The organism is Bradyrhizobium sp. AUGA SZCCT0283 (assembly GCF_018130385.1).
GTDB lineage: Bacteria > Pseudomonadota > Alphaproteobacteria > Rhizobiales > Xanthobacteraceae > Bradyrhizobium.
The window spans coordinates 1-41,914 of sequence record NZ_JAFCLU010000045.1; the positions used below are offsets into that span (position 1 = coordinate 1).

Consider the following 41,914-nt stretch of genomic DNA (forward strand, 5'->3'; position numbering starts at 1 on the left):
CCTCCCTTCGTCACCCCAGCAGCGGCGCATTCTCATCCTGATTGTCGCGGGATTCCCATCCAGATTGTCGCGCTGCACTCGTCGTTATAGCGCCCATCCAGAGTGACCCCGGCACGTTCGGCATAGCTCTCAATCGCTTGAAGCTGCCTGCGAGCGCTGTCCTTATCCTCCCCGATGTTGGCGGCTGAAGAGGTCCTCAAGTAAGCGAATGCCCTAACAGATTGTACTGATTTTACCATAAGTTGCCCCATGCGTGTGTATCGTATTCTTGAGAATTAGATACGGAGCATCGACAAAATTCAATGCACAACTTTGAATCCCTGTGATTCCGATTTGCATGCCTCGATTGGTCATGCCCAAATTACCCGAAAGATTTCGCTGAGGCCGTTTGGAGAGATGCATGAGCTACTGGGATGGTCGTCCGGCGTCAGCAAGTAACATTCGTCACTACACGCGCGAAGCTGGCTGGAGTGGGTATGACGATGCCAAAAATGACAAAGGCGAAGTGGTTGAACGCGGAAGTTCGCATATAGTCGAACAATCTTTGACTGCTGTTCTAAACGCTTCGAACCTCCTCCTCCTGACTGGGGCCGGTTCTTCCTTTTGTGCAAAGAACACCGAGCCAGAGGGGCTTAGGGCGCCCGGCATGAAGGACCTTTGGGATGCTGTCGCGTCAGCGACCACGCAGCGCGCGATTGATCAAATCGCTGGCTATATGCCTCTCTCAAAGCCAATAGTTGCCGAAAAGAACATCGAGAAATTTCTAACTCACTGCAAAATCTACCTTGAGCTATTTGGACCTGAAAAGGCGCAAGACGTTCTTGAGTTCATAGCATTGGCCGAAAGGTCCATCGCCTCTCGTGTTGATTTCGTGAGTGACGACACGGACCTATCTGCGCATCAGGCGATTTTGCGAAAAATTGCGCGGCGCGGGGCGAGGAAGCCGCGGGCGCGAGTATTCACCACAAATTACGACTTGGGCTTTGAGTACGCCGCCAGAGCACTCCGCTTCACCGTGATCGACGGATTTTCTCATTCCATGCCACAAGTCTACGACCGGGGGCATTTCTCATACGACATCGTTCGTCGAGAGGCTGGCAGCGAGGGAGCCGACTACATCGAGAGTGTTTTCCTTCTGTACAAGCTCCATGGCTCGATAGACTGGCGGCGCAAAGGTGCGGAATTGATACGGTCCCGCAGTGAAGCGGACGGTGCCGCAGCCCTCATATATCCACGTGACAGCAAATATCAGGAGGCGTTCGAGACGCCTTACTTGGACATGATGTCTGCGCTGCAGACGGCTCTGCGCGAGCCCGACACTGCTTTGATCGTTTCTGGATTTGGCTTCAATGATGATCATATCAGTAAGCCGATAATGGCTGCGCTCGAGGCCAACATGAGGCTACGCATTGTGGCGTGCGACATTGCGTTCCTGGCTGACGAGGAGTTGGAACGAGATCAATTTGCGCTGGCGACGACTGCCCAAGCACGGCCGAATGTCAGCGCGTGCTTCTCTAAGCTAAAACGTCTTGCGGATATTGGCGATCAACGAATAACGCTATTGAACGCCCGCTTCGATGATCTAGCGCAGGCCATCCCCGACCTTGTCGCTCAAACGGAGCGTGAGCGTCACGCGGAACGGATCAAGGTTTTGAACGAGCCAGCACCGGGCGACGCGGTATGACCTTGCACAGCCTTGTCGATCCAAGTTGTTACGTCGGGACGATTACGCTTGTTGGTGCGGCCATCGCGCAAGCGAATCTACCTCAGGCCGCTGCCCATCCAGAACGCCGAGCCCTTGCACGCGGTGTCGTCGGCGATTTCGTGTTTGTAGACTGTGAAAGTGCAAAGCTTTTGGGGAGAATTGTCGAGGTTAAGCTTCCCGACAATGAGCGCTTGAGTGTGGAACCAAGGATGGGGGCCGCGCCTGTGCCGCATCCTATCGGTCGCATTCAACTCCTTGCCTCCGTTGATCAAAAGCAAAGTAAGCTCGTCCGTGGCCTGAGGACACATCCTCGCGTGGGTGACGCCGTCTATTTGGCTCCGCCTGAATTGTTCGGGGAGCTGGCGGCAAATGCGCTGTCGAGTGAGGGGCAGCTCTCGATTGATCTCGGCCTCTTGAGCGCCGGCAGTGGAATGCATTTGCGACTGCCTCCCGAGAAACTGTTTGGCCGTCACTGCGGTGTGTTTGGTGCGACGGGCGGTGGTAAGAGTTGGACTATTGCTACTCTTCTGGACCAGATCAAAGCCAGTGGCGGAAAGTGTGTACTATTTGACCCCACAGGAGAGTTCGCCGGCCTGCCGTCGATTTCAAAACACTATGCCTTCAACGAAGGAGAAGATGGAACGCAGAGAGTACATTTCCCTTACACCCAAACAACAGAGGAGGATCTCTTCGCCCTATTTCGTCCGTCAGGCCAGTCACAAGGTCCGAAACTCAGAGAAGCGATTCGGAGCCTCAAGTTAGTTCGTGCATGTCGGGGACAAGCGCCCGAGGGTGTCGTGTTCAAGCGAGGCACCATTGAAAAAGCCTTCCAACCAAGGGATCCCTTTCTTGATGCGATTGATCTGCACAGAGATGCGATCAACTCTCCTCTATGCAACTTCAGAATCGAAGGTCTGGCAGAACAGCTAACCGCGGAATGCGTGTGGTCCAGCGGTCAAGGCGCTAATGCGAATAACTGGGGCGGACCAGATAATTCGGTGGCGCACTGCGAAACCCTTGTTGCTCGTATCCGAACGTTAATTGGCACTCATCAACTATCGTGCATTTTTGAAACCGCCGGCACCTCATTGGTTGAGGTGCTAACAAAGTTTTTTGAAGAAGACGAAGACGACATCATTCGTATCTCGTTTCAATCTGTGCACTTCGAGCACAATACTCGTGAAATCCTTCTCAACGTAATTGGTCGCTATCTTCTAAGTGAGGCGAGGAGGGGCTTGTTTCGAAAGCGTCCCGTTATCGCTATTCTCGACGAGGCGCATCAGTTTCTCGGAAGGACCGTTGGAGACGAATACGCCAGTGTGAAGCTGGAATCCTTCGGCATCGTTGCAAAAGAAGGGCGAAAGTACGGACTGACGGCCGTAATGGCGACGCAGCGCCCCAGAGATATCCCTCACGACGTTCTAAGCCAGTTGGGTACGCTGATCGTGCATCGTCTGACTAACGATGAGGATCGCCACGCGGTCGAGCGCGCGTGCGGGGATTTGGATAAGAACGCCGCTATGTTCATTCCCACGCTTGCACCTGGTGAGGCGATAATTGTGGGTCCGGACCTTCCAGCTCCTATGCCGGTTCAAATCCACGAGCCCAGAGTTCCTCCTGATTCCAAAGGGCCTGACTACAACAAATTCTGGCGAGGACGAAAGGCGAACTAATCGCCCGTTATTGTTGGTTGCAGCATCGAACGGAAGATTCACCCAGTAGGCTCGGTGCTCAGAAGCTGGGTCGAGTTTATGGCGCGACGGAAGGCGTCGAGGGAGGCTCAGTCAGGTACAGCGAAATTTGCCGGCAACGCAACGAACTTACTTTGGTCATGCTCTGCTAGTCCATGGCCACGCACGATGACGTTGGCGTGGATAGCCGAGTGGTTGCACCTATGGCGTCAGACGGCTAAAGCGGCGACTTCCCTTGCAGCTTCGACGGGCAAGCGCAAAGCCGATGCGGCCTCGGAGCTTGAGAATGTATCACGCAGCACGGCTTGAAGGAGGTCGGCAGCGTCTGTACGCGAATGGTTTATCTCGACTACCAACGCGCGGCACGTCTCAGAGAGAGCTTCAATTCGTTCCACTATAGCGGCTTGTTCGGCGACAGGCGGCAATGGGATCGGGATGGCTTTGAGTTTCGAGCCGTTAAAATTTGCCTGCCCATTCTGTTGGACGATGTTTGGTTCGATAAACATGGTGCGGCAAATTGGACTATTTATAAGGTAAGCAACATACTCGGGGATGAGCTCTTCATGAAGACGGATTCGAATAAGGTAGGACGCGAGCGTAAACTGTTGGTTTCGACGAAACACGGCAGACTTGCCGACCAACTCGTAGGAGTTTGTTCGGTTAAACACGATATCCCCTGAATTAAGGAACAGGCGAGGCAGGTCCTTGATCCGCGGAGAGACGTATTTCAGGTTGGCGAAGTTTATCCTGCCATCAATCGTTATATTGCCCATACGCAGAACAGGGATGCCCTCGGCTTCAATGTGCGCTTTCTGCGAAGTGCCGTAGGTGACATCCATCGCGATTTCACCCAAACTGCACCACTCCCAAGTCTTCGGGATTTTGAATGGGGTATTGGCATTCGTTATTTTCGGTAGACCATCCTTCGGACGGAGCACCTTGAGGGCGATAAGTCGTGCTTTTTCAGAACAGATGCGAGCGAGCGCCACGCGCGCAGGTTCAGCGTCTGGATGCGCTGCGCGCCAGTCAGCCGTCAGCTCTCCCTGGATCGCTGCCTGAAGAAGCGCGCGTTCAAGCTTGGGTAACTCGTGGCGGTCACTGTTCTGCTTCGATATAAAGCTGATGGAGTCGACAATCTCGTGAATCCGCTTAACCAACGCACGCTGTTCATCGATGTTTGGAATCGGAAGCTCAATCTCTGCAAGGCCGTTAAAATACAGCCGCTTGCGGACGGCTCCAGAGCAGTTGCGTGCGATTGCTTCGAGCCCATATTCGCTCTTTAGGAAGTGCAGTAGGTAGTGAGGATCTAATCCATCTTTACAGGAAAAGACTGTGTAATCTGGGCTTGTAAACCCAATCTTGGACTCATCGTCAGCGAGACCAATCGAGCCGACGTTAACCCTCATAGGGTTGTAGGCAAACCAGTTCTTCTCGATTCTCTGGTAGTTCGATATGTCGTCAGACAAGTCGCGCCCGCTGACGTGCAAACCGTGCTCGTTGCTCACGCCGATAAGGCGGAGATGCTGCGCTCCCAAAGATCCAAGGGGGCGGCACTCTTCTTGTATGTAATCTCCGAGGCGCGCCATCATCAACTCACTCTAAGAGCGGCTTTTAGCTGAGTAACAAGCAGTTCAATTTTTTGCTGCCGCTCTGCCAACTGGTTCAGCAGTCCACCTACCGTATGATCACGTTCTTCCACCGACGAGTTTGGGTTTTTGACATCTAGATCAAAGCCTCTCTTTAGATCGTCAACCCTCACCCGCCAAGCGACTTGGGTTTCCTTGCGCTTGTGCCACCAAGCAATCATCGGTTCGAACTCGTCGAACTGAATTGGTTTTGTCTTCGAATAGCTTTTTTGCCCCTCAGGAAGCTGGTGCTCATAAAACCAAATGTCCTTGGTGGGTGTTCCTTTCTCAAAGAAAAGCAGGTTCGTCGAGACTGTAGCCGGGTGAAATGTCGATTGCGGCAGGCGAATGACGGTGTGAAGATTGCAGTCGGTAAGCAACTTTTCGCGGATACGTTCCTTGTAGCCGTCTCCCGTGATGCATCCGTCCGGCAGTACGATAGCGCAACGGCCGCCGGGCTTCAGAAGCTGAATCATGAGAATGACGAAGAGGTCCGCTGACTCTCGGCACCGAAATGATTGTGGGAAATTGGTTTCCACTCCGTCGGCAATGCTTGCACCAAATGGCGGATTGGCAAGGATGACGTCCACTTGTTGCTTTGGGCCAATGGAGTTGTATTCGGTCTTAAGACTATCGACGTAATGCCAGTCTGGCACATCGAGCCCGTGGAGAATTAGATTAGTGAGGCCGAGGACGTAGGATACTGGCTTTAACTCCCAACCAACGATGGATTTTTGCAGAATTGCCTCATCGTCGAGAGTGCGGACTTGCGTATCGCGAACCAAATCAATGGCAGCAGAGAGAAACCCGCCAGTTCCGGCCGCTGGATCGAGAATTCTTTCGCCAAGCCGTGGAGCGATCATGCGCGTCATAAATCGCGTGATAGCCCGGGGCGTGTAGTATTCTCCCTTATTGCCGGCATCACGCAACTCGACGAGGATGCTCTCATAAACCGTGCCAAAGACATGCCGGTCTTCGCTACTGTTAAAATCGAAACCGTTGAGTTGATTTATGACTTTTCGAAGTTCGTAGCCCGATTTCATGTAGTTGTTCGAGCCATCAAAAACCTCGCGAACAAGAGCGGCGCGCTGCGGAGCTTGCGGGGCGCGCAGCTTCTTGAGCGTTGCGAACAACCCATCAGTTGGATGGTCAATAAAGAGGATTAGCTCTTCACCGGTCATACCCTCGGGATCGGACGCCCAATTGCGCCACTGGAATTTGTCAGGGATGACAGAGCGATAGCGATCCCGAAGGAGTTCAAGCTCCTTGTCCTTATCATTTAGAATCTTCAGGAAAAGCAGCCAACCAAGCTGCTCAAGCCGTTGGGCATCGCCGGAGACCCCCCGGTCTTGGCGCATGATATTGCGTACGTTCTTTATTATCGCGGAGATGTTGTTCATTTTGTTCAGACAACTCTATAGAGTTCACCGGTCAACCTATGAATCGCTGCCTCATACGAGGGCTTGCCTCCAAAGGCGCCGATAATTTCGGGAGCGGTACCCAACCGGTTGATTGGATCCAGCGTGATGATGGCCGGATTTTCAAGGTCAAGCAGTCCGTCATCGGCATACTTGTCTAGGAGCGCGTCGATCACTTTGCGAGCAAGTTCTCCGTATTTCGTAAAATAGTTGCGCTTCTTCACGCGGTCCGCACGCTCTTTCCGAGTAAGAGGCTTCTGTTCATACGCAACATGACAGATCAAATCGAAGGGATCGAACGCAGAACCGATCTCCTCGTTCAGAGCAGCAAACATTACCCCGTGCTGCTCGAGTTCTTGCACAATCGCGCGCTTCTTGTCAGCCTGTTTCCAGGACCTGAGGAAAGAGTCGAGCGAAGCATACGTTCGTCGAACACTCTTGCGAGTATAATCGCGAAGACTCTCCGTGATAATCTTGCCATCGGCACCCATGTATTGAACGTGTTCTTTTATGATGCTTACTTCCACGCCATTCACAGTCACCTTTCGGCCCTGAACTTGGTCGGGAATTCCTTCAATCGAGATATTTGGCTTTTCTGGCTGAGGAAAAAGGACTTCCTCGCCCGTATTTGCGTCGACTTCCGTTACATCATCTGCCTCATTCTCTGCTCCGGAGATATCGTCGTGCTCGCCGGCTTCTTTGATGCGAACGGGATCACCATCAAACGCTTTGTCCGCGAATAGCGCGGTCACGTTGCGGAAGTCCATGATGGTGAAGTAGAACTTGCCGAAATCTTCATTGATACGAGTGCCGCGCCCAATAATCTGTTTGAATTCTGTCATTGAACCAATATTTGAATCGAGAACGATGAGACGACACGTCTGCGCATCGACCCCCGTTGTCATAAGTTTCGAGGTGGTCGCGATGACGGGGTAGCGTTCGGATGGACTGATGAACGCGTCTAATTCGCGTTTGCCCTCCTCGTTGTCTCCGGTGATTTGCATCACGTATTTACTGTTAACGGCAACGAGGTCGGTATTGGCGTTCGCCAGCTCCTTCCGCATCCCTTCGGCATGCTCAATGTCGACACAGAAAACAATGGTCTTCGAGAAGCGGTCGCTTCCTTTGAGGAATTCGGTGATCTTTCGCGCTACCAGTGCACGGCGCTCGTCTACAACAAGGTGCTTATCGAAGTCGACGCGATTGTAGATGCGGTCGTCCACCACATTTCCATTTTTATCCTTGAACCCTTTTGGCGGTCTCCAGCCTTCTGCGTCAATGTCCAGCGTGACCTTGACGACCTTGTACGGAGCGAGAAATCCGTCGTCGATTCCTTGCTTAAGCGAATAAGTGTACAATGGGTCGCCGAAGTACTCAGTACTCGAAACCTCCTTGGTCTCTGTCGGCGTAGCGGTCAGCCCGATGTGCGTCGCGCCTTTGAAGTATTCCAAGATTGCGCGCCATTTGCTGTCCTCGCGGGCGCTTCCGCGATGGCACTCATCTACAATAATAAGGTCGAAAAACTCAGGGCTGAACTGTTTGTAAGCGTCGTCGTTATTGTTATCAGACAGTCCTTGATAGAGCGCGAGGTAGATATTGTAAGCCGTGTCGATCTGCTTGTGCTTGATTATCGTCATTGCATCCTTGAAGTGACGAAAATCGCCGCGAATAGTTTGGTCAATAAGCGCGGTACGGTCAGCTAAAAACAGGATGCGCTTCTTTAGACCGCTCTTCCAAAGACGGTAAATTATCTGAAATGCCGTGTACGTCTTGCCTGTCCCGGTTGCCATTACGAGCAGATGTCGGCTATCGCCGTCTTTTCGGGCGACAGCTTCGACGGTCCTGTTAATGGCGATCTGTTGATAGTAGCGCGGCGAGCGTGCCAGACCGTCTGAGAAATAATCTTGAGATACAATCGGCGCTATGTCGTCACCGATTCCTTTAAAAAGTTTGTATCTGTTCCAGAGCTGATTAGGAGAAGGAAAGGCGTTTAACGGAATCTGCGTTTCGATCGGGCCGGATGTTATTGTCTTGTCATGAAAGAGAAAAGCATCACCATTGGTGCTAAAGACGAACGGGATCTCGAGCGTTTCAGCGTAGGCAAGGCCCTGTTGAATGCCGGCGTTAACAGAGTGGTTGTTATCCTTTACTTCGATGAGCGCGATCGGGATGTTTGGCTTAAAGTAAAGAATGTAGTCGGCCCGCTTTTGTGCACCACGCGCGTGGAGTTTCCCTCGGACATAAATCCGTCCGTCGGTAAACCCTACCTCTTCCCGAAATTGCGTGTGTAAATCCCAGCCGGCCGCAATGAGGTGAGGGGTAATGAATTTTGTGCAGATGTCGCGTTCGCTGAGGGCGCTCATCTTGATATTCGACTGCTCGGCCATCCCGACTACCCTTCAACATCTTGCCCCGGCAGCAAGATGCCCTCGGCTATCAATCGCTTGATTCCATTGCCCTTACAACCACGAATTGGCGAAAGGCCGATGTTCAGCCTAATATGGTGCAAAGGCGATGTGCTGAGTATCGGGAGGTAGCGACGTCGCGCGAAAGCCTCTTTCCTGCACGCGACGGGGTCTACTAGTGCGTGGTACTTCGGAAGCTGGGTTAGGGCGCAACAGGCTGGCTCGCGCTACAAACCTATGCTGCAAAAGCAAGTCAATCGCGAGCAAAAAAGCCAATCATTTCAGCATCTGCGGGCGAGCGCGTAGTTTCCCTTCATCCGCTCCATCTTAGGAGTGCCCGAGGGTATTCCGAATCGAGCAAACTCAGTTGGCGCTGGGATACTCAGGTGGTATCAATCTGAGCGGCGGACGATCAAGTTATGCAGCAAATACAAGGGTTTCGGTTAGCGGGCAGGTCCTCTCTTCGGGCGCGCCAATCGTTGTGGGCGGCGCAGCTTTCGAGCCTTGCCGGTGGTAGCTTCTGGTGGTAGCAATCGGGAAGCAGACAAGCTGAGATGTGCTTGGTTTATATGGGTTTCTGAGAGTGGTCGCCGTCTCCCCTAGGGAGCGCCAGCAAACTCAGGCACTTAGGTAGCCATCAGCCTCGATCGTTGAATAATGGTTGAATAAGACGCTGGTGAACACCGGCGAACGCTTGGGGAATTTGCCGCCGACCTTAGCAGACTAGCCTCGGCGCGATGCCTCACTGTGGCTGGCGCATTCGCGAAAAATTTCCTCGTCGCCCTTGATGTCCGGAAATATTCAAACCACCGCTAACGTGCACTGTCGTACGCGAGCGCCCTCGGATGTTCGCATTGACGATGCTCGTCGCTCAATCAACTCTTGTTCCTGTCGAGCTTTGTACGAAGGGCCACGTGAGATACAATCGACGAGAGAAAACTGGCGGCCAACTGTCACAAGTCAGTCTATCCACTCCGAATGCCGCAGAACCGAGCACGATGCCATTCGCGCAGCGGCTCACCTGCACGATTGACGATGCATGCGAAGTGACCGGCTTGGGACGCACGAAGCTGTACGAGTTGATGGGAGCTGGGCATATCGTCACGACAACGATCGGACGTCGGCGATTAGTAGTGGTGCAATCACTTCTGGCGCTCCTTGACACCAACATGTCGAACCAATCCACGTGCGACTTAAGGGAGCAACCCCCAGCAGCACGGTGCGGGGGCGCGCTCAGGGGGAAAGGATCATGCGGGCTTGGGAGCGGATAGGCTCGGCGGCGACCGGCAGAGTTCATCGCCTCGGAGAGAAGTATACTGTAACCATCCGGTATCGAGGATGAGAATCCCTCCCTCTCCGCCACGGGCACAAGAAACCCAATAAAATCAACAGGTCATTGATTGCCATAGGCTTTTCGCCTCCCGATTGGTACACACGGGCGGTACACATGGCACTTTCGATGACTCGTCCCCAGAAACACCCCGACAGCGGTTATTATTGGTTCCGGAAACGTGTTCCGGACGATCTTCGCAGCCTGATCGGGAGGCGTGAAGAGAAAGTCAGTTTAGGCACGCGCGACCCGATTGAAGCCAAGCGACTTCATGCGCTGAAGCTGGCGGAAGTCGAGGAGCGCTGGGCCAACTTGCGGGCCGGCCAGCGCCCGTTGTCGCCGGACGATATCGCGCGACTCGCTTCGGAAATTGGTGAGCAACTTCGACGCCAGCTTGAGGCGGATCCTTACCAGCCGTTGCGATGGGATGTCGAAATCGGGGCTAGGCTCTGGACCGCGTCTGACACGCAGGACGTCTACACGGACATCACACAACCGCTGAGCCCAGCCGACCGGAAGCGGCTCGACCAACAAAACATGCCTTCGACCTTGCTCGCACCCACGTCGTCCTTTCCGAGCTCGGGAACTCGTCGACAAACCGGAGCGGCCGCGCGCGGTCAATGCGGCCGCGCAGTCCGAGTACGCACGGCTGGCCGGCACGTCGCCCGCGGCGCTGACTGCGGCGCTGGAGCTCTACCTGCCGATCGCTTATTGATGACGATTGGAGCCGTCTTTCAGAGCATAAGCAGTGACACGGCCTCGAGCGGGAAACGCACAGGCTCGACGACCGGCTCAAAGTCGTAGCGGTAGCCCAGGGCGTGATGATCAAGCACATCTGCCGGTGTGCGATCAGGCCACTCCATCAGAGGCTCGTTGAGACCGTTAGGAGTGCCGCCAAACGGCACAAACGGCGCGTTGGGATGGGCGAGCTGCCATCGCGCCCACAACAGGTCGATCTGGCCGTGATGCAGATAGAAGACTGGATCGCCGGGCGCGCGGACGCTGGCCATGACGCCACCGACCCAAATGTGTGGCGAACCGTGAATGGGCGATTCCAGCCCTTGGGAAAAGGCGTCGTAAGTGCCTTGCCCTTGATTCGTCTCCACCTGCTGCGACGTTGGCAATGTGGCCCCCCCGAACGCCCGACCAAGACCCCAGGCCGAATTGAACTGGCCCAGGAAGCTGTTGGCCCACAAGGGATCAGACGGGCTACGGTCGACCGTCCAGTCCCAATAGGGGATCGTGACGCTGGGGTCAAACTCTTGCAGCGCGTGCTCGAAGCGGAGGAGGAGTTCCCGGTGCCACGGCAGGAAGTGTGAATTCCGATGTATGCCGTGGGTAAAGTGCGTCGAGTGTACTTGAGCAAAATGGTCGACGAGGCCGGTTGATTTCACATGGAAGAGCGCTTGAACGAAAGTGCCGCGTTCGAGATCCGTGAGTTTGCGGTAGTTTTTACGAGTGTACATGTCAATAATCACGTTCGCGCCGAATTCTGTCGGTCCTACTCCGATAGTCGATGAACCTTCGCGCAAGGTCCATCAGGTTGTCAGTCCAGTCGAAGGCGTACGCGTGCAGAAAGTACAGCCCGTCTGGGAATTGGCCGTAGCGAACCGGTTGGCCATCAATTAGTAGTTCGAGCTCGGCTGCGCGTTCGTCTTCGCGCGCACGCAGTTCGATGCGATGCCCCTTGTACTCTTGGTGTTGAGGTTCAATTTGGAAGCTCCTGGCCGGGCGCCGCCGACCGCCGACACCAGGTCCGAGGGGTGGGTTCTGGAGTCTCGTACCGCCGACACTAGGCCCGAGGGGTGGGTTCTGGAGTCTCGTACCGCCGACGCCCGGCCCGAGGGGTGGGTTCTGGAGTCCTGTACCGCCGCCGACACCAGGTCCGAGGGGTGGGTTCTGGAGTCTCGTACCGCCGACACCAGGCCCGAGGGGTGGGTTCTGGAGTCCTGTACCGCCGCCGACACCAGGTCCGAGGGGTGGGTTTTCTACGTTGGACACTGTTTCCGTCCTTTCCGGCGCGGTCTCACTGACCTGCGCCCGAACGATCCGTCGCGACGCGCGAGATTTTGGCGTTTTTTTTTTGAGAGTTTCCTCATCTCAAGGTTCCGCGCCAGCCCCGTAGATTTGGGGTAAAACGCCCACTCCCCGGCCCTGGGTGCCGGAGCGGGATAGCGAAAGGTAAACGTTCAACGATGGGCGTACAGACGTTCACATACGCTATATTCTTGTAAATTGTCCTGCAGAGCAGCATCAACAAGCAGATTACAGCTCAGCGCACAGAGCGCCGTCGCTAGCATCTCTTTCTGCATGCCGGGAAAGGCTTGAAACCAACGGCCCCAGCCCAACGAGCCATCGGTAGCCTTCAAAGCGATGAAGATCGTACCCTGCTCTATTGGACCAGCCCACGTGACCTCGCATGTCTTCCAGGCCATTGCCGGTACCTCCTCACGACGAGACTTTGTTTGTATAATCAGAGTGCCGATGTGGATTTCTATCGCACCCCGACGATAAGCATACCATCCCGGCTGAATCCCTGTCTTGGACTAGAAGGAAGAGGGGTTGCACGGAGGGGAATCAGCTTGGCGACCCCTTTCAGGAGATGGTCTCGCACGTTGCGGGGACACGCTGTGGGGCGGCGAGGATTGCTCGTACCTCGATTGCCTTACCTCTGAAGGGGTCGCGTGAAATTGTCGGCGGAAGGTGCGATCAAAATAGGACAGATCGCTGAACCCGACCTCTAAGGCGATGGCACTGATATTCATGGCGGTTAAAAGAGAGTCGGAAAGCATGCGATGCGCGTGCATCAGGCGATGGCTGAGCACGAACTTTGAGAAGGTAGTATTTTCCAGCTCGAACAGCTTACGAATGTATCGTGACGTCACGCCCTGCCTAAGTGCCACTGCGGTCTCTGAGAGTTCTGGGTTCCTAAGATTTTCGAGGATATAGGCCTTGATCGCCCTTAGTCGCGCCTCAGGCACGCGATACATGTTTGCCTTTGTGCTCGCGTCACTAAGCACCACCGCGATCAGCTCATGGATGTGGGTCACGACCACATAACGCAACTCGGGCGTTGTCAAAGGCTGACTTAGGATCCCAAGATATTTTACGAGAAACCGCTGAGCTTCGCTGTCCCGTGACAACGTGCGTGCTGTCCGCTCAACGTTCCCCAACAACGGGATCAACCAGGAGGGAAGGGCCCCTCCCTCAGGGGTGATCCTCGGAGACCCAGACAGAGGGAGATTGCTACGGAAAGAATTTTGCATGTATTTGCCTTCCCGTTTTTGTGCGTCGAGGGACCTTCCTCATTTTTGAAAATCTAGCCGGTGGTATCGAGTTGGCCCGAAGTCCAATGTCCGCTTTGGGGTCGTGCCTGTGCGAATGCCGGTTCGATAGCGTCAGTATTGGAATCGCGACCGAACGAAACGAAAGTCCGAGCGTCTTGGTCGCCGCTGTGTAGGCCGGAATCATGCGCGGCTGCATGATTGAATATTGGGGGTCAACGAACAGCGCCACGCTAGATAGGTTCGGAACGGTCCTCCTTGAGCAACGCCAGGAATTGCTGGAGAGATCAATCGTCAACAGCGAAAGCAGACGATCCAAGAGCGTGCCGGTATGCCCATCGTCGATGTATTCCTTGACGAGCTCATGGCCGGCTGCGGCGATCTGTTTCTTGAGCTAGAAAAGCTGGCTCTCGATGGTCGCCTCTTTCTGCTGTGCGTCGCTGCTCACGCGCGCATACAAGACAGCCCTTTGCATATATCTAGAATCGATTCCATGAACTTCGACCGTTGTCGAATGGCAGCTGGGGACAACGAAGTTCAGCGAGGAGTTTCACGAGCGTCCTCATCGAAAGGGACGGGCCGTGTACAGGACGCTCGGGGGAGATCCTGCCTACTCAGCCAGAACGGCAAAATAAACCGTCCCCTCGTAATTGTCATCCCAGTTATCGGACCAGTCGCGCACGCCCAGAGTCGCCGTAACCCGCGCAACTGTGCCGAGAACCGCCGCATCTACCTTGATATCGACCATTCCCAGGTGGTGATCGTCACGGGGGGAGAAACCAAAATCCATGCCGGTCAGTACGGCCCAGGCACTGGTGATATTTATCCCAAAATCCACGTCAGCGATGTCTGTCCGGGGTCCACTGCCCCTATCTTTTCCAAACACAACCGAACCCGTACGGATTTCCATCGTTCAATCTCCCTTCGGCTCATCGCGAATCCGGCCTGCATCATGATCTGCCGAGCGGTGGCCAGGATGGGTGCGCGACGTATGGGTGCGCGGTTTTGGCTCGCGCACTTCGATCTGGATTTTGGCGGATCGCTTCGTCTTGTCTGCCCCAGGCGCGCTCAAGGTAATCGTATGCCGGCCCGGTCGAAGCTGGTCCAGATCCAGCTCATTCCCGCTGCCAAGATTGCCTTGCACATCCGAGGTCCATTCCAGATCCTTTGGTCGAACCGAACCTAGATCCGGAGAGAAGGCCTCTCCGACCACTATGGATCGTTCCCCCATCGTGACCACAGTTCCCGTTTCAGGAGCGGATAGGGTAACCTCAATTTCTTTCCTGGGAACCCGAAACGGCTCGCTGACTGCCATTGCCGTGCGGATGCCGCTGGTCACCAACACCTGGAATATGCAAGTCTCTCCGCCGGGAAGTCGGTCGAGGTCTACTTCCAGGCTTCTTGCCTGCGTGCGCGGCGCAACTGCTTGCCAGGTACGTCCTGCATCATTGCTGTAACGTACCAGAGAGGTAAAAACTGCTCGGTTGCGCGGCTGAACCTGCCAGGCCACCTTTACCTTGCCGCTGAGTTCGTCGCTCTTCCCGGGCGAAGTAACGCTGACGCGCGGTGAATTGGGGGGAACTTTCACCCGGTGAAGCTCTTTTTGCGCACAGTCCCCGGCCTTGCCGCAGGTAAACACGATGAAAGTCGTGTTCTGCGGGAAAGGAAGCTGCTTTGTGAAATCCACCCAGGCGCTGTCCAGATCCTTATGCCGGTCGAGCAGCCATACCCTCCGGGAAACCAGCACATGGTCTCGCTCGTCGCGCAGCTCGATCCCGTAGGGCGTCCATTTTCCTTTTCGCTCGATATTTCTGGATTCGTAATGAAAGCTGGGAGCCACCATGACTTCGCCGCTGCGATAGATGCGGAACTTAAGGAACATATGTTGTTCGATCAGGCGGAGATTTTCCTCGTCCTCTTGAGGGCTACGCGAAAGAGAAAAGGTGCTGGAGAAGACGATTGGAAAATTGCCGAGCAGCCCAAGGTAGGTGTAGGGCGAAACCCAACGCGAGCTGCAGTAACTCATAAAGTCCGCGGTTGTTGCCGGGTCCTGAACGAGTCCGCCGTCGCTGATGCCATACTCTCCGATGCTGCCGGACATGAACGCATTGTAGACTGGGTAATTATCGTCGATGTTGTCTGGTGCGTTGGGCTGCCCGGCCGGGGGACAGGGTGCATGGTCGCGATCAAACGCGTGCGCGACTTCCTGTGCCGTGGTCCTGGTCCCGCCCACCGGGGCGGCTGCCACTCGCCCGTCCCCGCCACCGCAGCCTCCCCAGCCTCTTGGTACGCTGTCTGCAATAATCCCAAAATAGACGTCGTCGCTGTCGCCCTGCATGTCTCTGAGACGATCCAGCAATCCGTCCCAGCCATCCCCACAACCATCGCCGGATTTATCGGTAAAATCCCCATCATAAGTGATCGTATCGAAACCGGAGATGAAAACCTGTCCGACCGGGTACGTCTTGGTCGTGAAGCTGAGCGTGTTTCTCAGATCGACAATGGTGGGAGCGGGGATATCGGTAGGGTTTCCCATTGAATCGTTGCCAGTGTAACGCACGCCTACTCCCCGAAGCCGCAGCGGCGCAACATTGGTAAATTGTAGCGAGCCTTGCGTCCGTCCGCTGGTAAAACCAGGTTGACCTGGATGCGAGGCATCGAAAGCCCTCACCCGGTAATCCAGGCGGCCGGCAGAAAATGGCCCCGAAATCTTGAAATTCAATGTGTGATTGGCGTTCACCCTGCGAATGGCGCCATCCTGGATGGGTGGGATCGGTGCATTCAGCGGGTTTAGGCTCGTCCAGTTCGCGCTACCTCCCGGGCGTATTTCCAAGATACCGGAAACACTGGCAATGGTAGGCCGGGTAGGATCGTTCTGTGTATCCACATACAAGCGCACAAGCGTGTTTTTTGCTCCGATCATGGGGATCGAGTTGTCTGGCCGGGCATTGGCGGGGTCGAGATGTAGTTGGGAGCGGAAGAACTGAGTAGCCTGGTTAAACTCAATCCCGGTGATGGATAGATTGGAAGGCTGCGCCCCGGTTTCCAGATCGGCCAGCAGCAGAAATTGGATCGTTCCCTCATAGTCATCATCCCATTCATCGCTCCAGTCGCGCACGCCGAAAGTTCCGGTTACAGTGACGACGTCATCGTCGATGATTCTATCCAGCCGCACACTGACCAGGCCCAGGTGGTGATCGTTTCGAGGGGAAAAACCAAAATTGGTCCCGGTTAGAATAGCCACTGCCTGGTTGACTGGAGAATTGAAATTGAACGTGCGTTCGTGAATCTGGGGACCGGTATCGCGGATGCGGACGTAACTAAAAGACCCGCTACGAACTTCCATATGCGCCTCCTGCGATACGATTTCAGGGTCTTGCGCAATCGGATTTTGTCAAAAAATGCTGAGAGAGCACAAGTATAGATACGAAACTATAAGATGCAAGGTCTTTTCTTTGACGACTTTAGCGACGCCAGGGAGTTGCGAAGAACTCAAATAGTTCAAGGCTATGAAGGGGGAGGAAAATGACCCACGTTTCAGGCGACACATGACTCTGCACCAAACGTGCAGTGGCACATTTGCAATCGCAGGGGGACTTGAACTTGTTGCGTGGTCTAAGCGAGAGCGCTCTGGAAAATGCAGGGGAGTTCTGAAGTCCAGAGCGAAAGAGCGGTTCAGTCTTCCGATACCTTCTGGCCAGCATTGAAGAAGTACAATGAGGACCGGTTCAGTCCGGTGGCGCAGTTTGTGGTCGTAAACACTTGGTACTACCTAATCGATGGGCAAATTAGGGTTGTGACAGCTGGCTCGCATGAAGAAGCGGAGAAAGTTAGAGAAGGGGCACATAGAAAAAGAGCTTGCTAAACTAGACGCGCAGATTCTCGCTCCATTCTATGACGAGGTTCAAAAGCGTTGGCGCGTAATGGCAGGGGGTAAAGTAGCTTCGGCTCGGCTGCGCGGCTATCCCCAGGGTACTCGCGACAGAGTGTCACCTGCGGTTTCCGCCATGAATTTGCATTCCGAGTGACCACCGCCACAAGCGCAGAAGGGGCGCGGCGTCCGTTTGAGATGCGCTATCTTCTAAGTCGGAAGGAGCAGCGATGGCGATAATCTTCATCACCGGCAGCACGGACGGGCTCGGTCGCGCCGCTGCCCAGTCGCTTCTTCAAGACGGTCATAAAGTGGTGCTGCACGCTCGATCGGGGGATCGCGCGGCGACCATCGGCCAGCTCGCGTCGCGGGCCGCAGGGATCGTGGTCGGTGATCTCCGCAGCGCCGCCCAAACCAGGAGCATCGCAGACCAGGTCAACGCGATCGGGCGCATGGATGCGGTCATCCACAACGCAGGCGTATACGCGCAGCAGAGTCGCGGCTCGACACCGGAAGGCCATGCGAGCACCCTGGCGATCAACACCCTAGCGCCGTACATGCTGACCGCACTGATCGAGCCGCCCGGCCGACTCGTGTATCTCAGCAGTGGACTGCACCGCGGCGGGGAAGGTTCGCTGGACGACCTCGACTGGACAAAGAGAAAATGGGATTCGGCAAAGGCATACGCCGAAAGCAAGCTGCACGTGGTCGCGCTGGCTTATGCGCTGGCGCGACGCTGGCCGCAGGTCTTGAGCAACGGCGTCGATCCAGGTTGGGTACGTACAAAGATGGGCGGTCCGGGGGCCCCGGTCGACGTCGAAACCGGACAACGGACCCAGTCCTGGCTTGCCGTAAGCCAAGACTCTACTGCCTTGGTCAGCGGCCGGTATTGGCATCATCTCCGCCACGAGGAGCCAGCCGTTCGAGCCACGGATCCAGAATTCCAGGACGAGCTTATAGCCAAGTTGAGCGAGCTGACGGGTGTTAGTCTTCCTTCGGCCTACCCTGCATCACGAACATCACCTGATTGAGTATAGGTCGAAAGAGAGCCTGCCATGAACCCCATGTCATCTGTCTAATGGCTCTACGGTCGACGGCCGGGCGCTTCCCGGCCGCTGGCGGCCAAAGGGGAGCGCGGCGTATCTCTTCGCGCGCGTCCACGACGACCTCGCCGGCGACGCCTGGCTGATCGGCCGCGTGACGGGTCAGGAATTCGCCAACGGCAAGCCGCATCCTACGTCGACACTGCTCCTATCGTTGTCGGATAGCATGACGATTCTCGGGCCGGAACGTCATCACATTGAGCGAAAGAAGCAGGCAGCGACCGCGACGACGAGCTCAAGTCTGCGCAGGTTGGAGCAGAACAGTCGAAAATCACTCTCGCTGAGCCTGCGAAGTTGCAGACGATGTTCGGTGCAAGTGGGTGCGCAACGCTGCCAGCTCAGCACCGAATGTTCGAAGGACACAGCGTCATTCTGTTCGCCTGTATTGAGAATTCTGTGTCGCTTCAGATGCTCGACATTGGTGCACATGAGTGGTACACACGGTGCGATCGGGCATGTGTTAAGCCTTTGATTTTGTTGGTTTCATCAGCGCTGCGCGGCAATCCCTCCCTCTCCGCCACCGACTTTCGGCAGCGAAAAAGTCCTTCAATATAAAGTCCTTCAATATCAGGTATTTCTCGAACCGCCGAAAATGACGGTGTAGCACCGTGGTGACCTAAATTGCCATCATCGAGACGCCAGTGAAAGGGGTTATCCAAGCGAGCGCAATTTCAACGGATGGCTCGAGAAGGTGCGTCGGCGGGTCGGAGGCGGCGCCGACCGGCTCATCAAGCAGTTCGAGAAGATTTCGCATGGCGTTTCACCAGATCATTCGAGACCGTGTCGATGATCTCATCGGATAGTGCGGAATCTGGCACCACGCGGGAGAGGACAACCGATCCGATCATCTCGGCGAGCGCCGTTATTGCCGCGCTCCGCTTCGCTTTTGCACTGCTTCCTGGCACGAGCTTGGTTAGAAGCGCGATATAGTTGCTCACGATGCTGCCGAAGCACTCCCGCAGCGCCGGATCGTCGTGACGTGCCGCGTCGGCAGCCATTGCTGCAAGGCCGCACCCTTGCCCCGGATGATCGCGGTGGTAGTGCGACACGTAATGCCGCACGAGGGTCTCCAGCGGATCATCGCTCGCTGCAATACGGCCCGCGATATCCTCGCTCATATCCTTGTAGGCCCGCTTGACCGCTTGAACGATGAGGTCGTCCTTTGACCTGAACTGCCGGTAGAAGCCTCCGGGAGTGAGCCCGGCAGCCCTCATCAAGTCGACAAGCCCGATACCGTCGATCCCACGTTCCCGGAACAGCCTTGCGGCGGTCGCGATCACCCGCTCGCGATTCTGCTCGACCGTTTCCTTGCTGACCTTCACAAGCCCTTTCCTTTCCGATGGCGGCGGCCGACACACAACGCCGGCGTGACCTCTTGGGGCTCGGACCCGGCGTCCAGAAGGCCCTTGACAATGATTACATACATAATCATAAATGGATGATGATTACGATCATAATCATTAGCGGCACTCACAAGGGAATTCGAGATGGCACAGGCACAATCACGCGCAGCGGGCGAAAAGGTCGCCCTGATCACGGGCGCTTCCGGGGGCATCGGGCTTGCGGCCGGAATTGCCCTGATCCGCAAGGGATATCGGGTGTTCGGCACCAGCCGTCAGGCCGCGCCCGACGAGGTGCGACAGGGTATTCATATGCTCCGCTGCGACGTCACCGATGATGTGTCCGTCAAACAACTGATCAAGGACGTCGTCGGGCTTGCAGGCCGGATCGACGTGCTCGTGAACAATGCCGGCCGCAGCTTGATCGGCGCCGCCGAGGAATCATCTCTCGATCAAGCCCGGAGCCTGTTCGACATCAACGTCTTCGGCATCCTTCGCACCACCACTGAAGTGCTGCCCATCATGCGCAAGCAGGGCCAGGGCCGGATCATCAACATCAGTTCGGTGGCCGGCTTCCTGCCCGGACCGTATACAGCGCTCTACAACGCCACCAAGCACGCCGTCGAAGGCTATTCCGAATCGCTCGATCACGAACTGCGAACATTCGGCATTCGTGTCTCACTGGTCGAGCCAGTCTTCACCCGCACCGCGCTGGAACAGAACGGCGACAAGCCCGATCGGATCCTGAACGTCTACGACAAAGGACGCACGGCCATGAACGCGACCTGGCGCAACGGCATCGCGGCCGGCGATCCCGTGGAAGCCGTGGCGGACAAGGTGGTGCAGGCTGCCACCGAAAAAGAGCCGAGCATTCGGTACACGCCCGGAAAGGTGGCCGGTCGTCTCCGCCTGATGCGACGCTTTGTTCCCGAAAAGACTTTCGAGAAGAGTTTTCGCAAGCAGATGGGCGTGGCCGATTGATCGCGCTACTCGAGCGATCGCCAAGCAAGCAGACATGTCTCTTTCACCGAGGAGCGACCCATGAAGTACTATTTGTGCAAGTACATTCCGCCGCGCGCTGATTTTCTCGCGACCATGACCGCCGATGAGAAAGCATGGATGAAGCAGCACGGCGCGTTCCTGGATGACCTGCTCGAAAAGGGGCAGGTCGTCGCGCATGGCCCCGTCATGGACCCGAGTGGCGGTTATGGTGTGTCGCTCTATCAGATCGCCGATGACCAAGAGATAAAGGCGATCACCTCGGAAGACCCCATCGTGAAGAACGGCGCCGGTCACTATGAGCATCACCCGATGCTTCATCTGAAGGCGCGCGGCTGACCGTGCCGCTGCGACGACTTGACATCATCGATCCCCGGCAGGGCATCCCGATACTCGAAACTCAATTAGGACAACATCCATGACGACCGCACTCGTTACCGGCGCCTCGAGCGGCATCGGCGCAGTTTACGCACGCCGCTTCGCCGCACGCGGCCACGATCTCGTGCTCGTCGCTCGCGCGACCGACAGGCTCAACGCCCTTGCCACCGAACTGCGCAATGCGCATGGCATTGCGGTCGAAGTCATCACGGCCGACCTGGTCGACGGCTCCCAACTCGAACCGGTTCTCCGGCGCCTCCGCTCCGACCCGCCCATCGACATCCTTGTCAACAATGCAGGCGCGGCGTTGATCGGTGATTTCGCGACCGCCGATCCAGTCAAGATGGACGAGCTGCTACGGCTGAACGTGGTCGCGCCGACGTTGCTCGCGTCCGCCGTCGTCGGCCGCATGGTTGAACGCGGCAACGGCGCGATCATCAATATCGCGTCGGTGCTGGCTCTGCTCCCCGAACATTCCCGGGGCATCTACTCAGCCACCAAGTCCTACCTGATGACGCTGTCGCAAGGCCTTGCCGCCGAAGTCGCGTCGAAGGGCGTCTATGTGCAGGCCGTGCTGCCTGCGGCCACGCGCACCGAGATTTACGAACGAGCTGGTGGCGACGCCAGCAAGGTGCCCAATGTCATGGAGGTTGAAGATCTCGTGGATGCGGCCCTGGTCGGCTTCGATCGCAAGGAATTGGTGACAATTCCGCCGGTGCCCGATGTGGCAGCGTGGGACGCCTTTGAGAAGGCGCGCGGCGTTTTGGCGGCAGGCTTCGGCAACTCCAAGCCCGCCGCGCGTTATCGCGCCTGACGGCGAAGTTGGTCGTCGTCGCTCGCTGATTGGCGCGAGCAAATCGGACATCTGCGCGATCAGAGTGGTCACTATTTCGGAGCGCGCCGCCGGTACTCGAGTCCTTCCCCCGCCACCACGGGCCGATTTTGCACGACACCAACGATTTTGTGCGATTTCTTGCGCTTGATGATAGCACCCGTATGTCCGCGCGATCAGTCGGCCATCGCCTTCATCAGCCTGGACGTGTTCTTGGGCATCCGGTTCGGAGCTATCGGTTCTCTTTCATTTCCAGCGTCGAAAGATGACGCTGGCGTTGACGCCCCCGAAGCCGAAACCATTCGAAATCGCATGCTCCATCGTCATGCGCCTGGGCTCGCGGGCGACGAGGTCGACGCCTTCCGCGGCCGCGTCGCCATTCTCGAGATTGAGGGTGGGCGGTGCGACCTGGTCGCGTAACGCGAGGATCGTGAAGATCGCTTCCGCTCCCCCGGCTGCGCCGAGCAGATGACCAGTCGCCGATTTGGTAGCGCTCACGGCAATTTTACCGTCGCGGCCGAACACGGATTTGATCGCTTCCAGTTCGGAAACGTCGCCAACCGGCGTCGAAGTGGAATGGGCGTTGAGATGCTGGATGTCACCGGGCTTGAGGTCGGCCTGCCTCAAGGCGCCTTCCATTGCGCGCCGCGCGCCGTCTCCGTCCTCCGGTCCTGAGGTGATGTGGTAGGCGTCAGCCGTCGTGCCATAACCGGCGATTTCCGCGATCGGTTGGGCGCCGCGCCGGAGCGCATGTTCCAACTCTTCGATGACGAGGATACCGGCACCTTCACCCATGACGAAGCCGTCGCGGTCGCGGTCGAAGGGGCGGGACGCGCGCGTGGGCGTTTCGTTGAAGCCCGTCGAAAGGGCCCGGGCGGCGGCGAAGCCGCCGAGGCTCACAAGATCGATGCAGGCTTCCGTGCCACCGCAAATCGCGATGTCCGCTTCGCCGGTTCGAATGAGGCGTGCGGCATCGCCGATCGCCTGCACGCTCGCGGCGCAAGCGGTAACGGGCGTACCGATGGGACCCTTGAAGCCGTAGCGGATGGAAATATGACCGGCCGCGAGATTTGCGAGAAAGGAGGGCACCGTGAAGGGTGAGAGGCGCCTGATCCCGCGCTGATCGGTGGTGCGAACCGCCTCGACGATTGCCGGAAAGCCTCCGATACCCGATGCGATCACGGTCGCCGTGCGCTCAAGCGAGTGTGCGTCGGAAGGAGTCCATGCCGCTTGTGCAATGGCCTCGGCCGTCGCGACCAGTGCGAACAGGATGAAGCGATCCATCCTCCGCTGATCCTTGGGAGGCACGACCAGATCCGGATCGAAGCCGCCATCCGGATCGTCGGCCTTTGCCGGCACGATTCCAGCGACCCGCGCGGGCAGGGTAGCAGCCCATTCGGGAAGGGCAGCCAGCCCTGAACGGGCCGCGAGCAGGCGGGACCATGTCAACTCACTGCCGCAACCCAGCGGTGATACCAGTCCCAACCCCGTAACGACGACACGACGCATAATCAGTTACCTTCCAATCTTGGTCCATCGTCGCTGAAGGCAGCTAAGCTGCCATTCGCAGTAGATCGATGATCTCGGCTTCGTTTTTGAAGGGCCGCGGATTGGCCTGTACGAAGCGATGATTGATTGCAATCTTGCTAATCTGATCGAACTTTTCTTCGCCTATGCCGACATCAGCGAGGCAGCCAGGTAGTCCAAGTGCTCTTGTGAATGCTGCAAAGGCGTCTGCGGCGTCGCCACCCGGGGCGCCAAGTGCCGTCGCCAAACGCTTCTGCGCCTCCTCGGTGAATGGTTTGTTGTAGCGGAGAAGGCTCGGCATGATGACAGGTGTGCAGTAGTAGTGGGGAACCTCGAAGGTGCCTCCAAGCACATGGCCAATGCCGTGGCTTGCTCCCATCGGGACGCGTGCCTGGAGGCCATAAGACGCAAGCCATGAGCCGTATTGGGATTGCCGACGCGCCTCCAGATCATCAGGCTGCTGCAAGGTCCGGAGCATTCCCTCGCGCAGAATGCGGATGCCCGCCAAGACGACTTCATCAGCTAACGGGGTGCCGGCGGGCGAGCACAACGCTTCGATACCGTGATCCATCGAGCGCGTTCCCGATCCCATCCAAAGGTTCGATGGCGTTTGAAGGGTGAGGGCAGGGTCGAGGATGATCGCCAGTGGCATCATTTGGGGATGGAAGAATATCTGCTTCAGCTTATGACGCTCGTCGGTGACGAGCGCTGCCGCATTGTATTCGCCACCATTCAGCGTGGATGGTATTGCGATCTGTCGGACACCCGGCGAGCGGAACGGAGAGTGGCTCATGCCCGGACCCATAGAAAACGGATCAAAGCCGGCTTCATCGCGGATATCGTGCTCCATCGCCATGATGACGATCTTGGCAAGATCGATGGCTGAACCTCCGCCAACAGCCACGATTAGATCAGTTTTTGCGTCGTCAGCTTGACGGGCAACCTCGGCTGCCTGCTTGCGCGTCGTATGCTGTGCAATTCCGTCGAAGGTCGCCACATGTTTGTCGCCGAGCGCGCGCCGAATCTTCTCTATCTCGTCGGTCTTGGTGTTCAAGGTTCGACTGGCGAGAAGGAAGACGCGCTTGGCGTTCAGTCGTTCCGTCTCATCTTTCAAAGCGTCAGACGCAGCTTTGCCATAAACGACGCGATCGATTGCTGGAAAATTATGGATCCCGGCTTTGCGCATTTCTGGTCCCCCGTGAATTTGTGGAAGTAATCGACGATAGCAGGTTAGTTGAATAAGTTCTATAAAAGAATTGATAAATCAGAAGCCGAAGCGATGCGCCGTGTCTTTCCTGGTCGGCATTGGTGTGCAAGCGGGCGTGGGTTTCCATGATCCAATGCTCGAAGAGAAGGAGGTTTTCTGAAATTTCTCAAGGCGAAGGCTCCATCTCGCCCGCGTGGTCGCCGCTGCGGATCGACGAGAGATTATTAAAACTGCTTGACGAGTTCTTAAAAAGAACTGTAAGTTCATAGCGGCGACGTACCCCGGAAGGGTGCGCGCTTGGGAGGATGCGCAATGTTGGTGAAATGGAAAACCTTGGCGGCTCTGGCTTTGCTTTTAAGCGGCCCGGCATTCGCGGCTGAAGAGCCCGGAATTTCAGCGACAGAGATTAAGGTCGGCGGCGTTTTTCCCTTCAGCGGACCGGCGTCATCGATCGGTCTCGTAGGGAAGGGACTTATCGCCTACATTCAGTTAGTGAACGACCGCGGCGGCATTAACGGACGCAAGATCAACTACATCGCATACGACGATGCATACAGCCCTCCCAAGGCGGTTGAGCACGTTCGCAAACTGGTCGAGAGCGATGAAGTGTCGTTCATGTTCGGCCAGCTCGGCACTCCCGGCATCTCGGCTACGGCAAAATACCTGCGGTCGAAAGGGGTGCCTAGCATCGCAATTATCAGCGGGTCATCCAAGTTCACGGACGTCGCCAATTACCCGATGACCACGACAGGTCTTGTCAGTTACGACACCGAAGGCAAGATCTATGCAAAGTATCTGACCAAGGCCCTGCCAAACGCCAAGTATGCAATCCTCTATCAGAACGACGACCTCGGCAAAGACTACGTCAACGCCTTCAAGGCGTTTCTCGGAAAGGATTTCGACCGAAGAGTCGTGACCGCCTCCTATGAGGTCAGCGAACCGACGGTTGATTCACAGGTCGTCAACCTAAAGAGCTCCGGTGCTGAAGCTCTTGTGATCGCCGGCACACCGAAGTTCGCCGCTCAGGCCATCCGGCAAGCCTCCGTGATTGGCTGGAAGGCGACGGTGATCATCAATTTTCCTTCCAGCTCGGTCGGAGGCACGCTCGCGCCCGCCGGTCTCGACAAATCTGTCGGTGTGATCGTTGGCACGACCAACAAGGATATTCTGGATCCGGCCTGGAAAGACGACCCTGCCATGCAGGCCTACCGGTCATTTCTGGACAAGTATTTGCCGGGTGTCGATATCACCAATGGCAGCTATCTGACCGGCTATCAGCAAGGCATCCTGTTCGAGCAGATTCTGAAGCAGTGCGGCAACGACCTGTCTCGCAAAAATATTCTGGCGCAGGCCAAGAACCTGAAGGATTTCGTCGTTCCGACGGCGCTGCCCGGCATCAAGGTCAATACAAGCGACACGGAGAACATGATCTGGACGCAGATGCGGTTGCAGCGATGGACGGGCACAAGTTGGGAAGGCTTCGGAGAAGTGCTGGACGCCAGGTCCGAGTGACCTCGCATTAGCGAAGCGACGGGCGCGGTAGTTAGCGGGGGCGAACTGCCGACCGGTCCGGCTGGGCACAGCAGTGATGGGCATCAGGTTGAACCTCGTCTCGCGCGCTCATCGGACCATCCCGATAGTTCAGGAGATCATCTTCGATGTCGACGAAGGCACTGACGTTTGCGCCGAGGGAGCTTTCCATAGAGCGTCGAACCGACGGCACGCTCATCTTGAGCTCGCCCCTTGAGTTGGGGAAGTGTGACTGGCGCATCACCGAATTTCTTCCGAGCTGGGCAAATTCTGTTCCCGATAGAGTTTTTCTTGCGCAACGCAATGCAAATGGGGGGTGGGACGAGATCACCTATAGCGAAGCATGGTTGCAGGTTCAGGCGGTCGGCCAAAGACTGATCGATATGGGCGCAAAGCCGGCTGACAAGCTGGCGATACTTTCAGGAAACTCCATCGAGAACGCGGTGATCTCGTTTGCCGCAATGTCGATAGGGGTGATCCTGGCGCCGATATCGCCAAACTACACGCTGATGCCCGGCGGCCTGGCTCGTCTCAAGGATATCGCGGAAACGTTGCGCCCGAATTTCGTTTTCGTTCAGAGCTCGCGCGACTTTTCCGCGGGCCGCTCGATTCCCGAACTGGCGGCCGCGACGTGGATCAGCCTCGATGGCGCACCGGATACGGTGCCTTTCCGGTCTCTGACAGCTCGCACCGGGAGCGAAGGATTCGAGCGTGCATCACGTGCGGTGCCTTGCGACGCTGTCGCAAAGATTCTCTTCACATCCGGTTCGACCGGTTTCCCCAAAGGCGTGCTCAACACCCACCGCATGATGGCGAGCTCCCTGCAAATGGGAAGTCTGCTGGTATCTCCTCCGGACGCACCGGTGCAGGTCGAGTGGTTGCCCTGGCACCATACGATGGGCAGCAACGTAATTCTTCACGGCATTCTCAAGAATGGCGGGACTCTCTACATCGACGATGGCCGGCCGCTGCCTCAGCTCTTCCACAAGACGGTCGCGAATCTCAAGGAGATTTCGCCTACCGCCATGTTCAACGTACCGGCCGGCTATAATCTCTTATGTGACGCAATCGAGAACGACCGTGATCTTGGCGCAAGCGTGTTCAGGCGGATGGACAGATTGAGCTATGCCGGGGCTGCAATCTCGCAGGGCACGCTTGAAAAACTCTATCGGCTGTCATCGTCGATCACCGGCCGGCGAATTCCGGTCATGTCGGGCTACGGCACCACCGAAACGGCCCCGACAATCAGTACGACCCATTGGGCGACGGACCAGCCGGGAGAGATCGGTCTTCCCGCGCCGGGTCTTAAGTTAAAACTCGTCCCTGTTTCCGATACTTACGAGGCAAGGGTCAAGGGACCCAACGTTACGCCAGGTTATCTTGGAAGGCCGGATTTGACCGAAAAGGCCTTCGATGAGGAAGGGTTCTATCGCATCGGCGATACCGTCTCGTTTCTGGATCCTCAGAAGCCGGAGCTTGGGCTGCGTTTTACAGGCAGAATTTCCGAGAATTTTAAACTCGCGAACGGCACATGGGTCTCGATCGGGAATATGCGCGCGGCGATTTTGGCTGCAGCGCGCGGCGTATTGCTGGACATTGTCGTTGCGGGAGAAAATCGTGAATCGTGCGCGCTGCTCTGCTGGTTGAATCCTACCGAGGCAGCGCGGATTTCGAAGACCCCAGCGTCGGATTTGACCTGCGACCCTCTCGTGATTCAATTTCTCAAGGATCGTTTCAAGGAATACAATGAAACCGTTGGAAGCAGTGAAAGAATCTATTCATTCTCGCTGCTGAAGGATCCGCCGTCATTGGCGGCGGGAGAAATCACCGACAAGGCCTACGTCAATCAACGTGCTGTGCTGAAACACCGCTCTGAACAGATCGAGCGTCTCTACTGCAACGAAGCAAATCGAGATGTGATCCAGGTCTGAGGGCGAGTTCAGCCGTCCGCGACCGTTGCCGGACATCTCGTGTCCTCAGGTGACGCCTGCGGACATTCGCTCGCGGTCCGATTTACCGAGCGAGACCTTCGATGCAGCGTCCGGCTAAGCGGCCCACCTTAAGCGGCTTTGCGGCGCGGCTTTGCCTTCTTCTCCGGCGCCGCCTTTGCCGGTGGGGTGCTTCGCGCCCCAGGGCCAGGGTGAGTATGGACTTCCTTGGCCGAAAGCGGCTCGCCGCACTCCGAGCACACCATGACTGGATCGAAGTTCTTGCCGCATTTTCGGTGCTGGTGCAGCAACGGCCGCCCGCGTACGTCGACCATGTGCGTGTCACCCCAATGCACGATCGCCATCATGATCGGATAGAGATCGAGTCCTTTTTGGGTGAGAATATATTCATGCCGTTTGGGCGACTCCTGATAGGGAATGCGGCGCAGCACGCCTTGCCGGACCAGCTTCTTCAGCCGTTCTGCGAGCAAATGGCGTGTAATTCCAAGCGCGGACTGAAATCCTTCGAAGCGGCGCGTGCGCAGAAAGCATTCGCGCAGGATAAGTAGGGTCCAACGGTCGCCGATCACGCCGATCGTGCGGGCCATCGAACATGGCTCTTCTTCAAGGGCATCCCATCGCATTTCCTGCTCTCCAATCCATCCGGCGCCCTGTTTTCACTCGAATCGTCCAGGGAACCTCAGCTTTCCCCACCATTCTAGATAGGTACTCAGCTCCAAACAATCCCCTACGAACGGTGTGAAGGCAGCTGAATCTGCAGAAGTTTGACAGTTCGATTTTAGAACTGTAAAGAGGAGTGCCAGCCGGATCTCGGCTATCGAAGACCAAACCTGATCATCCAATGCACTCGCGGGAGGAGCCGACATGCCCCTGAAGGTTGAATTCCAGTTCGATTTCGGCAGCCCGAACGCTTATTTGGCTGAACTAGCCATTCCAGGGATCGAGCGGCGTACCGGCGTGAAATTCGAGTACGTGCCGGTTCTGCTTGGCGGCATCTACAAGGCGACGGGCAACATGTCGCCCTTCGACTCGCTTCGCGGAATCAAGAACAAGCCGGAATACCAGGCGCTAGAGACCCAACGATTTATCCGGCGCCACAACATCACGAAATTCCGTCAAAATCCGTTCTTTCCGGTCAATACGCTGATGTTGATGCGGGGGGCTGTCGCTGCCCAATTCGAAGGCGTGTTCGAGCCTTATTTCCGCGCCGCCTACCATCACATGTGGGAAGAACCGAAGAAGATGGATGACCTCGAAACTTTCCGGAACGCATTCATCTCCTCGGGGATCGATATTGACCGGTTGATCGGGCGCGCCCAGCAGGATGACGTCAAGAAGAGGCTGATCGACCTGACTAACGATGCAGTCAGCCGGGGAGCATTCGGCTCGCCGACTTTCTTCGTTGGAAAGGAAATGTTCTTCGGCAAGGATCAGCTTCGTGACGTCGAGGAGTCGATCGTCGAACAGACCAGGCAACCTGTTCCCAAGACGGCCTAGTAGTGGCCACTGTCCCAGGTTAAGTGGCGAAAGACAAAACCCTCGGACCTAAAGCAGAAGTAAAAATCAGGGAGAATGCCCATGCCTGGCCCGCTTAGCGGTGTTCGTATCCTCGACCTGACCGGCGTTGTGTCGGGCCCGTTCGCGACCATGTTTCTGGCGGATCAGGGCGCCGACGTCTTGAAGATCGAGCCGATCGGCGGTGACATCACCCGCCGCAGCCGTGCCACGATCGACAAGGACGGCGAGTTTTCCGCGCTGTTCATCTCTTCGAACCGCGGCAAGCGTTCGCTGTCGATTGACGTCAAGAGCACGGCTGGCCGCGAGGTGCTCGCCAGGCTGGTCACGCAGGCTGATGTGCTGGTGCAGAACTTCCGGCCCGGCACCATGGAGCGCCTCGGACTCGGGGTGGAAGAGTTGCGCAAGCGGCATCCGCGCCTGATCTACGTCTCGATCAGCGGCGTTGGCGATACCGGCCCGTACGTGAAGAAGCGCGTCTATGATCCGATCATTCAGGGCCTGTCGGGCTTCGCCGATATCCAGTCCCAGCCGGTCACAAATCGTCCGCAGATGATCCGCACGATCGTATGCGACAAGACCACCGCGGTGTTCGCCGCACAGGCGGTGGCGGCAGCGCTCTATGCCCGCGAGAAAACCGGGCAGGGCGATCATATTCAGATCGCTATGCTCGACGCGATGATTTCGTACCTGTGGCCGGAAGGCATGATGCAGTATACCGTCGTCGGCGCCGAGGCAGCCGCCGCCGACCCCAACGACCGGCCCGATCTCGTGTTCAAGACCAGCGATGGCTACATCACCGCCGGTACTATTTCGGATTCCGAGTGGCAGGGCTTTTGCCGCGCCTCCGGCGATCCCGAACTTGCCAACGATCCTCGGTTTGCGACACCATCGGCGCGTTCGGTCAACGCCACGGCGCGCATCAACAAGATGGCGGAATACATTGGTCAACACACCACCGCCGAATGGCTGGAGCGCCTCGACGCTGCCGACGTGCCGTGCGCGCCGATCCTGCGCCGGGGCGAAATCATCCACAACGAGCAGGTGATCGCGCGCGGCATAATCGCGGAATTTGATCAGCCGAAGGTCGGACGGGTGCGGCAGCCGAAGCCGGCGGCCCGCTTTGAGATCAATGAGGCCGCGATTGGCGGGCCTGCTCCCCGCATCGGCGAGCACTCGCGCGACGTGTTGCGGGAACTGGGTTACGACGACAGCGCCATCGACAAGATGGTCGCCGGGCGCAGCGTTCGCGTGGCCGTCTGAACCGAAGCCCTGTTCGCGACCGGCGAACCTCTGTTAGCCCTTCGCCGCGGACGGGGTAATCGGTGACACCGGGACATTCGCAGCCACAGCCCGCCGATAAGCCTCCCGCCTCTGGATACGTTCAAGATAGGGCTGCGCGTTGTCGCAAATACCAACGCCGTAAGCGATGGCCCAATCCAGGCAAGTCGTGAGCAGAATGTCAGCGCTGGTAAATTGGTCACCCATCAAGAACGTCCGCCCATCTGCCAGCGCCACCTCAACGTGTCGCAACTGTTGCCGAAAATACTCGCCGGCTTGTGCGACGACTTCGGGCGCAACTCCATAGATGTGGCCCAATGCGTCTGCGCTATGGCGGCGCATGACGTAGAGGCTGGTGGAATCGAGTTCGGCCACGATGAAGAAGCACCATTCCAGCCAAGCGGCGAACTCGCGCTGGGTCGCGGGAATCAGTGAACGGTCGGGCGTCGAATAGGTTCGCGACAGATAGGCGACGATTGCGGCGCTTTCGCCGATGCAGAAATCGCCGTCCTGCAGCAAGGGAATCTTCTGGCGCGGATTGAGCCTGGTGTATTCAGCGGTTTTGGTCTCGCCTGTCCGCGGCCCGATTGGCTTGGATTTGTAGGACAAACCAAGTTCGTGCATGGCCCAGTGCGGGCGAATGGTGCGGCTTGTGCCAACGCCCCACAGGGTAAGGTTTGGCGTCACGTTCATGTTACCACTTCTCCACGGACGGACGCAGATCCAGCTCGTGAGTCCAGCCATCTCTGCTTTGCTGGTGGGTGAACCAATAGGCGTCAGCAATGGAAGACGTCTTGGTCAGGCTATCTGGGGGAATTTCGCTTGCCTCGATCCCTTTTGCTGCTTTCATGCGCTGGTGAATCGCCTCGCTGTCGACGCCGGCGTCGATCAGGAGATGCACGACATGAATGTTCTTCGGTCCGAGCTCGCGCGCCATCGCCTGGGCTACTGCGCGAAGTCCGAACTTCGCTGAAGAAAATGCCGCAAACCCCTGGCCGCCACGTACACTGGCGGTCGCACCCGTAAAGAAGATGGTGCCGCGTCCGCGCGGCAGCATGAAGCGGGCAGCCTCACGTCCGACCAGGAAGCCGCCGTAGCAGGCCAATTCCCAAGCCTTGAAGAACAGCTTCTCAGTTGTCTCCAGCAGTGGCTTGTTGACGTTCGATCCTGCGTTGAAGAGGCAAACCTCGATGGGCCCGAGCTTTTTTTCGATCCGCGCGAATATGCCTTGGACCTCTGCCTCCTGGCGGGCATCGACGCTGAAGGCGTGAATGTTATGTCCCCCAGCCCTCAGCTCGCCCACGAGCCCCTGCGACTTAGATGCATCGCGCCTGCAGATGCAAACTGTATAGCCGCCCTTCGCAAAACGCCGGGCGACGGCGGCTCCGATGGCATCGCCTGCACCTACAAGTATCGCTACGCCGCGGCTCTCTGCCATTCGGTTTCCTACATACGTTCTGATTTGATACTGTAATCGTAACGGCGGCACGATACGTTGTAAATCAGGCTTTTCGCTCTGCTACAACGAATAATTGGGCAGCCACGTTGTCCCTTAGGAACCTCGTGATCTGAATTAGGGATTGACGAGTTCTAAAAAAGAACGTTAGATAATTGGCGAACGGCCGCGCTGCAAAGCGGCACGGTTTGGTCGGGAGGTCGGTCGTGGCGGAGCTTTCAAAGGCGATCAATCTCGACGAGATTGCTGTCGGCTCGCCGCGCCGCGTCCATGGCGTGACGGCAAGGCAGGTTGCCGAAGCCCCCGACCGGATCGCGCTGGTCGAGAACGGGGCGTCCAGGAGCTACCGAGATCTGGAGCTGCGCGTTAGAGAGATCGCTACCGTCCTCTCCTCGCTTGGAATCAGAACGGGCGACTTCGATGTGCTGCGTTCTCACCACGTGGTTGGCGCGTTGCTGCCGGGAGTGGAAGGGCGCCTCAGAACGATCGACGGCATACCACTCTCAAAGGAACAAGTCGGAGAACTCCACGTGCGCGGGCGCAACGTGGTGCGCGGCTATCTCCGTGCACCTGACCTTACGGACAAAGTGATCGACAGCGAAGGCTGGTTCAATACCGGTTATGTTGCCCGCTTTGACGGCGATTGCCTGTACATTCTCGGCCGTACCAAGGAAATGATTGGCGCCCTCTCGGCCAAGATCGAGGCAATTCTCAATTCACGCAAGGACGTGCAATCCGCCGTCATCGGACGAGGCCTTAATGGCGACGGGGAGCTTGTCGCATTCGTGCAACCGTCGCCGGGCTCGCGCGTCAAGGTGACGCATCTGATACATTCCATCGGGGCTTGGGTCACTGCGTATATGCCGCTGCCGAAAATCGTCGTCGTCGATGTCTTACCGGGAAGCTCAACCGGCAAGATGCGCGAGCATGAACTCGCGGCCTGTTTCCATCGCGACCGAGCTGCTGCCAAGCAGGCGGCGAGATTCCAGCGACGAACTCACTTAACCTGACCGGGAGAACGCCTTTGCAAAAGAGAAACGCAACCGTGGCCGTGATCGGCGCCGGGGACTTTATCGGCGGCGAGATCGCCAAGAAGTTCGCCTCAGAGGGCTTCACGGTGTTCGCCGGGCGCCGTAATGGCGCCAAGCTCGAGCCCCTCGTCAAGGAGATCGAGAAGGCGGGAGGCGAAATCCATGCGCGTTCGCTCGATGCGCGCAAGGAAGAGGAGATCATCTCCTTCCTTGGAGATGCCGACAAGCACGCGCCGCTCGAAGTTTGCATCTTCAACATTGGCGCCAACGTCAATTTTCCGATTCTGGAAACCACCGAGCGCGTGTTCCGCAAGGTATGGGAAATGGCCTGCTACTCCGGGTTTCTCGCCGGCCGGGAAGCGGCGCGGCTGATGCTGCCCCGAGGCAAGGGCAACATCTTCTTCACCGGCGCGACCGCGAGTCTCCGCGGCGGGGCGGGTTATGCGGCGTTCGCCAGCGCCAAGTTCGGTCTGCGCGCCGTGGCACAAGCGACCGCACGCGAGTTGGGTCCCAAGAATATTCACGTCGCGCATCTCATCATCGATTCCGGGGTTGATACGGAATGGGTGCGTCAGCGGCGGATCGAGGCGCTCGGTCCCAATGCGCTGGATGATCCCGACGCTTTGATGCCGCCGTCCTCGGTCGCGGAATCCTATTGGCTGCTTTATCAGCAGCCCAAAAGCGCCTGGACCTTTGAACTGGAGATTCGTCCCTTCGGCGAGAAGTGGTAGCTGGAGCTTCTCACGATGGAACTCAATCTTTCCAGCGAGGACGCAGCTTTTCGTGACGAGGTGCGCGCTTTTATTGCGGAGAACTACCCGCAGGAAATGCGCGTTCCAAACCCCGAGACCGATCTGACCAAGGAGCAGTCGCTGCTCTGGCACCGCATCCTCCACAACAAGGGTTGGGTGGCTCCGCTCTGGCCCAAGGAATATGGCGGCCCCGGCTGGTCGGTCACGCAGCGGTTCATCTTCGAACAGGAGACGTCGCGCGCCGGAACGCTGCCGCCGCTGGCGTTCAGCGTCACCATGGTCGGCCCGGTCATCTACACCTTCGGCAACGACGCGCAGAAAAAGAAGTATTTGCCGCGGATTCTCTCCGGCGAGGACTGGTGGTGCCAAGGCTATTCGGAACCCGGCTCCGGCTCCGACCTGGCTTCCGTCCGGACAAAGGCGGTGCGCGACGGCGATCACTACATCGTCAACGGCCACAAGACCTGGACGACGCTGGCCCAGCATGCCGACTGGATCTTCTGTCTGGTGCGGACCGACCCTTCGGCAAAGCCCCAGGCCGGCATCTCCTTCCTGTTGATTGACATGAAATCGCCGGGAGTCACGGTGCGGCCCATCATCACCATCGACGGATCGCACGAGGTGAATGACGTCTTCCTCGAGGACGTGCGGGTGCCCGTCGAGAATCTGATCGGTGAGGAGAACAAGGGCTGGACCTACGCAAAATTCCTGCTCGGCAACGAGCGCACCAGCATGGCCGGAATCGGCCGCTCCACGCGCTATCTGAACCGGCTGAAGAAGATCGTGAAGGCCGAGATTCCGGTCGATGATCCGGCGCATCTCGAATTCCGGCGGGATATCGCCCGCATCGAGCTCGACGTCTTGGCGCTGGAGGCGACCGAGCTGCGCGTGGTGGCGCAGATGGCGCGGGGTATCGATCCGGGTCCCGCGGCATCCCTGTTCAAGATACGGGGCACCGAAATCTTCCAGAGCATCACGGAGTTGACCCACCGTGCGATCGGCAATTACGGGCTTGCGCTTCGTGAGCAGCCGGCGAGCGCCAACCGCTTCATGCCCGGGCCGGACTATGGCCATACCGCGTCGGAGAAATACCTGAACGCGCGCAAGCTCAGCATTTACGGCGGATCAAACGAAATCCAGCGCAACATCATTGCCAAGGCGGTACTTGGCCTTTGAACCAGCAAAGCGGGACCTCGAATGGATATCCAGTTCACTGAAGAGCAGGAAATGTTGCGGTCAAGCGTGCAGCGTCTGCTCCGCGACCAGTATGATTTCGATGCGCGCCGCGGGATCGTTGCCTCCGACGAAGGCTGGAGCCGGACACAGTGGTCATCCTTTGCTGAGCTCGGTTTGCTCGCCGCGCCATTCTCGGAAGAGGCCGGCGGCCTCGGCGGCGGTCCGCTCTCGACGATGATCGTGATGCACGAGTTCGGCCGCCATCTCGTGGTCGAACCCTTCGTCGAGACCATCGTGCTCGCCGGGGGCTTGCTCGAAAGCGAGGGGTCTCCCGCGCAGAAGAGCGAATTCATTCCCGACATCATCGCAGGAAAGTCGATCTGGGCGCTTGCCTGGACCGAGAAAGCGTCACGTTTCGATCCAGCCAATGTCGCGACGACGGCGCGACGCGAGGGCGATGACTACATACTGGTTGGCGAGAAGGCCGCGGCGATCGCCGCGCCGTGGGCGGATTATCTGATTGTTTCCGCACGCACCTCGGGGGACCAGCACGACCGCGACGGCGTCAGCATGTTCATCGTGGATCGCCAGGCGGCGAATCTGCATCTGCGAACTTTCAAAACCATTGACGGCCGCCGCGCTGGCGAGATCAGCCTGGACGGCGTAAGGGGCCACTTGCTCGGCGGGGAGGGTGCGGGTGTCGCCGCGCTGGAGGCTTGCCGTGATCGCGCCATTGCCGCGTTGTGCGCCGAAACAGTCGGCGCCATCGGGGAGCTGAACGCAGCGACACTGGAGTATAGCAAGACCCGAAAACAGTTCGGCGCGACGCTCGGCAGCTTCCAGGTGCTGCAGCACCGCATGGTCGACATGTTCATTGCGCATCAGGAGGCCCTCTCGTTGATGCAGCATCTCACCCTGAGCCTGGCAGTCAATGAGCCCGGCCTGTCCAGGCTCGCGTCCGGCGCAAAATCAAAGGTCGGCTACGCGGCAAGGTTCGTCGCCGACCAGGCTGTGCAGCTTCACGGCGGCATGGGCATGACCGACGAACTCAATGTCGGACATTATTTCAAGCGAATCTCCTCCATCAACATCCAATTCGGCGATCCCGCGTACCACGTTCTGCGTTACGCGCAGCTCGACGCGGCCGCCTAACCAAAGAGGCAAGCATGACGACTGAAGCAGTAATCGTTTCCACCGCCCGCACCGGCGTCGGTAAGGCCTATCGCGGCGCGCTCAACAACACCGAAGGCCCAACCTTGGCCGGCCACGTGATGGCCGAAGCGGTGAAGCGGGCCGGCATCGCGCCCGGCGAGGTCGAGGACGTGGTGATGGGCTGCGCGATGCAGCAGGGCACCATGGTGATGAACGTGGCGCGCAAGGGCGCCATCCGTGCTGGCCTGCCGGTGACTGTTGCCGGCACCACGATTGACCGGCAATGTGCCTCCGGCCTGCAGGCGATCGCGGTTGCCGCACGCTCGGTGATATCAGACGGCGTCGAGATCGCGATCGGCGGCGGCATCGAATCGATCAGCCTCGTGCAGAATGAGCACATGAACAAGTTTCATGTCGTCGACGAAGAGTTGATGGCGATGAAGCCGGAAATGTACATGTCGATGCTGGAAACCGCCGAGGTCGTTGCCGAACGTTACAAGATCGGTCGCGACAAGCAGGATGAATACAGCCTCGAGTGCCAGCGCCGCGTGGGTGCAGCGCTGCAGGGCGGTCGCTTCAATGACGAGATCGTGCCGATCACGACCACAATGGTTGTGGTTGACAAGGATACCAAGCAGGTCAGCTATCAGCAGGTGACGCTGTCGAAGGACGAGGGTCCGAGGCCGGACACCACTGGCGACGGCCTTGCAAAGATCAAGCCGGTGTTCGAAGGCAAAACCATCAGTGCGGGCAATGCCAGCCAGCTCTCCGACGGCGCCTCGGCCTGCGTGATCATGAGTGACAAGATCGCGGCAAAGAAGGGCCTCAAGCCGCTTGGCATCTTCCGCGGGTTCGTTGCCGCCGGCGTCGAGCCGGACGAGATGGGCGTGGGCCCGGTCGCAGCGATCCCGCGGCTCCTCAAGCGCCATAACCTGAAGATCGACGACATTGATCTCTGGGAGCTCAATGAAGCCTACGCGGTGCAGGTGATCTATTGCCGCGACAAGCTCGGCATTGACCCGAACAAGCTCAACGTCAATGGCGGTTCGATCGCGATCGGTCATCCCTACGGCATGACCGGGGCGCGGCTCACGGGCCACCTCCTGATCGAGGGCCGGCGGCGCAAAGCGAAATACGGCGTGGTGACAATGTGCATCGGCGGCGGCATGGGCGCGGCGGGTCTGTTTGAAATCGTCCATTGATTGGAAACGCAGGAGATTCTCGTGAAGACAGCGATTACTGAACTGTTCGGCATCAAGCATCCGATTATCCAGGGCGGCATGCATTATGTCGGCTTCGCCGAGCTCGCCGCCGCGGTGTCCAACGCCGGGGGACTCGGGATCATCACCGGCCTGACGCAAAGGACGCCGGAACTGTTGGCCAAGGAAATCGCACGCTGCCGCGACATGACCGACAAGCCGTTCGGCGTGAACCTGACTTTCCTTCCGAGCTTTACCGCACCGCCTTACCCGGAATACATCGCCGCGATCAAGGAAGGCGGCGTCAAGGCAGTGGAAACCGCTGGCCGCAGCCCCGAGCAGTACATGCCGGCGTTGAAGGCGGCCGGCATCAAAGTGATCCACAAGTGCACCTCGGTCCGGCACTCACTCAAAGCCGAGAAGATCGGCTGCGACGCCGTCAGCGTCGATGGCTTTGAATGCGGCGGACATCCCGGCGAGGACGACATCCCGAACATGATCCTGCTGCCCCGTGCGGCGGACGAGCTGAAGATTCCGTTTGTGGCGTCGGGCGGCATGGCCGACGCGCGGAGCCTCGTCGCCGCTCTGTCGATGGGCGCCGCCGGCATGAACATGGGGACCCGCTTCATCGCCACGAAGGAAGCGCCAGTGCACGACAATGTAAAGCAGGCCTTGGTCAAGGCAACCGAACTCGACACCGTGCTGGTCATGCGCGCGCTGCGCAATACCGAGCGCGTCTTGAAGAACAAGGGCGTCGACGAGTTGCTCGAGATCGAGCGCGAGAAGGGCGCAAGCCTGAAGATTGGCGACATCCATGAGCAGGTCGCTGGCGTGTATCCCAAAGTGATGATCGACGGCGATATGGACGCGGGCGCCTGGAGCTGCGGCATGGTCGTTGGACTCATCAACGACATTCCGACGGTGAAGGAGTTGATCGAACGCATCATGGCCGATGCCGAGCGAATCATCCGTCAACGCCTGACAGGTTTCCTCGATGGCACCGAGCAAAGGCCGGCTGCCGCCCGGGCGATCGCGTAGCTGGATGTTATAGCGAGGCGATACCCATGCGCGGTTGTGCGTGAGGTGATTGTTATGGCGAAGCTCGATTGACCGGCGATGGATGGCCTTCGGCAGTCTCGGGGAAGGGGATTTTATGGATCTGGCCGACTTCCACTACTACGAGCCTTCGAAGGGCCACGGGCTCCGACATAATCCATTCAACGCGATTGTCGCGCCGCGTCCGATTGGTTGGATTTCGTCACGCAATGCGGCTGGTAAACTGAACCTCGCTCCATACAGCTTCTTCAACGCTTTCCTCTACGACCCTCCGATAATCGGATTTTCCTCAATTTCGTGGAAGGACACCGTCAAGAACGTCAGCGAGACCCGCGAATTTGTTTGGAATCTGGTTACGATGGATCTGGGCGAGCGCATGAACAAGACGGCCGCGCCCCTTGATCACGGTGTGAGCGAGTTCGAAACGGCAGGGCTGACGCCGATCCCGGGGCGCCACGTAGCGGTGCCGCGGGTAGGCGAGAGCAGGGCCGCTATGGAATGCAAGGTCACCGACGTCTCTCAGTTGACGAATGCGTGTGGCGAGAAAGTCGAGGGATGGTTCGTGCTCGGCGAAGTCGTCGCAGTATATATCGACAAGTCTTTGATTGAGGACGGTGTATACAACACTGCACTTGCGCGCCCCATACTGCGCGCCGGCCGTGGTGGAGATTACCTTGAGGTCAAGACGGAGAACATGTTCGAGATGAAGCGTCCGCCTGGCAGCAGCAAACCGGAATTCCACGGCACCTGATTAAAGGAACGATCGATGCCCCAGCATGTGAAAACTGAAATGGCCGCAGGCATCATGACGATGACGCTGGCCCGTCCTGAAAAGAAGAACGCGCTCAGCAATGAAATGTACAGCGCCATGTCGGATGGGCTGGAGCGCGCGGAGAAAGATCCTGCCGTGCGGGTCGTTCTATTTCAGGGAGATGGCGACAGTTTTACGTCCGGAAACGACATCGCCGATTTCAGTGCCCAGGCCAACGGTAGCAATATAGGGGAAAGCCAGGCGTTCCGGTTCATCCGCAATCTCGGTAAGGCCACCCGTCCACTCGTCGCCGCAGTGCAGGGCAACGCGGTAGGCGTTGGTACCACGATGTTGCTGCATTGCGACCTCGTATTTCTTGCCGACACGGCGAAGCTGATGACACCATTCGTAAATCTGGCGCTGGTTCCTGAGGCGGCTTCGAGTTGGTTGCTGCCCGCCCGCATCGGGCATGTCCGCGCATACGCCATGTTTGCGTTGGGGGAGCCGCTCGATGCAGCCGCCGCATTGGCCTGCGGTCTGGCTAACGCCGTGGTGCCGGCCGCTGACTTGCGCGCCAGGGCTTGGCAGGCCGCCGAAGCCCTGACCAAACGGCCCGCGGGCTCTCTCAGTCACACCAAAGCGCTCATGCGCGAAATGGACAAGATCGCTGCCCAAATAAACCGGGAAAGCGCGCTATTTGCCGAGCGGTTGCAGACCGGCGAAGCCCGCGAAGCGTTCGCGGCGTTTGCCGAGCGGCGTAAGCCGGACTTCACAAGCCTGACGAGCGACTGACAAGTGGCCCATGTGGTGTCAAAGCCAATCAAGACCTCGGGAGCCGCGCGTACAGACCAAGCGCCAGCAGTGAAAACGCGCTCAGCACGACGCCCAGCGCCAGCATTGCTTCATGCGACACCGTGGCAGCAAGCCATACGCCGATTGCGGCGTTCATCATCTGCCAGAAGCCCAGCAGCGCCGAGGCCGCGCCAGCTTTCTCCCCGAATGGAGAGAGCGCGCGGGCGGTAGCCAGTGGACTGACAACGCCCATGCCGAGGAGAAATACGCACATCGCGCCCAGAAACGGCAAGAAGGTCGGGCTGATCATCGAGATGAGCAGGATCGCAACGCTGCTGGCGGCCGTTGCCCACAGTCCTGCCCGGATCGGGCGATCGAGCCCGTAGCGTGGTGCCAATTTCGTCGCCAGCATGCCCGCGGCGAATACGATAAAGACGGTGCCGGCGAAGAAGAGGCCGAGCTGGATCGGCGTGAAGTGCAGCGCTTCAATGAATAGTCGCGGTGCAGCCGAAAACATAGAGAACAAGCCGCCTATGATCAGGCTCGCGGTTGCAGCCGGGATGGCGAAACGCCGATCGCCAATCAGACCAACATAGGTCCTGGCGATGGCGACCAGATTGAGCGGAGTGCGGATCGAATTGTGGGTTTCGCCGAGGATGATGCTGTAAGCAACGGCGCCAATTGCGGCAAAGGCCGCGACAAGAGCGAATTCGGAGCGCCAGCCAAAACTGTGATCGAGTGCGCCGCCAAGCAGCGGCGAGAATCCGGGGGCTGCGGACATTACGATCATGATCAGCGCCATTGCGCGTGCCAGCGCCGGCCCACTGAACATGTCGCGGGCGATGGCGCGAGACAACACTGACGTCGCACAAGCGCCTGCAGCCTGCACGACGCGGCCGACCAAGAGATCAGATAGATCTGTTGCCAGACCGCACCAGACGCTGCCGCCAAAGAACACGGCAAATCCAATCAGGACTGGCCAGCGTCTGCCGTAGCGATCCGAAAGCGGTCCGACCAGGAGCTGGCCTATCCCGAACATCGCAAGAAAGACCGTGATGGCGGATGTGACCGCCGCGCTGGTGACATTCAAGGAGATCGCAATTTGCGGCAGCGACGGCAGCAAGATGTTGGTCGCGAGCGTTCCCATCGCGGCCAGGACGGAAAGAACTGCGATCGCCAGGCCGCTGGAGACGGGAACGTCCCTCGGCACCCTTTTGGTCGTTTGGCACTGGCCAGCCATGGGAACTTTCGCGCTGATAGATAGGCAGGTCACAAGGCGGCGAGTGACGCGGTTCGCGCCGCTCGCCGAACCCTTTCTGGTCGGATCGGCTGTGCTACCTGCGGACGACGCGCTCGATCGCGATGGCGGTGGCTTCACCGCCACCGATGCAAAGGGCTGCAACGCCGCGTTTGAGGTTCTGCGCCTCCAGCGCATGCAGCAGCGTCACGATCAGGCGCGCGCCGGTGGCACCGATCGGATGACCGAGCGCGCAGGCGCCGCCATTGACGTTGAGTTTCTCGCGGGGAATGCCGAGATCCTTCTGCGCCGCCATCGCCAC

At 57.9% G+C, this 41,914-nt stretch carries 35 protein-coding genes and 2 pseudogenes; 21 read left to right on the forward strand and 16 right to left on the reverse strand.

Annotated elements, in window-relative coordinates:
* Positions 1-400: 400 nt before the first annotated feature.
* Both JQ624_RS34600 and JQ624_RS34605 read left to right on the forward strand, forming a co-directional pair.
* Positions 401-1,684, forward strand: a complete 1,284-nt coding sequence (locus JQ624_RS34600; RefSeq protein WP_212423365.1) for an SIR2 family protein — start codon at positions 401-403, stop codon at positions 1,682-1,684.
* On the forward strand, positions 1,681-3,378 hold the full coding sequence (locus JQ624_RS34605) for an ATP-binding protein (RefSeq protein ID WP_212423366.1): 1,698 nt from the start codon (positions 1,681-1,683) through the stop codon (positions 3,376-3,378). Before JQ624_RS34600 ends, JQ624_RS34605 begins: the two co-directional genes overlap by 4 nt.
* Before the next feature lie 227 nt (positions 3,379-3,605).
* Here the strand turns inward: JQ624_RS34605 and JQ624_RS34610 are convergent, their stop codons facing one another.
* From JQ624_RS34610 to hsdR, 3 genes are read right to left on the reverse strand one after another with little or no spacing between them, the layout of a single operon-like run.
* Entirely contained in the window at positions 3,606-4,985 is a 1,380-nt protein-coding gene (locus tag JQ624_RS34610; protein WP_212423367.1) for a restriction endonuclease subunit S, read from the reverse strand.
* Positions 4,985-6,421 carry a class I SAM-dependent DNA methyltransferase gene (locus tag JQ624_RS34615; protein WP_212423368.1) on the reverse strand — a complete coding sequence of 479 codons (1,437 nt, stop codon included), beginning with the start codon at positions 6,419-6,421 and terminating at the stop codon, positions 4,985-4,987. Before JQ624_RS34615 ends, JQ624_RS34610 begins: the two co-directional genes overlap by 1 nt.
* Before the next feature lie 5 nt (positions 6,422-6,426).
* Complete coding sequence (gene hsdR, locus JQ624_RS34620) at positions 6,427-8,808, reverse strand: EcoAI/FtnUII family type I restriction enzme subunit R (protein ID WP_212423397.1); 2,382 nt, start codon at positions 8,806-8,808, stop codon at positions 6,427-6,429.
* A gap of 1,034 nt (positions 8,809-9,842) precedes the next feature.
* Between hsdR and JQ624_RS39835 the strand changes: the two genes are divergently transcribed.
* Positions 9,843-10,115 carry a helix-turn-helix domain-containing protein gene (locus tag JQ624_RS39835; protein ID WP_409334409.1) on the forward strand — a complete coding sequence of 91 codons (273 nt, stop codon included), beginning with the start codon at positions 9,843-9,845 and terminating at the stop codon, positions 10,113-10,115.
* Between the two features lie 188 nt (positions 10,116-10,303).
* A complete protein-coding gene (locus JQ624_RS39840) occupies positions 10,304-10,978 on the forward strand; it encodes a DUF6538 domain-containing protein (protein ID WP_409334410.1) in 675 nt (224 codons plus the stop codon).
* Here JQ624_RS39840 and JQ624_RS34625 read toward each other — a convergent pair.
* The 5 genes from JQ624_RS34625 to JQ624_RS34645 form a co-directional block, all read right to left on the reverse strand.
* Complete coding sequence (locus JQ624_RS34625) at positions 10,909-11,640, reverse strand: tyrosinase family protein (RefSeq protein WP_212423369.1); 732 nt, start codon at positions 11,638-11,640, stop codon at positions 10,909-10,911. The genes JQ624_RS39840 and JQ624_RS34625 overlap by 70 nt on opposite strands.
* A gap of 723 nt (positions 11,641-12,363) precedes the next feature.
* Entirely contained in the window at positions 12,364-12,609 is a 246-nt protein-coding gene (locus tag JQ624_RS34630; protein WP_212423370.1) for a hypothetical protein, read from the reverse strand.
* 111 nt (positions 12,610-12,720) lie between these two features.
* Complete coding sequence (locus JQ624_RS34635; RefSeq protein ID WP_212423371.1) at positions 12,721-13,254, reverse strand: helix-turn-helix domain-containing protein; 534 nt, start codon at positions 13,252-13,254, stop codon at positions 12,721-12,723.
* A gap of 814 nt (positions 13,255-14,068) precedes the next feature.
* A complete protein-coding gene (locus tag JQ624_RS34640) occupies positions 14,069-14,368 on the reverse strand; it encodes a hypothetical protein (RefSeq protein ID WP_212423372.1) in 300 nt (99 codons plus the stop codon).
* A gap of 3 nt (positions 14,369-14,371) precedes the next feature.
* Positions 14,372-16,804, reverse strand: a complete 2,433-nt coding sequence (locus tag JQ624_RS34645; protein ID WP_212423373.1) for a hypothetical protein — start codon at positions 16,802-16,804, stop codon at positions 14,372-14,374.
* Positions 16,805-17,559: 755 nt separating this feature from the next.
* Here JQ624_RS34645 and JQ624_RS34650 point away from each other — a divergent pair.
* Both JQ624_RS34650 and JQ624_RS38985 read left to right on the forward strand, forming a co-directional pair.
* Positions 17,560-18,360, forward strand: a complete 801-nt coding sequence (locus tag JQ624_RS34650) for an SDR family NAD(P)-dependent oxidoreductase (RefSeq protein WP_212423374.1) — start codon at positions 17,560-17,562, stop codon at positions 18,358-18,360.
* Between the two features lie 47 nt (positions 18,361-18,407).
* A pseudogene (locus JQ624_RS38985) lies at positions 18,408-18,574 on the forward strand (2-hydroxy-3-oxopropionate reductase); the annotation flags it as partial.
* Between the two features lie 586 nt (positions 18,575-19,160).
* Here the strand turns inward: JQ624_RS38985 and JQ624_RS34655 are convergent.
* Positions 19,161-19,754, reverse strand: a complete 594-nt coding sequence (locus JQ624_RS34655; protein WP_212423375.1) for a TetR/AcrR family transcriptional regulator — start codon at positions 19,752-19,754, stop codon at positions 19,161-19,163.
* A 165-nt stretch (positions 19,755-19,919) separates the two neighbouring features.
* Here JQ624_RS34655 and JQ624_RS34660 point away from each other — a divergent pair, with 165 nt between their 5' ends.
* The 3 genes from JQ624_RS34660 (at position 19,920) to JQ624_RS34670 (ending at position 21,963) form a co-directional block, all read left to right on the forward strand.
* Positions 19,920-20,753, forward strand: coding sequence for an oxidoreductase (locus JQ624_RS34660; RefSeq protein WP_212423376.1), 834 nt, complete (start codon positions 19,920-19,922; stop codon positions 20,751-20,753).
* A gap of 60 nt (positions 20,754-20,813) precedes the next feature.
* Positions 20,814-21,110: a YciI family protein gene (locus JQ624_RS34665; RefSeq protein ID WP_212423377.1), complete on the forward strand. Its 297-nt coding sequence runs from the start codon at positions 20,814-20,816 to the stop codon at positions 21,108-21,110.
* 79 nt (positions 21,111-21,189) lie between these two features.
* Positions 21,190-21,963, forward strand: a complete 774-nt coding sequence (locus tag JQ624_RS34670; RefSeq protein WP_212423378.1) for an SDR family oxidoreductase — start codon at positions 21,190-21,192, stop codon at positions 21,961-21,963.
* Positions 21,964-22,227: 264 nt separating this feature from the next.
* Here JQ624_RS34670 and fabF read toward each other — a convergent pair whose 3' ends face one another.
* Together fabF and JQ624_RS34680 are read right to left on the reverse strand one after the other, a co-directional pair.
* Positions 22,228-23,490: a beta-ketoacyl-ACP synthase II gene (fabF, locus tag JQ624_RS34675; protein ID WP_212423379.1), complete on the reverse strand. Its 1,263-nt coding sequence runs from the start codon at positions 23,488-23,490 to the stop codon at positions 22,228-22,230.
* Positions 23,491-23,533: 43 nt separating this feature from the next.
* Positions 23,534-24,694: an iron-containing alcohol dehydrogenase gene (locus JQ624_RS34680; RefSeq protein WP_212423380.1), complete on the reverse strand. Its 1,161-nt coding sequence runs from the start codon at positions 24,692-24,694 to the stop codon at positions 23,534-23,536.
* 333 nt (positions 24,695-25,027) lie between these two features.
* On the opposite strand from JQ624_RS34680, the gene JQ624_RS34685 reads away from it, so the two are divergent.
* Together JQ624_RS34685 and JQ624_RS34690 are read left to right on the forward strand one after the other, a co-directional pair.
* The gene (locus JQ624_RS34685; protein ID WP_212423381.1) at positions 25,028-26,227 is read left to right on the forward strand and encodes an ABC transporter substrate-binding protein; all 1,200 of its coding nucleotides are present in this window, start codon (positions 25,028-25,030) and stop codon (positions 26,225-26,227) included.
* A gap of 146 nt (positions 26,228-26,373) precedes the next feature.
* The gene (locus JQ624_RS34690) at positions 26,374-28,176 is read left to right on the forward strand and encodes an AMP-binding protein (RefSeq protein ID WP_212423382.1); all 1,803 of its coding nucleotides are present in this window, start codon (positions 26,374-26,376) and stop codon (positions 28,174-28,176) included.
* Positions 28,177-28,304: 128 nt separating this feature from the next.
* Here the strand turns inward: JQ624_RS34690 and JQ624_RS34695 are convergent, their stop codons facing one another.
* Positions 28,305-28,817, reverse strand: a complete 513-nt coding sequence (locus JQ624_RS34695; RefSeq protein WP_212423383.1) for a helix-turn-helix domain-containing protein — start codon at positions 28,815-28,817, stop codon at positions 28,305-28,307.
* 241 nt (positions 28,818-29,058) lie between these two features.
* On the opposite strand from JQ624_RS34695, the gene JQ624_RS34700 reads away from it, so the two are divergent.
* Positions 29,059-29,691 (forward strand): 2-hydroxychromene-2-carboxylate isomerase, encoded by a 633-nt coding sequence (locus JQ624_RS34700; RefSeq protein ID WP_212423384.1) that lies wholly within the window; start codon positions 29,059-29,061, stop codon positions 29,689-29,691.
* Positions 29,692-29,772: 81 nt separating this feature from the next.
* Positions 29,773-30,972, forward strand: coding sequence for a CaiB/BaiF CoA-transferase family protein (locus JQ624_RS34705; RefSeq protein ID WP_212423385.1), 1,200 nt, complete (start codon positions 29,773-29,775; stop codon positions 30,970-30,972).
* 33 nt (positions 30,973-31,005) lie between these two features.
* Here JQ624_RS34705 and JQ624_RS34710 read toward each other — a convergent pair whose 3' ends face one another.
* Positions 31,006-31,683, reverse strand: coding sequence for a glutathione S-transferase family protein (locus JQ624_RS34710; protein WP_212423386.1), 678 nt, complete (start codon positions 31,681-31,683; stop codon positions 31,006-31,008).
* 1 nt (position 31,684) lies between these two features.
* Positions 31,685-32,428, reverse strand: coding sequence for an SDR family NAD(P)-dependent oxidoreductase (locus JQ624_RS34715; RefSeq protein WP_212423387.1), 744 nt, complete (start codon positions 32,426-32,428; stop codon positions 31,685-31,687).
* Positions 32,429-32,652: 224 nt separating this feature from the next.
* On the opposite strand from JQ624_RS34715, the gene JQ624_RS34720 reads away from it, so the two are divergent.
* From JQ624_RS34720 to JQ624_RS34755, 8 genes are all read left to right on the forward strand, one after another.
* Positions 32,653-33,456 carry a class I adenylate-forming enzyme family protein gene (locus tag JQ624_RS34720; RefSeq protein ID WP_312014546.1) on the forward strand — a complete coding sequence of 268 codons (804 nt, stop codon included), beginning with the start codon at positions 32,653-32,655 and terminating at the stop codon, positions 33,454-33,456.
* 14 nt (positions 33,457-33,470) lie between these two features.
* On the forward strand, positions 33,471-34,208 hold the full coding sequence (locus JQ624_RS34725; protein WP_212423389.1) for an SDR family oxidoreductase: 738 nt from the start codon (positions 33,471-33,473) through the stop codon (positions 34,206-34,208).
* 15 nt (positions 34,209-34,223) lie between these two features.
* Positions 34,224-35,405: an acyl-CoA dehydrogenase family protein gene (locus tag JQ624_RS34730; protein WP_212423390.1), complete on the forward strand. Its 1,182-nt coding sequence runs from the start codon at positions 34,224-34,226 to the stop codon at positions 35,403-35,405.
* Positions 35,406-35,426: 21 nt separating this feature from the next.
* Complete coding sequence (locus tag JQ624_RS34735; RefSeq protein ID WP_212423391.1) at positions 35,427-36,557, forward strand: acyl-CoA dehydrogenase family protein; 1,131 nt, start codon at positions 35,427-35,429, stop codon at positions 36,555-36,557.
* A 14-nt stretch (positions 36,558-36,571) separates the two neighbouring features.
* Positions 36,572-37,759 (forward strand): acetyl-CoA C-acyltransferase, encoded by a 1,188-nt coding sequence (locus tag JQ624_RS34740; protein WP_212423392.1) that lies wholly within the window; start codon positions 36,572-36,574, stop codon positions 37,757-37,759.
* A 21-nt stretch (positions 37,760-37,780) separates the two neighbouring features.
* Entirely contained in the window at positions 37,781-38,794 is a 1,014-nt protein-coding gene (locus JQ624_RS34745) for a nitronate monooxygenase family protein (protein WP_212423393.1), read from the forward strand.
* A gap of 115 nt (positions 38,795-38,909) precedes the next feature.
* Complete coding sequence (locus JQ624_RS34750; RefSeq protein WP_212423394.1) at positions 38,910-39,563, forward strand: flavin reductase family protein; 654 nt, start codon at positions 38,910-38,912, stop codon at positions 39,561-39,563.
* Positions 39,564-39,578: 15 nt separating this feature from the next.
* Positions 39,579-40,355, forward strand: a complete 777-nt coding sequence (locus tag JQ624_RS34755) for an enoyl-CoA hydratase-related protein (protein ID WP_212423395.1) — start codon at positions 39,579-39,581, stop codon at positions 40,353-40,355.
* A 28-nt stretch (positions 40,356-40,383) separates the two neighbouring features.
* Here JQ624_RS34755 and JQ624_RS34760 read toward each other — a convergent pair whose 3' ends face one another.
* Both JQ624_RS34760 and JQ624_RS34765 read right to left on the reverse strand, forming a co-directional pair.
* A complete protein-coding gene (locus tag JQ624_RS34760; protein ID WP_212423396.1) occupies positions 40,384-41,595 on the reverse strand; it encodes a multidrug effflux MFS transporter in 1,212 nt (403 codons plus the stop codon).
* Positions 41,596-41,689: 94 nt separating this feature from the next.
* Positions 41,690-41,914 (reverse strand): annotated as a pseudogene (locus JQ624_RS34765) (acetyl-CoA C-acetyltransferase); the annotation flags it as partial.

Bases quoted from the DNA above. Each gene is read 5' to 3' on its own strand.
- JQ624_RS34600 (WP_212423365.1), top strand. From the start codon at position 401: ATGAGCTACTGGGATGGTCGTCCGGCGTCAGCAAGTAACATTCGTCAC.
- JQ624_RS34690 (WP_212423382.1), top strand. From the start codon at position 26,374: ATGTCGACGAAGGCACTGACGTTTGCGCCGAGGGAGCTTTCCATAGAG.
- JQ624_RS34605 (WP_212423366.1), top strand. From the start codon at position 1,681: ATGACCTTGCACAGCCTTGTCGATCCAAGTTGTTACGTCGGGACGATT.
- JQ624_RS34650 (WP_212423374.1), top strand. From the start codon at position 17,560: ATGGCGATAATCTTCATCACCGGCAGCACGGACGGGCTCGGTCGCGCC.
- JQ624_RS34740 (WP_212423392.1), top strand. From the start codon at position 36,572: ATGACGACTGAAGCAGTAATCGTTTCCACCGCCCGCACCGGCGTCGGT.
- JQ624_RS34645 (WP_212423373.1), bottom strand. From the start codon at position 16,804: ATGGAAGTTCGTAGCGGGTCTTTTAGTTACGTCCGCATCCGCGATACC.
- JQ624_RS39840 (WP_409334410.1), top strand. From the start codon at position 10,304: ATGACTCGTCCCCAGAAACACCCCGACAGCGGTTATTATTGGTTCCGG.
- JQ624_RS34615 (WP_212423368.1), bottom strand. From the start codon at position 6,421: ATGAACAACATCTCCGCGATAATAAAGAACGTACGCAATATCATGCGC.
- JQ624_RS34730 (WP_212423390.1), top strand. From the start codon at position 34,224: ATGGAACTCAATCTTTCCAGCGAGGACGCAGCTTTTCGTGACGAGGTG.
- JQ624_RS34680 (WP_212423380.1), bottom strand. From the start codon at position 24,694: ATGCGCAAAGCCGGGATCCATAATTTTCCAGCAATCGATCGCGTCGTT.
- JQ624_RS34735 (WP_212423391.1), top strand. From the start codon at position 35,427: ATGGATATCCAGTTCACTGAAGAGCAGGAAATGTTGCGGTCAAGCGTG.
- JQ624_RS34665 (WP_212423377.1), top strand. From the start codon at position 20,814: ATGAAGTACTATTTGTGCAAGTACATTCCGCCGCGCGCTGATTTTCTC.
- JQ624_RS34670 (WP_212423378.1), top strand. From the start codon at position 21,190: ATGACGACCGCACTCGTTACCGGCGCCTCGAGCGGCATCGGCGCAGTT.
- JQ624_RS34640 (WP_212423372.1), bottom strand. From the start codon at position 14,368: ATGGAAATCCGTACGGGTTCGGTTGTGTTTGGAAAAGATAGGGGCAGT.
- JQ624_RS34710 (WP_212423386.1), bottom strand. From the start codon at position 31,683: ATGAACGTGACGCCAAACCTTACCCTGTGGGGCGTTGGCACAAGCCGC.
- JQ624_RS34715 (WP_212423387.1), bottom strand. From the start codon at position 32,428: ATGGCAGAGAGCCGCGGCGTAGCGATACTTGTAGGTGCAGGCGATGCC.
- JQ624_RS34660 (WP_212423376.1), top strand. From the start codon at position 19,920: ATGGCACAGGCACAATCACGCGCAGCGGGCGAAAAGGTCGCCCTGATC.
- JQ624_RS34705 (WP_212423385.1), top strand. From the start codon at position 29,773: ATGCCTGGCCCGCTTAGCGGTGTTCGTATCCTCGACCTGACCGGCGTT.
- JQ624_RS34760 (WP_212423396.1), bottom strand. From the start codon at position 41,595: ATGGCTGGCCAGTGCCAAACGACCAAAAGGGTGCCGAGGGACGTTCCC.
- JQ624_RS34610 (WP_212423367.1), bottom strand. From the start codon at position 4,985: ATGATGGCGCGCCTCGGAGATTACATACAAGAAGAGTGCCGCCCCCTT.
- JQ624_RS34695 (WP_212423383.1), bottom strand. From the start codon at position 28,817: ATGCGATGGGATGCCCTTGAAGAAGAGCCATGTTCGATGGCCCGCACG.
- fabF (WP_212423379.1), bottom strand. From the start codon at position 23,490: ATGCGTCGTGTCGTCGTTACGGGGTTGGGACTGGTATCACCGCTGGGT.
- JQ624_RS34750 (WP_212423394.1), top strand. From the start codon at position 38,910: ATGGATCTGGCCGACTTCCACTACTACGAGCCTTCGAAGGGCCACGGG.
- JQ624_RS34685 (WP_212423381.1), top strand. From the start codon at position 25,028: ATGTTGGTGAAATGGAAAACCTTGGCGGCTCTGGCTTTGCTTTTAAGC.
- JQ624_RS39835 (WP_409334409.1), top strand. From the start codon at position 9,843: ATGCCATTCGCGCAGCGGCTCACCTGCACGATTGACGATGCATGCGAA.
- JQ624_RS34625 (WP_212423369.1), bottom strand. From the start codon at position 11,640: ATGTACACTCGTAAAAACTACCGCAAACTCACGGATCTCGAACGCGGC.
- JQ624_RS34755 (WP_212423395.1), top strand. From the start codon at position 39,579: ATGCCCCAGCATGTGAAAACTGAAATGGCCGCAGGCATCATGACGATG.
- JQ624_RS34630 (WP_212423370.1), bottom strand. From the start codon at position 12,609: ATGGCCTGGAAGACATGCGAGGTCACGTGGGCTGGTCCAATAGAGCAG.
- JQ624_RS34700 (WP_212423384.1), top strand. From the start codon at position 29,059: ATGCCCCTGAAGGTTGAATTCCAGTTCGATTTCGGCAGCCCGAACGCT.